Below are 56853 nucleotides of genomic sequence, written 5' to 3'. Positions count from 1 at the left end.
ACCGCGGTCTCCGGCGGTCTCTACACCTTCCTCGACCTGACCGGGTACGGCGACGGCGAGAGCTTCGTCGGCCGCTGCGCCGAGTCGGGCGTGGGACTGGCCCCCGGCCGGGTGTTCGGCGCCCACTGCGGGGGCTGGGCCCGGCTCTGCTTCACCGCCGCACCGCCGCAACTGGTGGCGGAGGCGATCGACCGCATCAACAAGATCTACCGGGAGGGCACCGATGAGCACTGACACGGTGGTTCTGGGGCATTCCGGCCTCGCGCCGTTCCTGCGCCGCTACGACGCCCCGTCGCGCGTCGGCCTCAAGGTCAACGCCTACCGGGGCTACGAGGTGGAGGGCCTGGCCGGGGCGCTGGAGGCGCCCGAACTGGCCGACTGCCCGCTGGAGTGCGTGATGGTCGGCGACTCCTACTTCATGACCCATCTGGGCCGTTCGAGCACCGTGCTGGCGGACGACGCCGAGCGCGCGTGGGCGCTGGACACCCTGGTCGGGCTGGTCGCGGAGGTGCGCAAGGAGCTCGACGCGCACTTCCCGGCGGGCCGTCGGCCGTTCCTGCTGGCCGACCTGCCGGACGGCGCGACCGCGAGCCCCGCCGCCGCCCTCGCCGCCGGGGAGCGCTTCCGGGCGGCCGGCGCCGACGCGGTGAAGGTCGAGCTGGCCGGTGACGGCGACCTGGACTGCCTGGAGGTGCTGGCGCGGACCGGCGGCACCACCCTCGGCCACCTCGGCTACACCCCGCAGCGCGGCGAGCTGAGCCGGCACGGCGACTCCGTCGAAGACGCCGAGCGGATGTTCGCGCAGGCCCGCCGGGTGCGCGACGCCGGCGCGGCCGGCCTGATCGTCGAGATGGTCAGCGAACCGGTCAACCGGGCGCTCAGCCGCCCGGACGCCGCCGGCATCCCGCTGTACTCGGTGTTCAGCGGCCGGGCCGACTGGGGCGGGCAGAGCCTCAACATCTGGGACGCGGTGGTGCGTCCGGCCCGGGGCGGCCGGTTCTTCCCGCCGACCGCGGTGATCGAGGCCGCCGAGGCCCCGACCCGGTACACCCCGGACCTGATCGCGGACCGGATGCGCGAGCTGATCGGGCTCACCCTGGACGGCGGCTTCCCGCTGTCGCCGCGCACCGACCTGACCCCCGAGGAGATCGACCTGATCTCCACGACCGAGCCCTGGAGCGCCCGATGACCACCACCCTCCCCGCCGGCCCCTCTTCCGGCACGGCGGTCTTCGACCGGCTGGAGTCGGAGATCCGCACCTACTGCCGGCGCTTCCCGGCGGTCTTCACCCGCGCCAGCGGGCACCTGATGTGGGACGAGGACGGCCGCGAGTACCTGGACTTCCTGTCCGGCGCCGGCGCGCTGAACTACGGCCACAACCCGGCCGCCGCCAAGCAGGCGCTGATGGACTACCTGCTCGCGGACGGCCCGGTGCACGGGCTGGACCTGCACACCGGCGCCAAGCGCCGCTTCCTGGAGCGCTTCCAGGAGGTCGTGCTGGAGCCGCGCGGCCTGGACTACCGGATCCAGTTCACCGGTCCGACCGGCACCAACGCGATCGAGGCCGCCTTCAAGGTGGCCCGCCGGGTCACCGGCCGCACCGACATCGTCGCCTTCACCGGCGGCTTCCACGGCCTCTCGCTGGGCGCGCTGGCCGCCTCCGCCACCGCGTTCAAGCGCGACGCGGCCGGCGTCCCGCTCGGCAACGTGGTGCGGATGCCGTACGAGGGCTTCGCCGGCGAGGGCGTCGACACCATCGACTACCTGACCCGGATGCTGGACGACCCGGGCAGCGGCATCGGCAAGCCCGCCGCCTTCGTGGTGGAGACCGTGCAGGGCGAGGGCGGCCTGTCCACCGCCACCCCCGAGTGGCTGCGCCGGCTGGCGCACCTGGCCCGGGAGCGCGGGATCCTGCTGATCGTCGACGACATCCAGGCCGGCTGCGGCCGGACCGGAACCTTCTTCAGCTTCGAGGAGTCCGGGATCACCCCGGACCTGGTCTGCCTGTCCAAGTCGATCAGCGGCTACGGGCTGCCGATGGCGCTGGTGCTGGTCAGGCCGGAGCTGGACCTGCTCGGTCCGGGCGAGCACAGCGGCACCTTCCGCGGCAACAACCTGGCCTTCGTCACCGCCGCCGCCTGCCTGGACCACTGGGCCGACCCGGAGTTCACCCGGGGCCTGACCCAGCGGGTCGAGCTGCTGGACGGCCTGCTGGCCGGCCTCGCCCGCCGGTTCGCCGAGCTCGGCTGCACCCCGCGCGGCCGGGGTCTGATCCGCGGCCTCGGCTTCACCGACCCCGAGCTGGCGGACCGGATCTCGCGTGCGGCCTTCGCCGCCGGACTGCTGGTGGAGACCACCGGGGCGCGCGGCCAGGTGCTCAAGATCATGCCGCCGATCGTGCTGGCCGAGGACCGGCTGGCGCACGGCATCAACCTGCTCGCCGACGTCATCGACGCGGTGGCCCGCAAGGAGGAGGACCGATGACCGATCTGCTGCCCGACACCGACACCCCCGGCACCACGGACGGCCCTGACGGCCCGGACCACGCGGACGGGCACGGCGAGGGCCACGCGCACGGCATCGACGAGTCGGTGCTGCGCCGGCTCGCCGCCTCCTGGCCGCGCCGTGCCACCGTCCGCACCGACCTGGACCAGGTCACCGACCCCGACACCGGGGACTACGACGCCGCGCTGCCCGACTACCCCGAGCGGCTGCTGCCCTTCGACGAGCACCCGCTCTGGCTGGCCGCGGCCCCCGAGCAGCGGCAGACCGTGCAGACGCTGGCCTGGCTGGTCTACAACGAGCGGGTGATCGCCGCCGAGGAGTACGTGGCGAACCCGACCTTCGCGATGATCATGCACGGCGTCTTCCCCGGCGCCGACGGCGTGCACACCAAGCGGGCCGTGCAGCAGACCCACGTCGACGAGGTGTGGCACACCTACATGCACATGGTCGCCATGCAGCGCACCCGGGAGCTGCGCGAGGTGACCGCCGAGCCGGCCTACCCGCACACCGTCACCTACCGCCGGCTGCTGGCGGCCGAGGCCGAGGTGTCCGAGAAGTGGGAGCGCGACCTGCTCAAGCTGGTCTGGACCACGGTGTCGGAGATCAGCGTCAACGCCTACCTGGAGCTGCTCTCCCGCGACGAGACCGTCCAGCCGCTGCACGCGCTCGTGCCCCGGCTGCACGCCCGGGACGAGTCCGCCCACTCCTCGGTCATGGTCGAGGTCGCCAAGGGCCTGTACGCCCACCTCAACAAGGAGCAGCAGCGGGCCTTCGTGACCGCCCTGCCGCAGGCGCTGAACGCCTTCGTCGCCCAGGACTTCGCGGTCTGGCCGGGCATCCTGAAGCACGCCGGGTTCGAGCGGGCCGACGAGATCGTCGAGGACTGCAGGCGGGAGTCGGGCAACAACCTGCTGGTGCGCGACTTCTCCGGGATCCGCCGGATCGTGCGCGAGATGGAGCTGACCGAACTGGTCGACTTCGACTTCGGGGCGGAGTGATGCGCGGGCCGGTCGGTCTGCGGGAACTCTCCGCCGAAGGGCGCCGACTGGCCCTGGCCGCGCTGGTGCAGTCGCTCGGCATCGGCCTGTTCACGGCCAGTTCGATCGCCTGGTTCACCCGGCACGTCGGTCTGACCGCCAACCAGGTGGCGACCGGCCTGGCGGTGGCCGGCGCCGTCGCGCTGGCCGGCTCGCTGCTCGCCGGGGTGCTGGCCGACCGGCACGGCGCCCGACGGGTGCTCGCCACCGTCTACGCCGGGCGCGGACTGTGCTTCCTGGCCTTCGCGTTCGTGACGGACCTCTGGCAGTACCTGCTGGTCACGCTGTTCTCGGTGGCCTTCGACCGGGCCGGGCCGCCGGTGCTCCAGGCGCTGGTCGCCGCCGCGCTGCCCGAGCAGCGCGACCGCAGCCGGCTGCTCGGACTGGTCAACGTGGTGCGCAACATCGGGCTGGGGCTGGGCGCGATGGCCGGCGGGGTGACCCTCACCCTGGACACCGTCACGGCCTACCGGACCACCATGGTGCTGATCACCGCGGCCTTCCTGGGCGGTGCGGTGCTGGTGCTGCGGGTGCCCGCCCCGGCCCGGCCGGCCGCCGCCGCCACTGCTGCTGCCGCCGCCGGGGAGCGTTCCGGCGAGGCGACCGGCCGTCGGCGCCGGGCCCTGCCGGACCGCCACTACCTGGCGCTGACCGGCCTGAACTTCCTGCTGTCCTTCTTCGACGTGCTGCTGCTGGTGGCGATGCCGGTCTGGGTGCTGGAGCACACCAGCGCCCCGGCCGCGACGGTGTCGGTGCTGTACGCGCTCAACACCGTGCTGGTGGTGGTCGCCCAGCTGCCGGTGAGCCGGCTCGCCGACGAGGTGCGGCGCAGCAGCCGGATGCTGCTGTGGGGCGGGGTGGCACTGGCCGGCTGCAGCCTGTGTTTCGCCGCCGCGGCCGCGGTGCACGGCGGGCTGTCCGTACTGATGCTGGTGCTGGCGATCGTGGCGCTGTCGGTCGGCGAGGTGGTCAGCACCTCGGCCACCTGGAACCTGTCGATCGTGCTCGCCCCGCCCGAGGCGCGCGGACGCTATCTGGCGGTCTTCGGCCTCGGGCTGGCGGGGCAGCGGGTGCTCGGGCCGGTGCTGGTCACCGGGCTGCTGCTCGGCTCGGGCGCGGTCGGCTGGATCGGCGCGGCCGTGGTGTTCGCGCTGACCGGCGCGGCGGCCGAGCGGGTCGCGCTCGGCGGCGCCGCCAAACTGCCTTCCGCAGAGCCCGAGTTGACGACTGCCTGACCTGGTCCCTGCCCGGCTCTGCCCGGCCCTGCCCGGTCACGACCTGATGACCTGATGACCTGATGGAAGCGAACGGAGGGAGACCGACCATGCGGATCGGATTCGCCGGACTCGGAACGATGGGCGGCGGCATGTGCCGGCGCCTGGCCGAGGCCGGCTTCGAGGTGGCGGCCTTCGACCTGGACGCCGCGGCCGCCGAACGGGCGGGCGAGCAGGCGGGCATCACCGCCGTCGCCCGGCCCGTCGAGCTGGCCGCGCCCGTCGTGGTCACCATGCTGCCGGACGGCGCCGCCGTCCGGGCGGTCGCCGAGTTGCTGCTGCCGGCCATGGCGGCGGGCTCGGTGCTGCTGGACACCGGCTCCAGCGACCCGGGCGACACCCGCGAACTGCGCGAACTGGCCGCCCGGTACGGCGTGCACGTGGTGGACGCGCCGGTCTCCGGCAGCCCCGCGGCGGCCCGCGCCGGTGAACTGACCCTGATGGCGGGCGGCGACCCGGAGGCGCTGGACCTGGCCGAGCCGGTGCTCGCCGCCTGCGGCCGGGTGTACCGGGTCGGCCCGTCCGGAGCCGGCCACGCGCTGAAGGCGCTGAACAACCTGCTGTCCTCGATCAGCCTCGCCGCGACCGCCGAAGTCCTGCTCGCCGGGCGGGCGTTCGGCCTGGAGCCGGCCGTGATGCTGGAGGTGGTGAACGCCTCGACCGGCCGCAACCACGCCTCCGAGACCAAGTTCCCGGCCCATGTGCTGACCGGCGGCTTCGACTCCGGCTTCGCGCTGCGGCTGATGCTCAAGGACCTGCGGATCGCCGACCGGCTGCTGGACGACGCGGGCGGCCGCTCCGACCTGGGCCGGGCCTGCCGGGCGCTCTGGGAGCAGGCCCGCGCCGGGCTGCCGGAGCACGCCGACAACACCGAGGTGGTGCGCTGGCTGGAGGCCGGGGCCGGACGGGAGCTGCGGGCATGAGCGCCACCGGGAGCGCGTCCGCGCCGCGGATCGCCGTCATCGGCGGCACCCCCGCCACCCTGCGCAAGGTGCGCGCGGCCGGCTTCGAGATCGTCTGGGTGTACGGGCCGGGGGATCTCGACCCGGCCGGTCTCGCGCACGTCGCCGAGGCCCATCTGATGGACTACCGGGAGCCGGCCGCCGTCGCCGACCTGCTGGAGACCGTCCACCGCTCGCGCCCGCTGGTCCGGGTGGTCTCGATCATCGAGGACGGCCTGGAGCCGGCCGCCGCCGCGACCAGTCGGCTCGGCCTGCCGGGCAACGGGCTGGAACTCGTCCAGGTGCTCCAGGACAAGCTGGCCTTCCGCACCGTGCTCGCCGAGCGCGGCGTCGACGCCGTCGCGGCCCGGATCGGGCACACCGCCGCGGACATCCGGGCCTTCGTCACCGAGCACGGACCGGTCGTGATCAAGCCGCGCTACGGCTCCGGCAGCCTCGGGGTGCGGTTCGTCGAGGACCTCGCGGCCGCCGACGAGGCGGGCGCCTGGGCGGCCGGGTTCGGGCTGCACTCCTTCCTGATGGAGCAGTTCCTGTCCGGCACCGAGATCAGCGTGGAGACCTTCAGCTTCGCCGGGCAGCACGTGGTGCTCGCCTTCACGGCCAAGGAGAAGCTCGCCTCCTTCGTCGAGGTCGGCCACACCCAGCCGGCCCCGCTGGAGCCCGACACCGCCCGCCGGGTCGAGGAGCTGGTCTTCGCGATGCTGGACGCGGTCGGCCTGGCCGACGGGCCCGCGCACACCGAGGTGATCCTCACCCCCGAGGGCCCCCGGCTGGTCGAGTCGCACAGCCGCCGCGGCGGCGACCGGATCACCGACCTGGTCCAGCAGGTGTACGGGATCGACACCGACGCGCTGGCCTTCCTCTGGTACGCCGGGCGCACCGGGCCGGTCCGTCCGGGGGAGCCCGCCTGCGGGGCCTCGATCCGCTTCCTGACCGCCGAACCGGGCGTGGTGGACTCCGTCGAGGGGCTGGCCGAGGTGCTCGCCGACCCTGCGGTGGTGGCCGCCGCCGTCACCGTCGCCCCCGGCGACACCGTGGTGCCGATCGCCTGGTCCTACGACCGCTGCGGACTGGTGCTGGCCCGCGGCCGGGACGCCCGGGACGCGGCCGAGCGGGCGGGCGCCCTCGCCGCCCGGATCGCGATCCGGACCTCGCCCGCCGAGACCGGCCCGCCGGCCCGGACCCTGGCCACCATCGCGGCCCGGCCGGACCGGCTGGTCGGCGCCGAGCCGGCCGCCGCGGCCTCGTCGGTCTCGTCGGATGAACCGGCCTCGGCGGACGAACCGGTCGGAGTCGTCAAGTGAGCGTCACCGCCGAGGAGTTGCGCAGCGCGCTGCGCCCGCACGCGGCCGGGATCGCGGTGCTCACCGGTCCCGGGCCGGTCGGGGTGACGATCACCTCCTTCACCTCGGTCAGCGCCCGGCCCGCCCTGGTCTCCTTCGCGCTGGCCGAGACCTCCACCACCTGGCCGCAGCTGCGGGACAGCGACTGGTTCGGCATCCAGCTCCTCGGCGCCCACCAGCAGGACCTGGCCCGGCTCTTCGCCACCCCGGGCGCCGACCGCTTCGGCCCGGACACCCGCTGGCGGCCGGGGCCGCACCAGGTCCCGCTGCTCGACGGCTGTCTGAGCTGGCTGGTCTGCGCCCGGCACGACGTCCGCGCGGTGGGCGACCACCACGTGGTCACGGCCGCCGTCGAGGAGGTCCGGCCGGGCGCGTCCGGCGACAGCCTGGTCCATCTGCACGGGGTCATGCAGCCGGTGGCCCAACCCGCCCTGGTCCGCGGCTGAACCGGTGCCCACCGAGCCCCCGCCGACCACCCCGACCGGACCCCGACCACCCCTGACTGGAGGAGCAATGGACACCGAAGCGCAGCCACGGCCGCACCGGGCCGCCGGGGTGGCGGTGGCCGCCCCGCACGCCCTGGTGCTGGTGGACAGCGACCACGCCGACACCCCGTACGACGTCTGGGCGGCCGAACTCGGCGTCCGGATGACGCTGTTGGTCTCGGCCGAGAAGTACCCGCAGTACGCCCACCTGCCCGAGGCCCGGCCGATCACCGGCTACCACGGCGGCAGCGAACTGGAGCGGGTGGCCATGGAGTTGGCGGGCGAGGGGTTCGCCGCGGTGATCGCCCGCGGCGAGCGGGACGTGCTGCGGGCCGCCCGGCTGCGCGAGCTGCTCGGCCTGCCCGGCCAGCACTGGGACAGCGCCCTGGCCTTCCGCGACAAGGTGCTGATGAAGACCGTGCTGCGCGAACACGGCCTGGACGTACCCGAGTTCGCCCCGGTACGGGTCGCCTTCGACCTGTTCGGCTTCGTCCGTGAGCACGGCTACCCGGTGGTGGTGAAGCCCGCCCTGGGCTCCGGCTCCAAGGGCACCTCGGTGTTGCGCGAGGAGGCCGACCTCACCGCGCTGCTGGCCGAGGGCCTGCCCGAGCACGCCGAGGTGGAGCGCTTCGTCGAGGGCCGGATGTACGTCGTCGACGGCCTGGTCGACGAGGGCCGGCTCGCCGCCGTGTTCGTCTCGCACTACCTCAACGACTGCCTGACCTTCCACTCCGGCGGCTACCTCGGCTCGGCCCAACTCGACCGGGACGACCCGCTGACGGACCGGCTGGTCCGCTACGCCGAGCGCGTGCTGGCGGTGCTGCCCACCCCCGACTGCACCACCTTCCACCTGGAGGTCTTCCTCACCCCCGACGACCGTCTGGTGCTCTGCGAGGTGGCCAGCCGCACCGGCGGCGCCCGCACCACCGGGGCGATCCGCGCCTGCACCGGCTTCGACCTGGACCGGCGCTGGTTCGCCGCCCAACTGGGCGAACGGATCCCGCCCGACGGCCGCTGGCGGGGTGTGGCCCCGGGCAGCTCCGGCGGCTGGGTGCTCTTCTACCCGGGGCGGGGCCGGCTGACGGCGCTGCCCAAGGACCCGCCGCCGTTCGTGGTCGAGGAGCGGATCAAGGGCGAGATCGGGCACCGCTACCACGGCGGGGAGAAGTCCGGGGACTACCTCGGCGGCTATGTGATCATTGGCCGGAACGCGGCCGAAATCGCCGCGAACGCCGAGGAGTTGGCCGCCTGGTACGCGGCCGGGATCAGCTGGGAGGACTAGTGGACAAGCGGTACGTCGTGGTCGGTGCCGGGGCGGTCGGCGGCACGGTCGGAGCGCGGCTGCACCGCGCCGGGCACCGGGTGGTCCTGGTGGCGCGCGGCGAGCACGGCGCGGCGCTGCGCGAGCGCGGCCTGACCGTGCACGGCCCGGCCGGGGCGGACACCGCCCGGATCCCGGTGGCGGCCGGCCCGCAGGACGTCGACCTGCACGAGGACGACGTACTGCTGCTGGCCGTCAAGACCCAGGACACCGCGGCCGCGCTGGCCGACTGGGCCGAGCGCCCGGTCGGGCCGGACGGCGGCCGGGCCGGCTCCCGGCTGCCGCTGGTCTGCCTGCAGAACGGGGTGGAGAACGAGCGGCTGGCACTGCGGCACTTCCGCCGGGTGTACGGCGCCATGGTGGTGCTGCCGGCCGCCTTCCTCACCCCCGGCGAGGTGCACATCTGGTGCGGGCCGCAGACCGGTGCCCTGGTCCTGGGCCGCTACCCGGACGGCGCCGACGACACCGTCCGGGAGATCGCCGCGGACCTCACCGGGGCCGACTTCCGGGCCGAGGTGGTCGAGGACGTGCTGCGCTGGAAGTACGGCAAGCTGGTCAACAACCTGGCCAACGCCGTCGACGCGCTGTGCGGGCAGCGGCCCGGCGCCGAGTCCGGCGAACTGGCCGTCCGGGCCCGGTCCGAGGCGGTCGCCGTGCTGGAGCGCTCGGCCATCGCCTGGGCGGCCCCCGCGGAGCTGGCCGAGCTGCGCCGCGGCGTGGTGGACGAGCTGCCGTCCGGCGCCGGGGCGGGGCACGGCTCGACCTGGCAGAGCCTCAAGCGGGGCGGCGGTTCGGCCGAAGTCGACTACCTGAACGGGGAGATCGTGCTGCTGGGCCGCGGCTGCGGGGTGCCGACACCGGTGAACGAGCTGTTCCAGGAGCTGGTGAACCGCTGGGCGCGGGAGCGCCGCGAGCCCGGCAGCCTGGCGCCGGCGGAGCTGGCCGAGCTGGTCGGGCGCGCGGCGGCGGAGCAGCCGGCCGCCGCGGGGTAGTCCGGGCGGCCCCCGCGCAGCACGTACCAAAGCACTAGGTCCTGTCCGGCCGATCTTGGCGGATCAGCGCGCGGCTCCCCCAGCCTTCGGCCGGGAGGTACCCCCACTTCGCGCCCGGCTGGGCGTGCGCCCGAGTCGGCCTCGTACTGGATGTACTTGGGCGATTCGGGCGTGCGTCCAGGCGGGATGCCCGGCGTCGCGCGCCCGGCAAGATCGGCCGGACAGGGCCTAGCCGCAGTCCGGCCGGCTCCCCGCCGGCAGCGGTGCCGCCTCCGGGGCGGCCGTCGTGCTCAGCAGCTCCTCGGTCCGCTCCAGCCAGGACCGGGAGCCGAGCTCGCTGAACAGTCGGCGACAGGCCGTCAGGTGCCCGGCGGCCTGCGCGCGGTCGGCCCGTTCGAGCGCGATCTCGGCCAGCGCGAACCGCGAGCGGGCCTCCACGGCCCGCTCGCCGACCTGCCGGGACAGCTCCAGCGCCCGGGTCAGGGTGTCCACCGCGCCGTCCAGCCGCCCCTCCCGTCGGCGCACCGTGCCGAGGCCGTGCAGCGCGTACGCCTCGCCGATCCGGTCGCCGCCGGCCCGGACGATCCGCAGCACCTCCCGGAGCGCCTCCGCGGCGGGCTCGGTCCGGCCGGTGGACAGGTGCAGCTCGGCGAACCGCTGGAGCACCTGGGCCTCCACCCGGACGCAGTTCTCCTCCCGGCAGATCACCAGGGCCTGTTCCAGCAGGGCGCGGGCCCGCTCGGTGCCGCCCACCGTCATCCACCAGCCGGCCAGGCTGCGCAGGATGTGCGCCTCGCCGATCCGGTCGCCGACCAGCCGCATCACGGCCAGCGCCTCGTCGTACTTCTCCCGCATTGCCAGGTCGTCGCCGCGCACCCCGTCCAGGAAGGCGTCGTTGCGCAGCACCAGGGCCCGGCCGTGGTCGTGTCCGGCGGCCTCGAACAGCTCCCGGGCCCGCGCGAAGTGCTCCTGGGCCTGCTCGTTCCGGGTCTGGAACATGTGCAGGGTGCCCAGCGAGTAGAGCATCGCGGCGTGCCCGACCGGGTTGCCCGCCAGGACCGCGGCCTCCTGGGCGAGCCGGGCGGTCTCCTCCCAGTCGTCGAAGTGCCCCTTGGCTTCGAACAGGGTGACCGAGCTGAGCGCGAGGTCCCAGCAGAGTTCGTCCAGCCCGGCCGCGGCGGCCTGCCGGACGGCCGTCACCAGGGCCAGCCGCTCGGTGTCCCAGCCGTCCACCCCGGCACCGGCCGGGCCGGACCCGGTGGGCGTCGGCGGGCGCCAGCGCGCGGCGCCGCCGTGGATGACGGTGTAGTCGCCGCCGTACTCCCGGCGGTGGGCGTCCTCGGCCAGCGCCAGCCAGCCGCCCAGCATCCGGGCCAGTGCGGCCTTCCGCTCGCCCGGGTCCTCGGTCGCCACCAGCTGCTCGTGGGCGTAGGCGCGGACCAGGTCGTGGAAGCGGTAGCGCGGCCCCGGCTGGTTCGGGTACTGGACGATGTCCATCACCTGCGCCTCGACCAGCAGGTCGAGGATGTCCTCGGCGGTGGCCGGGTCGGTGTCCAGCAGTGCCGCCGCGATCCAGGCGGGCGCGTCGGGCAGTTGGACCAGCGAGAACAGCCGGAACAGCCGCTGCGCCGACGACGGCAGGGCGCGGTAGGTGAGGCTGATGGTGGAGCGCAGTTCGAGTCCGTGGTGGCTGAGTTCGTCCAGCCGCTGCCGCTCGTCGCGCAGCCGCCGCACCAGCCGTTCGACCGGCCAGTGCGGGTGCGAGGCCAGCCGGGCCCCGGCGATCCGCAGCGCCAGCGGCAGCCCGTCGCACAGCTGCACCAGTTCGACGGCGGTGTCCAGTTCGGCCTGCACCCGGGGCCGGCCGATGATGCCGGCCAGCAGGTCGAGCGCATTGGACATGTCGAAGACCTCGACGTCCACCCGGTGGATGCCCGGGACCCGGGCCAACCGGACCCGGCTGGTGGCCAGCACCGCGCAGCTGGCGCTGCCCGGCAGCAGCGGCGTCACCTGCTCGGCGCTGGTCACCCCGTCCAGCACCACCAGGACGCGGCTGTCGGCCAGCCGGCTGCGGTACATCTCGGCCCGCTCCTGGGGGTCCTCCGGGATCGCCTTGGCCGGCACCCCGACCGCCCGCAGGAAGCGGGCGAGCAGCGTCGCGGTCCGGGTGTCGCCCTCGCCGGTGCCGCCCGCCCCGGTCGTCGGGGTGTGCAGGTCGGCGTAGAGGTGGCCGTCGGGGAAGTGGGCGCCGGCCTCGTGGGCGGCGCGGACGGCCAGCGCCGACTTGCCGACCCCGCCCGGGCCGCAGATGTTGACGATCGGCACCGCGTAGCCGGGGGCGGCGGCGTCGGCGGAGGGCACGATGAGTCTCTTGATCTCGTCGAGCTGGCTCCGGCGGCCGATGAAGTCGCTGATGCTGGCCGGTAGTTGGCGGGGGGTGAGGCGGAATCCGGTCTCGGTGGGGACGGGCGGGGGCGTCGGGGGTATGGGTGCGGCGGCCCGTCGGGGCGGTGCTTCGGGGGAGGGTCTGCCCGCGGTCGCCGGGCCGGGGTCGTCGGGGTGGTGGACGCAGCCGTCGTGGCGGGTCGGCAGGTCCAGTTCGGCGGACTGGTGCAGGATCGCCCGCTCCAACTCCCTTAGCTCCTGGCCTGGTTCGATGCCTATCTCCTCCACCAGGGCCCGGCGCGCCCGCTGGAAGGCCTCCAGGGCGTCCGCCTGCCGGCCCGAGCGGTACAGGGCCAGCATGAGGTGCCCGTGCAGCCGCTCCCGGAGCGGGTGGCGGGCGGTCAGCGCGGCCAGTTCGGCGCTCAACTCCCCGTGCCGGCCGAGCTGGAGGTCGAGCCGGACCCGCTCCTCCAGCACGGTCAGCCGCCGGTCGTCCAGGTGGGTCGCCGCCCGCTGCGCCAGCTCGCCGGGCACCCCGTCCAGCGCCGGGCCGCGCCAGAGCGCCAGCGCCGCGCGCATGGTCTCGGCGGCCCGCTCGGTGCGGCCCGCGCCGCTCTCCTCCCGGGCCAGCGCGACCAGCCGCTCGAACTCCAGGCTGTCGACCTGGTCCGGTTCCAGCTCCAGCGCGTAGCCGGGGGGACGGGTGGTGATCGCCTCCGGCTGTCCGGCCTGGGCGAGGCGCTTGCGCAGGGTGGAGACGGCGACCTGGACCTGCCCGCGGGCGGTGGTCGGCGGGGCGTCCCCCCAGACGGCGTCGATCAGCTGTTCGGTGGAGACGGTGTGGTCGAGATTGAGTCCGAGCATCGCCAGGACTACCCGCTGACGCGGTCCGCCCAGGTCGAGCGAGCGTTTCTCATGGACAAGTTCGACCGATCCCAGCAGCCGCAGCAGCATGCTTTCCTCCCCGCCGACCGGAACGCGCTCAGCCTATTGGTATACACCAGAATCCCCTGTGGGCACTACAGTCACGGCTTTAACCGGACAGCCCGGTCCGGAGCTTTCTGTGCGCCCGGCGAATTCTCGCCATTTCCCCAGCGCTATCGTACGTGATCCGGATCTGACCAATGCGGAAAAGGGTGCTTCGTATACTCGACCATTTCCCTCGGGCGGTTTTGATTCGCCGGTCGGGTCGGCCGGCCGGACCGCCCCGGAATTGTTTCCGGACATTGGGCCGGGGTGGCCGCGCTTCGTGAACCCGGGGCACCGCGCCCGCCGTTGCGGGCCGGGACGAGAGGCGGCGGCGGCCGGGAGCGTGCTCGCGCCGGGACGGCGGATCGCCCAGGGTGCCCGCGGGCCCGGGGAGGGGAAGCGGAGCTGCGGCGCGCATGGGGAAGTGACGGACCGTCGGCGAGCGCGCTGTGCCTCGGCGCGATGACCTTCGGCACCGCCGACACCTACGCCTTCCGGGCCCCCGGTGGCACCGGCCACGAGAGCGAGGAACTGCTCGGCCGCCTGGACTCGGCGGGCTGAGTCTCCGTGGTGTCCCGGTCGGGTCCTACCCGGGCAGGTCCTACTCGGGCGGGCCGTCGAGGTCGAGCAGGCCGTCGAGGTCGAGTGCGGCCAGCCGTTCCGGGTCCAGGAGCAGCTGGACCCGGGTGATCCGGCCGGCCCGGGCCGCGAAGCCCAGCACCGCCGTCGGCTCGCCGGCCCGGGCGAGCAGGACCCCCGGGGCGCCGTTGACCTGCACTGCGACGACGGCCGACCCGCCCTCGCGGAGCTCCGCGGCGCGCTCCGCCACCCGTCGGGCGCCGCGGACCGACCCCGTGGCGGCGGAACGCGCCCGCCCGCCGTCCACGGAGAGTTCGGCCTCCGGGTCCAGGACCGCCGCCGCTGCCGCCGGGTCGCCGTCGCGCAGCGCCGCGCCGAAGGCGTCCACCAGCCGGCGCCGGACCGCCGCGCTGCCCTCGGCGTCCGCCTCGCGGGCCGGCTGCACCTGACGGCGGGCCTGCTCGACGAGCTTGCGGGTCACCGCCGTGGTCCGCTCCAGCACCGTCGCGACCTGGTCGACGTGCCACCGGAACACCTCGTGCAGCACCAGCGCGACCCGCTCGGTGGGGGTCAGCGCCTCCAGGGCCGTCAGCAGGGCCAGGCCGACCGACCCGTCCTGCCGCACCCAACCCGCGGGCTCCACCACCACGTCCGGCAGCCGTACCCCGGCCCGGCCCGCCGCCCGGGCGGCGCGCTCGCCCAGTCGGCTCAGGCACACCCGGGCGGTCACCACGGCCAGCCAGCCGGGCAGGTCCGCCACCTCCTCCGGATTGATCCGCCCCAGCCGGACCCGGACCTCCCGGACGGCCTCCGTCGCCTCCGCGTGCGACCCCAGCAGCGGGTACGCCAGGGCCTGCAGTCGCGGCCGGAGGTGCTCGAACTGGCCTGTCTGCCGGTCCTGGTCGGGCACGGTCACACTCCTCGGTCCGCGGGGGCGATCCCGGGGGGACGCCCGGTCGTGGTGGACCTTACTCGGAGAGGCCGGATGATCACAGTGGGTGTGCGGACCGAAATCCGGATCGACGAGCGGAACGGCGCCGTCCCCCGCTGGGTGTCCAGCCCCTGGCCGCTGGTGCTGTCCCACCCGTGCAGGTCCGGGCAGAGCCCGGAACCCGGGTGGTAGGGCGAGTCGTCGTACCGGCGGACCTGGGGCAGGGGAGCGGTACTGCCACACTTGATTCCCGTTCGGCCGTCATCACCGAACGTGACGAGTGGGGGAGTTCGCATGCGGTTTCTGGGTGTCCTGGTGTTCTTGATTCCCTTCTTCCTCGGCTTGGCCGTCGTCACGGACTACCGGGGTTTCGCGCGGGTGCTCATGCAGCCGTCGAGGAATTCCTCGGGGAAGGGTCCGGCGACGGTCCATGTGATTGCGGGATCGGTCCTCATGGCCATCTCCGGTCTGGGCTTCCTGGCAGGTGTCGTGATCGCCGTGCGCGAGTGGGTCTCCTGACTCCAGGCGTGTTCGGCACGGATCGGCGGTCGCACTCCGGTGCGGCCGCCGATCGGTCTCCCGGGGCCTTCGGGCGGGGGTGGGTCCAGGCCCACCCCGGCCCGGGGTGCAGCTGGATTCTGCCGCCGCCCCGCCGTCCCTAGATTCGATCACGGCCGCCCGGAGCGGGTGGCCGTGCGGAACGGGAGCGGGGAGGCGGACGTGCGGGAAGAGGGGGTGCCGGCGCTGCGGTTGGCCGGGCTGCGGAAGCGGTTCGGGCGTCGGCTCGCGGTGGACGGCGTGGACCTGGTGGTGCCGAGCGGGTCGTTCTACGGGCTGGTCGGGCCGAACGGCGCCGGGAAGACCACCGCGCTGTCGATGGCGGTGGGCCTGTTGCGGCCGGACGCCGGGAGTTCGGCGGTGTTCGGGGTCGACGTGTGGAGCGATCCGGTGCGGGCCAAGGCGCTGGTGGGGGTGCTGCCGGACGGGATGATGCTGCCGGAGCGGCTGACCGGGCCCGAACTGCTGCACTACCTGGGCCGGTTGCGCGGGCTGCCGGCGGCGACGGTGGACGCCCGGGCGGAGGAGCTGTTGGCGGTCCTGGAGTTGGACGGAGCCGGGGACACCCCGGTGATCGACTACTCCACCGGGATGCGCAAGAAGATCGGCCTGGCCACCGCCCTGCTGCACGCGCCGCGACTCCTCGTCCTGGACGAGCCGTTCGAGGCCGTCGACCCGGTGTCGGCGGCGACCATCCGCACCATCCTGGGGCGCTTCGTCGCCTCCGGCGGTTCGGTGGTGTTCTCCAGCCATGTGATGGCCCTGGTCGAGCAGCTCTGCGACCACGTCGGGGTGATCGCCGGGGGCCGGGTGCCGGCGGCCGGGACGGTGGAGGCGGTGCGGGCCGGGCGCGCTCTGGAGGACGTCTTCGTGGAGCTGGTCGGGGCCCGTACGGGCGGGGAGGAGGGGCTGTCGTGGCTGGCGTGCTGAGCGGTACCAGCCCGGCCGCCGTGCTGACCGGGATGAAGCTGGCCGTCCTGCGCCGGTCGATGTCCGGCCCGCGGGCGGCGAGCCTGATCGCCGGGGGAGCGTGCGGCGCCCTGATGGCGGTGGGCACGGTGCTGCTGGGCCTGGTGGACTTCCCGACCCCCGAGGCGGGGGTCGGCACGGTCGCCCTGGTGCTGCTGGTCTGGACGGTCGGCTGGGCGGTCGGCCCGACCCTCACCGGAGGGGACCCGACCCTGCGGCTGTCCTACTTCACCCTGCTGCCCCAGCGCCCGGGCCGGCTCGCCCTCGGGCTGCTGGCGGCCTCGTTCGTCGGGGTGACCCCACTGGTCAGCCTGGTGGCGTTCGCCGTGCTGGTGGTCCTCGGCGCCGGGTTCGGGCTGCTGCCCGCGCTGGTCGCCGTGCCCGCGCTGCTGCTGCAGCTGCTGTTCGTGGTGGTGCTGGGCAAGGTGGCCGTGCAGGGTCTGGGCGGCGTGATCCGCTCGCGGCTGGGCTGGGAGCTGTCCGCGCTGCTGGTCGGCCTGGTCTGCGGGTTCCTGAACACCGGTTGGTTCGGGATCGCATTCTTCCTCAGGCTGCTGGGCGGGCACTGGGCGCCCACCGTCGGGACGGTCGTGCGCGCGCTGCCCTCGGGCTGGGCGGTGGTCGCGGTGGACGCCGCCCGGCGCTCGGACTGGGCGCTGGCCGCCGCCTGCCTCACCGCCCTCCTGGCCCTCACCGCCCTCCTGTTCGCCCTCTGGACGGCGCTGCTGACCCGGCAGTCGGGGCGCGGCACGGCGGGCGGCGGCCGGGCCGCGGTCCGTCGGGGTGCCCGGCTGCGGGGCGTCCCGGACACCCCCGGGGGCGCCGTGCTCGGCAAGGAGCTGCGGCTGTGGGCGCGTGACCCACGCCGGGCCCGCTTCCTGCGGATCGCCCTGTGGACCGGCCTGTTCACCGGTCTGCTCCCGCTGCTCGGCGGCTTCACCACCGTGCTGCCGTGGACCGGGGTGGTCGTCGCGCTGTACGCCGGCGCGCTCGGCAGCAGCCTGTACGGCCTGGACGCGGGCGCGCTCTGGCTGACCCTGGTCACCCCCGGCGCCGAGCGGATCGACGTCCGGGCCCGGCAGTCGGCCTGGCTGCTGGTGGTCGGCCCGGCCGCCGTGCTGCTCACCGTGGCGGGGACCCTCGCCGTACCGAGCGGCTGGGCCCGGCCCTGGCTGCTCGCGGTGCTGCCCGCCGTGCTGGGGGCGGGGGCGGGCCTGGTGCCGCTGATGTCCCTGCTCGGCCCGGCCCCGTTCCCGGACCGCCCGGGCGGTCAGCCGCTGGACGGCTTCAGCGACGAGAGCGGCGACCAGGCCCGGTTGATGAGCCTGGCCGTGCTGCTGCTCCAGCCGGCCGCCGCGCTGCCGGCCGCCGGGGTGGTGCTGGCCGGGACGCTGCTGCACAGCGCGCCGCTGCGCTGGACGGGGGCGGCGGTCGGTCTGGGCAGCGGGGCGCTGTACGCGTGGTGGCTGGGCCGGGCGGCCCGGCGGCGGTTGGCGGCCCGGGGGCCGGAGCTGCTGGACGTGCTGCGCAAGGGTGTGCGGCGGGTGGCGGAGCCGGAGGCCGCCTCGCCGGAGGAGCAGGAGCGACGTGATGTGCTGGCCGGCCTGTCCCGCCGCCGGACGGCGCTCGCCGGGCTGCTGGTCACCGTCGGGGTGCTGAGCGTCGCGCCGCAGGGCGGGGTGGCGCTGGCGATGTCGCTGCTCGCGCCGGAGAACCGGAGCTGGTTCCTGGCGCTGTACCTGCCGGCGGGCTGGCAGGTGCCGGTGGCGGCGGGCTTCGTCCTGCTGGGCGGCGGGTGCTTCGTCGGGGTGTACCGGCTGATCCGCGCCAAGCACGCCGCCGAGCGGGCGGCGGAGCAGCCAACAGGCTGCTGACCACGGCCCGTTGCCCGGCTGCCATCATGATCGTCCGTTGCCCGTCCCCGATCGGAGGCCCCCGTGAGCGCCCCGCAGTCCCGAGCCGCCGAAGCGCTGCGCACCGCCCTGCGGGCGTTCGGGCGGCTCGCCGTCCTGACCCTGCTGATCCCGGCCGGAGCGCTGCTGGCCGTGCTCTACCTGCTCTCGTTCCTGCTCTGGGGCTGCCTCGGGATGGTCCCGCTGTTCCCGCTGGCCACCCGGGTGGTTCGCGCCACCGCCGGGGCCGGACGGTGGGCGGCCGGCCACTGGTCGCAGGTGCCCGTGCCGGTGCCGTACGTGCCCCGGCCGGCCCTGGAGCGCACCCTGCACGGCTGGTTCTGGACCGGCCACGACTACCACAAGAGCCGCCGGTTCGCGGGCTTCGCGCTCAAGCTGCGCTGGCTCTGGAACGACCCGGCGACCTGGCGGGACGCCGCCTGGGTGCTGGTCGACCCGCTGGTCGGCGGCGGGATCGCGGCCGGGCCCGTCCTGCTGGTCGCCGCCGGACTGTACGGGCTGGCGCAGCCCGCCCTGGCCGACCCCGTGCTGCCGCTGCCGGGGCTGTTCGGACCGCTGCTCGGCCTGCTCCTGGTGCCCGGCGGGCTGGCGCTGGCCGGGCCCGCGCTGCACCTGCACGGCCGGTGGACCCGCTCGCTGTTGGGGCCCACCGAGCGGTCCCGGCTGGCCCAGCGGGTCGAGCAGCTCACCGAGATCCGGCTGGACGCCACCGAGGCCCAGGCCGCCGAACTGCGCCGGATCGAACGGGATCTGCACGACGGAGCGCAGGCCCGGCTGGTCGCGGTCAGCCTGAAGCTCGGCGCGGTGGTGCCGCTGATCGACCGCGATCCGGGGAAGGCGAAGCAGGTGGTGACGGACGCGCAGGAGAACGTCACCCAGGCGCTGCAGGAACTGCGCGACCTGGTGCGCGGCATCCACCCGCCGGTGCTCGCCGAACGCGGACTGGCGGAGGGGATCCGGGCGCTCGCGCTGGACGTGCCGCTGAAGGTGGAGGTCCGGGCCGAACTGCCGGGCCGGGCCGAGGCGCCGGTGGAGTCGGCGGTGTACTTCGCCGTCAGCGAGGCGCTCACCAACGCGGTGAAGCACGGCGACGCCCGGCACGCCACGGTCGAACTCGGCCACGCCGCCGGGCTGCTGCGCGCCGAGGTGGCGGACGACGGCCGGGGCGGCGCGGACCCGGCCGGGGGCAGTGGCCTGCGGGGCATCCAGCGCAGGCTGGCGGTGTTCGACGGTACGCTCACGCTGACCAGCCCCCCGGGGGGCCCGACCAGGCTGATCATGGAGCTGCCGTGCGTGTTGTCCTCGCCGAGGACCTCGTCCTGCTGAGGGACGGACTGGAGCTGCTGCTGAGTGCCCACGGGCACGACGTCGTCGCCGCGGTGGAGAGCGGGCCCGAACTGGCCGCCGCCCTGGCCGAGCACCGCCCGGACATCGCGGTGGTCGACGTCCGGCTGCCGCCCACCTACTCGGACGAGGGGCTCCAGGTCGCGCTGGCGGCCCGCCGGGAACAGCCCGGCCTGCCGGTCCTGGTGCTCTCGCAGCACGTGGAGCAGCTGTACGCCCGGGAGTTGATCGCGGACGGCGCGGGCGGGGTCGGCTACCTGCTCAAGGACCGGGTCTCCAAGGCCGACCAGTTCGTGGACGCCGTGCACACGGTGGCGGCCGGCGGCACCGTCATGGACCCCCAGGTGATCACCCGCCTGCTCGCCCGCAACGCCTACGACGAGCCGCTCGCCCTGCTGACCCCGCGCGAACGGGACGTCCTCGCAATGATGGCCGAGGGCCGCTCCAACGCGGCGGTCGCCCAGCGGCTGCACTTCAGCGAGGGCGCGGTCAGCAAGCACACCTCCAGCATCTTCGCCAAGCTCGGCCTGGGTGCCTCGGACGACGACAACCGCCGGGTGCTGGCGGTCCTGGCCTACCTGGACGGGACGCGCTCGGCGTAGGAAGTCGGCGGGGCCGACTTCCGCTGCGGAGGCTTCCCACGGCGGGGACTTCCCGTTGCGGGGGCTTCCCGGCGCCGGGGCCGTGGGTGTGCGTCGGTACGATCGCTGTATGGGTGGTGCGAATCAAGAGGCCTGGGACACCGATGCGGCGGAGCGGGCCGTGGCCGTGCTGAAGGCGGTGGCCGATCCGTCGCGGTACCGGCTGCTGTGGGCGCTGAGCCGGCGGGAGCTGCCGGTCAGCGAGCTGGCCGAGCTGCTGGGCGCCCATGTGGCGGCCACCTCGCAGCACCTGGCGAAGCTGCGGGCGGCCGGTCTGGTGGTGGCCCGTCGGGAGGGCACCAGGATCTTCTACCGCGCCACCGAGGTGCGCGGTCTGCTCACCGAGGCCGCCGTGATCGCCAACGAGCTCCCGGGCCGCGGTGGTGACGGCGGTGGTGACGGCGACGGCGGCGCGGCCGCGGCCGCCGAGACGGCGGACCAGCCCTTCACCCGGGCCGCCCGCGCCGTCCGGGGGGTGCGCCGCCGCCCCGTGACCGGCTGACCGGTCGGCCGGCTGATCCCGCCGCCGCCCCGTGACCGGCTGAGGCAGGACCCTGCCTACGCCCCGCCCTCCCGGACGGCCTGGGCATGCCGGAACAGCTCGTCCGTCCGGTCGGCGAGCACCCCGCCCAGCAGCAGGCTCGGGCGGTAGAAGGACTCGGCGGCCCGGGCGACATCGGTGGCGGACAGGTCGATCTGGTCCAGTCCGGTGCGGCGCAGCCCCTCGATCGACGTCCCCCACAGGACCTGGTCGATCCCGGCCCAGGCGCAGGCGCTCATGCACATCGGGCAGGGTTCGGCGGTGGTGTACAGGGCGGTGCCCGCCCACTCGGGGCTGCCGTAGGGCTGCCCGTAGTCGTCGATGGCGACCATCTCGCCGTGGTACGTCGGGCCGTCCTGCGCCGCGTTGACACCCCGGCCCACCACCCGGCCGTCGCGCACCAGCACCGCCCCGAAGGGGTAGCGCTCGTGCTTGCGGCCCTCCTCGATCGCCTCGGCCATGAAGTGCTCGTGGCCCCGCGGTGTGGCGGCGGTGGTGGTGGCCGCGGTGGCGGTGGGGACGGCGTACGGCGCCAGCCCGACCGCGCCGACGGATCCGAGGAAGCTGCGCCTGCCCAAACTCACGGTGCTCTCCGTCCGTTGACGTCGACAGAAGTACGGGTACCGCAGCATTGTGCGCGATCACCGCCCCGGTTCGGGCTCCTCCAGCCGGTATTCCCGCCGCGCCGCGTCGTAGCCGAACAGGCCGGCGTAGCGGCCCCAGTCGGTGGCGGTCTCCAGCTGCCGGTCGATCTGCTCGCTGGTGTAGTGGTGGGCGAGCAGGTCGCGGAAGAACCCGGCGCGGACGGTGGCGCCGGGTTCGCCGCTCAGGCTGTTGGCGATCAGCTTGACCAGGGGGACGTCGAGGGCGGCGCCGGCGAACAGGGCGCGGGAGTCCTGGACGTCGGCGTGGGCGAAGGCGGTGCCGTCCTCGGTGAGGAGGAGGTCGTCGCCGTGGATCTCGGCGAAGCCGAGCAGGTCGAGGGCGTCGACCTGGGGGAGCATGTCGTCGATGTCGAGGCCGAGTTCGTCGGCGAGGTCGGCGAGGTCGCAGCGCCCGTCGCGGTGGGCGATCATCTCGGCCAGGCCGGAGAGGCCGTCGACGCTGGCGGAGGGCAGCGGGGTGGTGGCGAGGGTGCGGCGGTCGGAGCGGTCCGGGCCCGGGTCGGCGTCCGGGCCCGGGTCGGCGTCCTGACCCGGGTCGGCGTCCTGGACCGGACGGGCGGCGGACCGACCGTCCTTGGGTCGGCCGGTCATGATCCGGTAGACCCGGTCGACCAGTTCGTCGAACTCGGCCGAGTCGCGGTCGCGCGGGCGTTCCAGGTCGACCTCGACGGTCTCCCGGATGGTGCCGTACGGGCGGGAGCCGAGGACGACGACGCGGTCGGCCATCAGCACCGCCTCCTCGATGTTGTGGGTGACCAGGACGACGGCGCGGGTGGGGAACTGGCCGGAGTCCCACAGCTCCATGAGTTCGCCGCGCAGGTTCTCGGCGGTGAGCACGTCGAGCGCGGAGAACGGTTCGTCCATCATCAGCACGTCCGGTTCGACGACCAGCGCCCGTGCGAAGCCGACGCGTTGGCGCATGCCGCCGGAGAGCTCCTTGGGGTAGGCGTTCTCGAAGCCGGCCAGGCCGATCAGGTCGATGGCCTGGTCGGCGGCGCGGGCGCGTTCGCGCGGGGGAACGCCGCGGGCCTCCAGGCCGAGTTCGACGTTCTGCCGGACGGTCAGCCAGGGCAGCAGGGCGAAGGTCTGGAAGACCAGCGCGGTGCCGGGGTTGGCGCCGGTGAGCGGGGTGCCGCGGTAGCGGACGGTGCCGGAGCTGGGCGGCAGCAGCCCGGCGAGGCAGCGCAGCAGGGTGGACTTGCCGGAGCCGGAGCGGCCGAGCAGGGCGACGATCTCGCCGGCCCGGACGGTGAGGTCGATCCCGGAGAGCACCGGTAGTTCGCCGTCGGCCCCGGCGTAGGACTTGGTGAGGCCGGTGGTCTCCAGCAGCGTCTCGCCGTCGGCCACGGGGGGCTGGGCGACCGCGGCGGCGGGGCGGGAGAAGAACGGGAAGCGCATCGGCGGGAACCTCACGGGGACGGGTCAGAGCGAGTAGCGGCGCTCGGCCAGCCGGTACAGGCGGCGCCAGAGCAGTCGGTTGAGGGCGACGACGTACAGGCTCATCACCGCGACCCCGGCGAGCAGGTGCGGGTAGTCGCCGCGTTCGGTGGCCCGGGCGATGTACGCGCCGAGGCCGGTGGCGGTGAGGGTGGTGCCGCCGAAGGTGACCACTTCGGAGACGATGGAGGCGTTCCAGGCGCCGCCGGAGGCGGTGATGCCGCCGGTGACGTAGGCCGGGAAGATCCCGGGGATGATCAGCCGGCGCCAGCGCTGCCGGCCGCGCACGCCGAGGTTGTCCATGGCCTCGCGCAGGTCGCTGGGGATCGCCATGGCGCCGGCGATGGCGTTGAACAGGATGTACCACTGGGCGCCGAGGGCCATCAGCAGGATGCCGCCGACGTCGATCGACAGCCCGGTGCGCAGCAGCAGCCAGACCACCAGCGGGAACAGGAAGTTGGCGGGGAAGCTGGCGAGGATCTGGACCAGCGGCTGGGCGGTCCGGGTCAGCCGCGGCGAGAAGCCGATCTTCACGCCGATCGGCACCCAGACCACGGTGGCCACGGCGACCAGCACCACCACCCGGGCCAGCGTGGCGAGGCCGAGCAGCAGGGGTTCGCCGAAGACGCCGAGGCCGGTGGCGTCGGCGAGGTAGCGGCCGAGGTCGACCAGGCCCCAGAGCACGATGCCGCCGGCGACCAGGGCGAAGGTGACGTCCCCGGCGCGCTGCCGCGCGGGGCTGACGGCGAGCGGCCGGTCGTCGGTGCCGAACACGCCGCCGGCCCGGTTCAGCGCCCGGCCGAGCGGCCGCAGCGCCCGGGCCAGCAGGCCGGGCAGCCGGGAGCGGCGCAGCAGGTCGAGGACGACGGAGCGCTGCACCTCGGTGGCCTCGGACTGCTCGTTCTTGAAGCGTTCGGCCCAGGCGGTGAGCGGCCGCCAGAACAGGAAGTTCACGCCGACGACCAGGACGGTCATGGTGGCGATCGCCCAGCCGACCCGGCCGAGGTCCCCGGCGGCGATCGCGGCGCCCGCGTAGGAGCCGACCCCGGGCAGCGCGTAGCGCTGGTTGTCGACGCTGATCGCCTCGGAGGCCACCAGGAAGAACCAGCCGCCGCCGAAGCTGAGCATGCCGTTCCAGACCAGGCCGATCATGCCGGAGGGCAGTTCGACCTTCCAGAACCGGGTCCACCGGCTGAACCGGAAGGAGCGCGACAGTTCGTCCAGTTCGCGGGGCAGCGAGACCAGCGAGTGGTAGAAGCCGAAGGTCATGTTCCAGGCCTGGGACGTGAAGATCGCGAAGACGGCCGCGCACTCCAGGCCGAGCATCGAACCGGGGAACAGCGCCAGGAAGCCGGTCACCGCGACGGTCAGGAAGGCGAGCACCGGCACCGACTGGAGGATGTCCAGCGCCGGGATCAGCACCCGTTCCAGCCGGCGGCTGCGGGCGGCGGCGTAGGCGTAGCCGAAGGTGAAGAGCACCGAGACGACGAGGGCGGCGAACATCCGCAGCAGGGAGCGCGCGGCGTCGTACGGCAGCCGGGCCGGGTCGGTGTCCACGGCGGCGTCGCGCGCGGTGGAGAACCGCACGGTGGTGCCCTGTCCGGCCCGCAGGGCGATGTAGAGCAGCACCAGGACGGCGGCCGCCACGAGCACGTCCACCCAGCTCATCCGGGCCGGGCGGCGCGCGGTCCGGGACGGCCGTGAGCCCCGGGACGGGCCCGGGGCGGACTTCTGGAGGGACGGGAAGGACGGGAAGGACATGGCGGGGACCTCCGGCACGCAAACCCGGGCAGTCTGCTCCCTTCTGACGTCCGTACGCAAATGGACCGTTGTCGGCGCGGTCGGGGGCGGCTACCCGACGGCTTCGACGAACTCCAGCAGGTTGCCCACCGGGTCGGTGGTGTAGAAGCGGCGTCCGGGCGGCAGGCTCTCGTCCCAGACCACCTGGGCGCCGAGTTCGGCGAGTCGCAGGGCGAACTCGTCGATCTCGCAGACCGCCATCCCCGGGTGGGCCTTGGTGTTGGGGCGGAAGCGGTCGTCGATGCCGAGGTAGAGCCGCACCCGTCCGCCGTCGGCGGCGAACCAGCACCCGCCGCGCCCGCTCAGCGGCTGGGGCTTGGGGATCTCGGCCATCTGCAGGACGTCGCCGTAGAAGGCGCGCAGCAGGGCCTCGCTGCCGGGCGGTGCGGAGAGCTGGACGTGGTCGAGGGCCGTGATCACTGCGGCCTCCTTCGGGACGGGGCTTCGGACAGGGCTTCGGACGGGGCTGAGGTGTTCGGCTTCCGGGCCGCGGCGACCAGCAGCCGGGCGGTCGGGGTGGGCAGGTCGAGGTGGTGGGCGATCCACTGCGGGTCGTGCCCGTGGGTGGCGAACACCCAGGCGGTGTAGAGCCGGTTCAGCCCGGGGGCGTCGGGGGCCAGCAGCAGCGGACGGACCTGCTCCATCGGGAAGCCCTCCAGCGAGCGGGCGCTGAACCACTGGGCGTCGTCCTCGCCGGCGGCGACCCGCTCGGCGACCGACCGGCCCGCCCGCTGCCGGCTGTGCGCCAGCAGCAGGGCGAGCAGCAGGCCGACCACCGAGGCGCCGATGAGCACGCCGGAGAGGAACAGTCGCAGCGGGGCGGGGGCGACGCCGACGGCGAGGCCCTCGACGGCGAGCAGCAGGAGGACGCCGCTCAGCGCCGTCGTTCGGCCGGTCCAGGGCAGGGACCAGGTGCGGGGCAGGGCGGTTCTGATCACGGGGGTGTCCTCCTTGTTCTGCGCTTGGTCGTCTCCGGTCCGCCGCGGTGGTTCAGGCGGCGCGGACCAGTCGGGGGTCGTACTTGTAGCCGATCTGCCGGACGGTGGCGATCGCGTCCCGGTGGCCGGGGCCGAGCTTGCGGCGGAGCCGGGCGATGTGGGTGGCGATGGTGCGGGTGTCGCCGGTGTCCGGGCGGCCCCACACGTTCTCCATCAGCTGGCGGCGGGAGTGCACCCGCAGGGGGTTGCCGACCAGGTGGGCGAGCAGTTCGAACTCCAGGAACGGCAGGTTGAGCGACTGGCCGTCGACGGTGACGGTGCGCTGCTCGGGGTCCACCACCAGGCCGGGGTCCGGGAGGGTGGCGGTGGCGGTGAGGGTGGTGACGGCGGTGGGCTTCGGGGCGGGCCCGGGGCGACGGGCGGCGGCGGACGCGGCGGCGTGGTCCGAGAAGATGGCGTCGAGCCTGGGGTAGCGCACGGCCATGGCGATGCTCCTTCGGCGAGTACGGCTGGTACGGCGAACGGGGTCGGGGGTGGGCTCAGCGCCCGGCGTGCCAGGAGGCTTCCAGCCGGGTGGTGCCGTCCGGTGCGGTCACCGTGCGCCAGTCGGCCCGCAGCGCGGTCCGGCGGCCGCCGGTCGGCAGTGCGGCGGCCTGCAGCACGGTGTGGTCCAGCGGGCTGGCCGCCAGGCGTCGACCCACCGCGGCGAGGGCGGCGCGCAGTCGGCCGCGATCGGTGGACGGGAGGGTGGGCTGGAAAGCGGCAACGATGGACATGGCAGGTCACCTCCGTGACAGGGCCAGGAAACACGGACAAGTGCGCTGAGGCGCGCGGGAGTTGCTGAAAGCTCAGCTGGCGGAGGACTCAGGCGGCGGGCGCGGCGGCACTCGCGGTGGCGGCCCGGTGCTGGGCGGCGGCGAGGGCGAGGCGGTGCGCGGCGGCCGGCGGGAGGTCCGCGAAGCGGGCGAGCCAGTCCGGGCGGTGGCCCTGCCGGGCCAGCAGATACGCCAGGTGGACGCGGGGCTCGTACGCGGAGGCCGGGCTGTTGGCGGTGCCCGAGTAGGGGCAGGAGCCGGGGTCGTCGAGGCGGTAGGCGCGCTCGACGCCGTCGTGCAGGGCGAGCCGGATGCTCGGGCAGCGGTGGAACGTGGGCTGCTGGAACGGGAGTTCGTGGATCAGGGTGGTGCGCATGGCCGTACTGCCTTCCTTCCCCGGGGTGGGGCGGTCGAGGGTTCCGGGGTGGGGCCGGGGGCGGCGGCGGTGGTGACGGGCGCCGCCCCCGGCGTTCGGATCAGTGGTTCAGGGCGGTCTGGACGACCTTGATGATGACCATGATCATCGCGATCAGCAGGTAGGAGCGCAGGGCGCCCATGCCGATCTTGCGCGCGGTGGACATGACCGGCCGCTCCAGGGTCTCCAGCGGGGGCATCCGCCAGTTCTCCCGGTCGGTGCGGTCGATCGGGTCCTCCTTGGTGCCCTTGCGGCCGAAGGTGAAGAAGTACCCGGCGACCAGGACCCCGGCCACGCCGCAGCCGGCCATGATCCAGAGCAGCGCGTCCGAGCTGATGTCCGGCCAGACCACGGCGGCGGTCAGGATCAGCGACAGCATCACCAGCACGCCGACCACCAGCGAGGTGAAGGCGTTGGTCTTGGGACCGTTGCGCCACGGGCCGAGCACGGCCTTGTCGTTGCAGAGCAGCAGCAGGAAGACGGTGGCGGAGGGCAGCAGCACCCCGGCCAGCACCTGGACGAACTGGGTCATCAGACCCTGGGCGTAGTCGGTGGACAGCAGGGTGATGGCGGCGGCCACCACGACCACGCCGGCGTAGATGCCGTAGAAGCCCTTGGCGCCCTTGACCCCGCGGTGCAGCGAGTGCTTGATGCCGAAAACGTCGCCGATGGCGTAGGCGGTGGAGAGCGAGACCGCGAAGGCGCCGATGATCGAGGCGTCCAGCAGGGCGATCGCGAACAGCACGCCGACCACGTGGCCGGCCTTGTCCTCCAGGCCCTTGGCGATGGCGCCCGCGTCGGAGAACTGGCCGAAGCCGTCGGTGCCCGCGAACGCGGCGGCGCAGAAGCCCATCATGGCGGAGGCGCCGATGATCACGATGGCGATGCCGATCCACAGGTCGGCCTTCTCGTACTTCATGAAGCGCGGGGTGATCCGCTTGTCGATGACGTACGACTGCTGGAAGAACAGCTGCCACGGGGCGACGGTGGTGCCGACGATGGAGACGATCAGCAGCATGACGGTGGCGAGCTCACCCGAGGCGCCCGGCATCTGCGGGACCACGAAGTCGTGGGCCATCTGCGAGGTCTTCGGGTGGACCATGAAGTAGATCGGCACCAGCAGCAGCGAGCCGACACACAGCGTCACCGCGACCCGCTCGAAGCGCCGGAAGGAGCCGGTGAAGGCCGAGGCGATGATGACCGCCGCCGCCAGGATGACGGAGGCGACCTTCGGCAGGCCGAGGTATCCGGCCGCGAGTGTCACGCCGATGAACTCGGTGACCAGGGTGAGGGCGTTCAGCAGGAAGAGGTCGATGACGCTGAAGGCGCCCCAGAACTTGCCGAAGCGCTCCAGGATCAGCCGGGCGTGGCCGACGCCGGTGACGGCGCCCAGGCGCAGCACCATCTCCTGGTTGACGTACAGCACCGGGATCAGCAGGGCCAGCGTCCACAGCAGCTGGGTGCCGTAGTTCTGGCCGGCCTGGCCGTAGGTGGAGAAGGCGCCGGCGTCGTTGTCGCCGACCATGACGATCAGGCCGGGGCCGACGATCGCCATCAGGGTCTTGAGTCTCGCGCTCAGTCCCTCGCGCGGTGCGTTGTCATCGAGCTTGATGGTGCCGAGCGCACCTTTGATGTCGCCGACGTGGGCGTCGTCCAGCACGGCGGTGCGCTGTGCGGGGATCTTGGAGTCGAGGGTCGAGTTGGTGGTCATGGCGTTCCTCCCGGGTACCCCTGGCAGGAGGGGCGGTTGGGGACGCGCGGCAGCAATTCCCCCTGCGTGCGGGCACGGCGCATCGGCGCGCGGTGGTGCCGGCCCGTGCGGACGGGCGCGGGCACGGCGAAGCCGCGTGCGTGGTGCTGGTGCTGTGTGCTGATGCGTCGTCAGGTCAACGCGCAGGGAAGGTTGTTACCGCGTGCCGGAGGTGTACGAGGACAAGCGGGGGCAGGGGCAACTGTGGCCCGGACTACTGCAATCCATGTCTCTCGCCTCCTCCCGGTCGACGCACCCCGTGGTGCGTGTCATCGACACGGCAAGGAGTTCACCGGCGCGCGGAACGGCGACCGGTTCACCCCAACTCGTCAGAGCTTTGGCACTCCACGGCGTGTCCAACCCGCTCGGGCCGGAAGCCACTTCGGATCAACCCTTAGGTCGGGAAGATCTGTCCTAACCCTGGGCGTCTCTCGACGTCGTCGGATCAGTGGCCTGTGTCCGTGAAGAAGCCTCACCGAACGAGGTGCCTTCTTCAAACCTCGAAAAGCATAGCCCCGGCGAAGAGCGTTACTTGCGTACTTGGTAGAACCTTTACCTTTCTCCGCGCGTGACACCCGCCCGGGTGACGCGGGTTTGACCGGCGTGTGACCACGGAACGACTTCCCGCCGTGACGGCGGCACCGCACCGGCCGTACCGGCAGCGCACGGCATCCGCCCGTGCCCGAACCCGAGGGATGGCATGGCGACCGCAGGCTCCCAGGAGGCTCCCCGGCAGGTTCCCCCGCAGGCCAGGGCGCTGACCCTCGCCCGGAAGCCCAAGCTCTGGCTCTTCCCGAGCATCCTGTGCGCCCTGGTGGCCGTGCTGCTCTCGCTGCTCTACCTGGGCGGCATCGTCAACCCGACCGGGCACCTGCACCGGCTGCCGATCGCCCTGGTGAACGCGGACCAGGGCCCGCCCCCGCCCGGCCGGCCGACCGGCTTCGGCACCGAGCTGACCAGGGCCGTGATCGCCGGCACCCCGGGCGAGACGGTGAACTGGCGGCAGACCGACGAGGCCGGCGCCCGTGACCTGCTCGCCTCCGGCAAGGTCTACGGCGCGCTGCTCGTCCCCGCGGACTTCACCGCCGCCGTCGGCCGGCTGGTCACCGGCGGCGCCACCGGGCGCCCCACCCTCACCGTCCTCACCAACCCCGGCCTGGGCAGCCTCGGCTCCTCGATGGCCGCCCAGATCGCCCAGAACGCCGCCCACCAGGCCTCGGTCGCGGCCGGAGCGCAGCTCCTCGCCGCCGTACCGGCACCGAAGGCCCAGGCCCAGGGGGCCCCGACCCCCGACACCGGTGCCACCGCCCGGCTGCTGCTCGCCGACCCGTTCGCCGTCGCCACCCAGGTCGGCCACCCGATCGGCAGCCACAGCGGCCTCGGCCTCAGCGCCTTCTACTACACCCTGCTGGCCGTCCTGACCGGCTTCATCGGCGGCAACATCATCCACAACGGCGTCGACGGCGCCCTGGGCTACAGCGACAGCGAGATCGGCCCCTGGCACACCCGCCGCCCCACCGTCCCGATCAGCCGCACCCAGACCCTGCTGCTCAAGATGCTGATGACCGCCGGGATTATGCTGGTCACCACCTCCCTGGTGCTGCTCTGCACGGCCGGCATCCTCGGCATGGACGCCCCGCACCAGGCGCTGCTGTGGCTGTTCGCCTACTGCGCCAGCCTGGCCGTCGGCCTCGGGGTGCAGGCGATCAACGCCGCGTTCGGCGGGATCGGGCAGCTGGTGTCCATGTTCGTCTTCATCGCGCTGGCCCTGCCCTCCTCCGGGGCGACCGTCCCGCTGCAGGCGGTGCCCGGCTTCTACCGCTTCCTCGGCGTCTTCGAGCCGATGCGCCAGCTGAGCGACGGCATCCGGGCGATCCTCTTCTTCGACGCCCGCTCGGACGCCGGGCTGGCCCGCGGCTGGACCATGATCGCGGTCGGGGTGGTGCTGGCCCTGGCCTTCGGCTTCGGGATGACCCGCTACTACGACCGCAAGGGCCTGCACCGCTGGACGCCCCAGCCCACGGACTAGGCCCTAGGCCCGGCTCCTGGTCACCGTCACCTTCAGGTGCTTCATGATCGGCTGGTCGCTCTGGGTGCTGTGGTCCCCGATCGCGCACAGCACGTTCAGCTCCGGCATGTACCCGGCCGCGCAGCCGCGCGGGATGTCGTACGGGATCGCCAGGTAGCCGTGCACCGAGCGGGTGGAGCCGTCCCGGGCGGTGCTGGTGACGTCCACCGGGTCGAACTCGGCGATGCCGCGCTCGCGCATGTCCTCCCGGTTCAGGAAGACCAGCGTCCGCAGGTTCTTCACGCCCCGGTAACGGTCGTCGTCCGAGTAGATGGTGGTGTTCCACTGGTCGTGCGAGCGCATCGTGCCCAGTGCCAGGGTGCCCGGTTCGGGGACGACGTCGGGCAGCGGGGCGGCGGAGAACTCCGCCTTGCCGGTGCGGGTGAGGAAGACCAGTTCGCGGGCCGGCTGCTTGATCCGGAAGCCCAGCGGCAGCCGCACCCGGCGGTTGAAGTCCTCGAAGCCGTCCAGCACTTCGGCCATGGTGTCGCGGATCCGGTCGTAGTCCTCGACGTACCACTCCCACGGGGTGGCGCTGTCCGGCAGCGCCGCGCGGGCCATCCCGGCGACGATCGCGGGCTCGGAGAGCAGGTGCGGCGAGGCCGGGCGCTTCATCCCGACCGACAGGTGCACCATGCTCATCGAGTCCTCGACCGAGGTGGACTGCACCCCGGCGCGCCGGTGGTCCTTCTCGGTCCGGCCCAGGCACGGCAGGATCAGCGCCCGGCGGCCGTGCACCAGGTGGCTGCGGTTCAGCTTGGTGCTCACCTGCACGGTCAACTCGCAGGCGCGCAGCGCCTCCTGGGTGTACGGGGTGTCCGGCGCGGCGAGCGCGAAGTTGCCGCCCATGCCGACGAACACCGTCACCTCGCCGCGCCGCATCGCCTCGATCGTGCCGACCGTGTCCAGGCCGTGGGCGCGCGGCGGGTCGAACCGGCAGACCGCGCCGAGCCGGTCCAGGAAGGCGTCGGTGGGCCGGTGGTCGATCCCGCAGGTGCGGTTGCCCTGGACGTTGCTGTGCCCGCGCACCGGGGACGGCCCGGCGCCCTCGCGGCCCAGATTGCCGCGCAGCAGCAGGAGGTTGACGATCTCCCGGACGGTGTCCACGCCGTGCTCGTGCTGGGTGACGCCCAGGCACCAGCTGAAGATCGAGCGGTCCGCCTCCCGGTAGACCCGGGCCGCCTCCAGGATCTCGGCCCGGCTCAGCCCGCTCTGGCGCTCGATCTCCGACCAGGGCGTGGCCGCGCAGACGTCGCGGTAGGCGGCGAAGCCGGCGGTGTGGCGCTCGATGAACAGCCGGTCCAGCGCCTTGCGGTCGGTCGCGGACTGCTCCAGGACCGCCTTCGCCATCCCGCGCAACAGCGCCATGTCGCCGCCGATCCGCACCTGGAGGTTCAGCGTGCCGGTCCGGGTGGACCTGTTCAGCGCCATGTCGGTGAAGTCGTGCGGAATGATCGTCCGCCGGGAGGCCGCCTCGATCAGCGGGTTGATGTGCACGATCTGCGCGCCCCGCCGGTACGCCTCGGCGAGCGAGGTGAGCATCCGGGGCGCGTTGGAGGCCGCGTTGACGCCCAGGACGAACAGCGCGTCGGTGACCTCCCAGTCCTTGAGGTCGGCCGTCCCCTTCCCGGTGCCCAGCGCCGCCTGCAGCGCCCGACCGCTGGCCTCGTGGCACATGTTGGAGCAGTCCGGCAGGTTGTTGGTGCCCAGCTCGCGGGCCAGCAGCTGGTACAGGAAGGTCGCCTCGTTGCCGAGCCGGCCGGAGGTGTAGAACGCGGCCCGGTTCGGGTCGTCCAGGCCGCGCAGGGTGCGGCCGACCAGCTCGAACGCCGCCTGCCAGCCGATCGGGACGTAGTGGTCGGTCTCCGGGTCGTAGCTCATCGGCTCGGTCAGCCGGCCCTGGTCCTCCAGCGCGAAGTCGCTCCAGCCGGACAGCTCGGTCACCGAGTGGGCGGCGAAGAACTCCCGGCCGACCCGCTTGCGGGTCATCTCCCAGGTGACGTGCTTGATGCCGTTCTCGCAGATGTCCAGGTGCAGGCCCTTGGTGTCGTCCGGCCAGGCGCACCCCGGGCAGTCGAAACCGGTGTTCTCGTGGTTCATCCGCATGACCGCCCGCGGGCCGTCGACGTAGGCGCCCTCGCGCAGCAGGAAGCGGGTGACGCTCTTGGCGGCGCCCCAGCCCGCGGCCGGGTGGGTGTACGGCGCGAACTGCGGCGCCCCGTCGGGGGAGGGGCCCACGGCCTCCGGTCGTGGCTCCGGCTGCGGGGCGGCGGTCTTGTCGACGTCGTCGTCGGAGGTGGTCACGGCACTCGCCTTCCGCGCACGGGTCCTGCTGGGGTCCCGGTCGACGCTACGCCGGGCCGTCGGCCCCCGCGCGTCGAGCGACCGCGACCCGGCCGTCCGTCGGGTCCTCCGTCGGCTCCTCCGTCGGGTTCTCTGTCGGGTCCTCCATCGGGCCCTCCGTCCCGGTGGTCTCGATCCGGTCCGGGCGGGTGTACACGTTCATCGAGTCGCCGCGCAGGAAGCCGACCAGGGTCAGCCCGCTCTCCTCGGCCAGGTCCGCCGCCAGCGAGGACGGCGCGGAGACGGCGGCGAGCAGCGGGATGCCCGCCATCACGGCCTTCTGGACCAGCTCGAAGGAGGCCCGGCCGCTGACCATCAGCACCGTGCCGCGCGCCGGGAGCAGCCCCTCGCGCAGCGCGTGGCCGACCACCTTGTCCACCGCGTTGTGCCGCCCCACGTCCTCCCGCAGGCAGAGCAGCCGCCCCTCGGCGTCGAACAGTCCGGCCGCGTGCAGGCCGCCGGTGCGGTCGAAGACCTTCTGGGCGGCGCGCAGCCGCTCGGGCAGCGCGGACAGCAGCTCCGGGGTGACCCGCAGCCCGTCCTCGGCGACGCTCCACGGCGCGGTGGCGCGCACCGCGTCCAGGCTGGCCTTGCCGCACAGGCCGCAGGAGGAGGTGGTGTAGAAGTTGCGCTCCAGCGAGGCGTCCGGGGCGGGCACCCCGGCGGCGAGCGCCACGTCCACCACGTTGTAGGTGTTGCCGCCGTCGGCGGTGGCCCCGGCGCAGTAGCGGATCCCGGCCAGGTGGTCGGCGGCGTGCAGCACGCCCTCGCCGGCCAGGAAGCCGACCGCCAGGTCGAAGTCGTTGCCGGGGGTGCGCATGGTCACCGTGAGCGGGCGGCCGCCGACCCGGATCTCCATCGGCTCCTCGGCGGCCAGGGTGTCGGGTCGGTGCGCGGGCACGCCCTGGCGCAGCCGCAGCACCCGGCGGCTCACGGTCACTCGGCCCATGGCGGTCGGCTCCTCGGTGTGGGTCGGTTCGTACGTTTCGGTTCGTACGTTTCGGTTCCTACGGAGGAATCCTCTCGCAGCACCGTACGGACCGCCGACCTGCTCCGCCGTCCCCTCTCCTAAGCGGCGTCGCCCACCGCCAGCACCACCGCGCTCGCCGCGCCGCCCGGCGTCTCGTAGGTCACCCGCTCCCCGGCGTGCCGGCCCAACAGCGCCTTCCCGAGCGGACTGTCGTACGTCACCAGGGTCAACTCCCGCTCCTCGGCCAGCTCGGAGATCTCGACGGTCTCCTCCTCGCCGTCCCCGAACCGCACCTTGACGGTCGAGCCCACCCCGATCACGTCCGTCGACGGCGCCCCGGCCACCTCGGCCTCCCGCAGCCGCCCCTCCAGCTCGACGATCCGCCGGTCCAGCCGGGTCACCTCCGACGCCCGCTGCAACTCGTCCGCCGCGTCCGCCCGGTCCCCCACCGGATCCTCCCCCCGCAGGGTCGCGGCCACCACCCCCCGCTCCGTCCGCAGCTGCGCCAACTCCTCGCGCACCGCCCGCAGCCCCTCGGCACTGATCGGTTCCGGACCACCGCTCATCGCACGCTCCCGGGTCTCTCGCCACACCCTCAAGCACCGGCCATCCCATTACCCCACCCCGCCGCGCCCCCGGCAAATCCTCGGCAGGGGGCCCTCGCCGGAGGCGGGACGGGTGGCCGGAATCCCGTGCGGGTGGGGCGGGTTCGGGGGTGGTGGTGGTCACCTTTGGTGGTCGGGTGGCGAGGGAACGTGCAGGTGGGAGGGGTGGGTGCGGGGGGTGGTGGTGGGACCGGCCGCGGGGGCGCGGGCGGGCGAAGCTACCATGTGGGCAACACCCTCAGCTCGAAAGATGGACTTGTGACTGTCAACGACGACGTGTTCACGGACTGGAAGAACCGCGAGGAGATCGCGGAGTCGATGATCCCGATCATCGGGCGGCTGCACCGGGAGAAGGACGTCACCGTCCTGCTCCACAGCCGTTCCCTGGTGAACAAGTCGGTGGTCAGCATCCTCAAGACGCACCGCTTCGCCCGGCAGATAGCCGGCGAGGAGCTCTCGGTCACCGAGACGATGCCGTTCCTGGAGGCACTGACCGCCCTGGACCTCGGCCCCTCGCAGATCGACCTGGCGATGCTCGCCTCTGCCTACCGGGCGGACGACCGGGGCCTGTCGGTGGCGGAGTTCACCGCCCGGGCCGTCGCCGGCGCCACCGGTGAGAACAAGCTGGAGCGCCGGTCCGCGCAGGACGTCGTGCTGTACGGGTTCGGCCGCATCGGCCGGCTGGTCGCCCGGCTGCTGATCGAGAAGGCCTCCGGCAACGGCCTGCGCCTGAAGGCGATCGTGGTGCGCGGCGGTGGCGACGACGACCTGGTGAAGCGCGCCTCGCTGCTGCGCCGGGACTCGATCCACGGCCAGTTCCAGGGCACCATCACCGTCGACGAGGTCAACAACAAGCTCGTCGTCAACGGCAACGAGATCACGGTGATCTACTCCAACGACCCGAGCGAGGTCGACTACACGGAGTACGGGATCAAGGACGCGATCCTGATCGACAACACCGGCAAGTGGCGTGACCGCGAGGGCCTGTCCAAGCACCTGCGCCCCGGCATCGCCAAGGTCGTGCTGACCGCCCCGGGCAAGGGCGACGTGCCCAACATCGTGCACGGCGTCAACCACGACATGATCAAGCCGGACGAGCAGATCATCTCCTGCGCCTCCTGCACCACCAACGCCATCGTCCCGCCGCTGAAGGCGATGGAGGACGAGTACGGCGTGGTCCGCGGGCACGTGGAGACCGTCCACTCGTTCACCAACGACCAGAACCTGCTGGACAACTACCACAAGGCCGACCGTCGCGGCCGCTCGGCACCGCTGAACATGGTGATCACCGAGACCGGTGCCGCCTCGGCCGTCGCCAAGGCCCTGCCGGACCTCAAGGCGAAGATCACCGGCAGCTCGATCCGGGTGCCGGTGCCGGACGTGTCCATCGCGATCCTCAACCTGCAGCTGAAGCGCGAGACCAACCGCGAGGAGGTCCTCGACTACCTCCGGAACGTCTCGCTGACCTCGCCGCTGAAGCGCCAGATCGACTTCACCGACTCGCCGGACGCGGTCTCCAGCGACTTCATCGGCTCGCGCCACGCCTCGATCGTGGACGCCGGCGCGACCAAGGTCGACGGCGACAACGCGATCCTCTACCTGTGGTACGACAACGAGTTCGGCTACTCGTGCCAGGTCGTCCGGGTCGTGCAGTACATCTCGGGTGTCGAGTACCCGACCTTCCCGGCGCCGGCGGTCTGATTCCGCCGACGGGCTCGTGACGACGGGGCGGTGACCTTTCGGTCGCCGCCCCGTCGGCGTTCCCGGGAACGGTGCTTCGTGTGCGGGGTAGGGTGACGGGTCACGGACAGCCGTAAGGGAGCGGGCGGGCATGGGGATGGGGACGGGTGGTCGGCGGATCGCGGTCGCGGTGGCGGTCGGGGTGCTGTCGGGGGTGCTGGCCGGGTGTTCGTCCGGCGGGTCGGCGGACGCCAACGGGGCTGCGGGGACGGCGAGTTCGGCGGTGACGACGGGCGCTGCGGCGTCCGCGGCAACGGGGACGGCGGGTGCGGCAACGGGGACGGCGTCGGCGTCGACGTCCGCGGCCCCGGGGGCGACGGCGGCGGCCGGCGCGACGGCCTCCGCGGGGACGGCGGCGGGCGGTGCGGACGCGGCGCCGGTGCCCCGGGCGGACCTGGAGGCGGTGCTGCTGGACGACAAGGTGGTCGGGCAGGTGCTCCCCGACGCCCGGGCGATGACCGGTTGGGACGAGGAGAAGCGTCGGGTCGACAGCGCCGACCACGCCGTCACCTGCACCGCGTCGACGCCCTGCACGGGCAAGCCGCTCAGCGGGTCGGTCCGGTTCTCCGCGGGGGACAGGATCGCCCGCTTCCTGGTGGAGACGCTGCCCAGCCGGGACGCGGCGCGGAACCGGCTGACGGAGACCTACGCCTCCTACCCGGTCGGGCCGTTCCGGAAGGTCGACTCCCCGGTGCTGGGCAGTGAGAGCCAGGCCTTCGTGGGGCCGCTGGCCGGGGGCGACGGGGTGAGCATCGTGGTCCGCTCGGGCACCGTGGTGGCGAGCGTGACGACCGAGGGCGGTGCGGTGGACCTGCCCACGGCCCGGCGGTTCGCGGTGATGCTGGTCAACCGGATCGAGCAGGCGCAGTCGGGGAAGGTGCCGGACGCCGGGCCGGGCACGGCCTGAGGGGCTCGGCCCCGGACCGGGGGAGCCCGGCCGGTCTCACGGGAAGGCCGGCAGCTCGTGCAGCCCGAGCGCCAGCAGGGTGTCCAGCGCGCAGTGCGACACCTGCCAGTCGGGCAGCGGGCCGGCCGGTCCGGTCAGGGCGGTGCAGGCGACGGTGAGGGCGGCCTCGGCGACGAGCGGACCGTCGGCGAGGACGAAGGCGATGCCGTCCACCGCGCCGGGGCCGACCAGGATCCGGGAGTGTTCGAGCCGGGCCCGGGCGGGGAGCGCGCACGCCAGTCCGTCCCGGACGGCCTCGGGGGAGGGCGGCCGCGGGCCGTGCGCGGCCGCGGGGAGTCGGTCGGTCGGGGCCAGTCGGTCGGTCGGGGGGAACCGGTCGGTCGAGGGGTCGTCGGGGCGTTCCGGGGCGCGCAGGTGGAAGCGAATGACGTGCACGGGTGACAGCCTGACGGATCGTCGGCCCGGGCGGTGGCCTGCACGGTGTCAGAAAACTGTCAGGCAGCAAGATGTCACCGCTCCCGGCGGCACCGGCCTGGGGAATCGGAAGTCGGTCGGCCGTGATATGTACTCATTCCGGGGTGGTCGCAGCGCGGCCATGCGAAAGATGCCGACAACCGGCGATGATGTTCGAGGGGGCCACACATGCCGCTGTTCCGACGCCGCTCGGGCGGGGAGGGCGGGCAGGACCGGACCGGTCGGTTCGGGTTCGGGTTCGGGTTCGGCAGACGGGCCGCCGGGGCGTCCGCAGATGACCGGGACGCTGTCCGGTCCGGCGACCGGTCCGGCGCCGCCGGGGCGTCCGCGCCGCGGCTCGACCCGGCCTTCGGCGACGAGTCCGTCCGCCTGGTGCTGCGGCAGGCCGCCGCCGGGGACTTGCCGGCGCTGCGCCCGGCGCTGACCGCCGGGACGGACACGGCCGCCGGGACGGACGGGACGGACATGGCCGCCAGGGGCACTGGGACGGACGGGGCCGACCTGACCTGGCTGGTCGAGGCGATCGCCGACGTCCCCGGTGTCGAGGAGTGGACGGCCCGCGCGATCGCCGACGCCCCCGACGACCCGCTGCCGCTGCTGCTGTCCGGCGCCCGGCACGTCAGCTGGGCCTGGGAGGCGCGCTCCCGCGCCCAGGCCAAGCACGTCACCGAGGAGCAGTGGAAGCTGTTCCACCAGCGGCTGGACGTCGCCGAGGAACACCTGCTGGAGGTCGCCGAGCGCGAGCCGTCCTGGCTCGCCCCCTGGTACTTCCTCCAGATCAGCGCCCGCGGCGCCTCGCTCGGCCCGGAGGTCGCCGCCTGCCGCTTCGAGGCCGCCGCGCGCCGCGCGCCCGGGCACCTCGGCTCGCACCGCCAGCGGCTGCAGCAACTGTGCGCCAAGTGGGGCGGTTCGCACGACGCCATGCACGAGTTCGCCCGCTCCGCGATGCTGGCCGCCCCCGAGGGCAGCCCGCTCGGCGAACTGGTCGCGCTCGCCCACCTGGAGCGCTGGGTGGACCTCCCGGACGGCGAGGACCACGCCTACCTGGCCGACCCCACCGTGCTCGCCGAGCTGCAGGAGGCGGCGTTCCGCTCCGTGCTCCACCCGGACTTCGTACCGGTCCGCGGCTGGCAGGAGGGCTTCAACACCTTCGCGATGGTCTTCTCGCTGGCCGACCAGCGGAAGACCGCGCGGCTGCTGTTCGACGCGCTGGACGGCCAGGTGACCGAGTCGCCCTGGCGCTACCTGGCCGGCGACCGGGTCCAGGCCTTCCGCGCCCACCGCGACCGCTGCGCCGCGGGCTGACGCCGCCGCGCGTCCCGACGCGTGCTTCCACGCCTGCTGCCGCACCCGCTTCCGCGCCTCGTTCCACACCTGCTTCCACACCTCCTTCCGCATCTCCGCGACCGAAAGAGCCTCCGGTGTCCCCAACCGACAACCCGACGAGTGCACACACCTTCCAGGTGGACCTGCGGGGCCTGGTGGACCTGCTCTCCCACCACCTCTACTCCAGCCCCCGCGTCTACCTGCGCGAGCTGCTGCAGAACGCGGTGGACGCGATCTCCGCCCGCCGCGCCCTCGACCCCGAGGCGCCCGCCGCCATCACCGTCCGCGCCGACGACGAGCTGTCCGTCACCGACACCGGCATCGGCCTGACCGAGAAGGACGTCCACACCTTCCTCGCCACCATCGGCCGCAGCTCCAAGCGCGACGCCGACGGCCGGCTGGACGGCGCCGGACTGGCCGAGGCCCGCGGCGACTTCATCGGCCAGTTCGGCATCGGCCTGCTCGCCTGCTTCGTGGTCGCCGACGACATCACCGTGGTCACCCGCTCCGCCGCCACCCCGGACGCCCCGGTGATCGAGTGGCGCGGCAGCTCCGACGGCAGCTACACCATCCGCACCCTGCCCGCCTCGGCCAAGCCCGAGCCCGGCACCACCGTCACCCTCGCCCCGCGCACCGACGCCGCCGAGTGGACCCGCCCGGCCCGGGTGCTCACCCTCGCCCGGGACTTCGGCAGCCTGCTGCGCCACGACGTCACCGTGATCGACGCCAACGGCACCGAGCACCGGGTCAACCGCACCCCGCCGTGGGCCGGGCGGCACGGCTCCCCGCTGGCCCGGCGCGACGCGCTCGCCGAGTACTGCCGCGCCACCTTCGACTTCACCCCGCTCGACACCATCGAACTGGACCTGCCGCTGGTCGGCCTGCGCGGCGTCGCCTACGTGCTGCCGGACGCCGCCCCGCCCTCGCGCCGCAACGGCCACCGGGTGCACCTCAAGGGCATGCTGCTCTCCGAGCAGGCCGACGAACTGCTGCCGGACTGGGCGTTCTTCGTCCGCTGCGTGGTGGACACCGACGGGCTGCGCCCCACCGCCTCGCGCGAGGGCCTGTACGCCGACGAGACGCTGGCCGCCGTCCGCGACGCGCTCGGCGCCCGGATCCGCGACTGGCTGACCGGCCTGTCCGCCAGCGACCCGGCGCTGCTGCACCGCTTCCTCTCCGTGCACCACCTGGCCGTCAAGGAACTCGCCCGCTACGACGACGAGTTGCTGCGGATGATGCTGCCCTGGCTGCCGTTCGAGACCACCGACGGCAACGTCACCCTGGACGAGTTCGCCCGCAGTCACCCGGTGGTGCTGGTGACCCGCACGGTCGAGGAGTTCCGGCAGGTCGCGCCGATCGCGGGCGCGGCCGGACTCGGCGTGGTCAACGGCGGCTACACCTACGACCGCGACCTGGTGCACCGGCTGCCCGAGATCCGCCCCGGCGTCTCGGTCGACGACCTCGACCCGGGGACCGTCACCGCGCACCTGGACACCGTCGACCCGGCCGCCGAACTGGCCGCCGGGGCCTTCCTGGCGATCGCCCGCGAGGTGGTCGGCCGCTTCGACTGCGACGTCGCCCTGCGCAGCTTCCACCCGACCAGCGCGCCCGCCCTGCTGCTCGACAACCGGGAGGCCAGGCACGAGCGCACCCGCGCCCAACTCGCCGACGAGGCCGACGGGTTGTGGGCGGACATCCTGGGCTCGCTGCGCGCCGAGGTGCCCCGCGCCCAGCTGGTGCTGAACCACCTCAACCCGCTGGTGCGCCGCGCCGCCACCGTGGTGGACCGCGAACTGGCCGTCACCGCCGTCGAGGCGCTGTACGGGCAGGCCGTGCTGATGACCCGGCGCCCGCTCAAGGCCAGCGAGTCGGCGCTGCTGAACCGTTCGTTCATCAGCCTGCTCGACCACGCCATGCTCGGCCACGAGGCGGCCGGCCCGGACCGGCCCGGTCGGAAGGAGGCGTGATGCTGGACTCCACCGAAGCGGTGATGGCCGCGCTGCGCGAGAACGACGCCCGCCCGTACGGCCGCACCCGCACCGTCACGGCCGAGGAACTCGTCGACGCCGCAGAGCAGTTCGACGACACCGGGGTGCGCTCGATGGCCCTGCTCGAACTCATGGAGGCCTACGAGTACGACGGCGAGCGCAGCAAGAGCCCGGTGGTCTTCGCCCGGGTGCTCAAGCTCTGGGACCAGGACCCGGACGGCTTCGGCGAGTGGGCCCGGCACCAGGTGTACTGGCGCTTCAAGTGGGTGGCCACCGCGCTGCTGGACACCCCGGACGTCCCGCTCACCGCCGTCCGGCGCTGGCACACCGAACTGCGCGACCGCTACCGCGGGGCCGGCTTCGACCTCCAGCCGTACTACGCCCAGCGCTACCACCTGGCCGCGCAGACCGGCGTGGACGTCCAGGACGCCTACGAGCTGTGGACGGCCCGCCCGCGCACCGAGCTGAGCGACTGCCACGCCTGCGAGACCCGCGTCCGGGCCGAGCACTTCCTCACCGCCGGGGACGACGCCCGCGCGCTGGAGGTCCTCGCCCCGGTGCTGGACGGCCGCAGCGGCTGCGAGCAGGAGCCGCACCTCAGCCAGGCCACCGCCCTGCTGCCGCTGCTGCGCCGCGGCCGGCTCGACGAGGCCCGCTCCGCGCACCTGACCGGCTACCGCTACGCCCGCGGCAAGGCCGCGATGCTCGGCGCGGTCGGCCGGCACCTGGAGTTCTGCGCGCTGTCCGGCAACGAGCCGCGCGGCCTGGAGCTGCTGGCCGAGAACCGCGACCTGTTCGCGGTGACCGGCGAGCCCGCCGCCCGGCTGGAGTTCCTGACCGGCGCCGAGGTGCTGGTCGCCGCGCTGGCCGGGGCCGGCCACGGCGGTCTCCCGGTCAGCGGCCCGGCCGGCACCGGGTGGACGGTGGACACCCTGCTCGCCCACCTGCGCACCGAGGCCGACGCGCTGGCCGCCCGCTTCGACGCCCGCAACGGCACCGACGCGGTGAGCGCCGCCCGGCGGGCCCGGCTGGTCGTCGGTCCGCTGCTGGCCGAGCCGTTGGCGCTGGGCGTGCGGGCCGTGGCCGCGCCGGAGCTCGCCGCGGCGGCGCCGGCCGTCGCCCCGGCGTCGCGCCGGGTGGTCGAGCCGGAGCCGGAGGACTTCACCGCCCTGGTGCTGCGCGCCCGCGAGCTGGAGATCCTCGGCCACCCGGACGCCGACCGGCTGTGGAAGCGGGTCGTCGACCGGGTCGGCGCCGAGGGCTTCGTCTTCCCGGAGGACGCCGAACTCGGCGGCCCCGAGCGGCTGAGCGCCGAACTCGCCGAGCAGCGCGCCCACGACGCGCTGCAGCGCGAGGAGCACGCCGAGGGCGCCGCGGGCCTGCTGGAGGCCGCCGAGCTGTACGAGCGGGCCGGGCTGCCCGGCCCGGCGCTGATGGCCCGGACCCGCACCCTGATCGTCGAACTCGGCGACGTCGAGGGCGCGGTGGCCGACTGGACGGCGCTGGACGCCGCGCTGGAGCGGGCCCGGGAGCTGCGCGCCGAGGGCCGGATGCTCGACGACGACTACCTGATCATCCTGCAGTCGCGCGCCTACGCCGCCCACCACGACCTGGTCGAGGCGCTGCCCGAGCCCCCCGCCGGGACCGTCGAGCGCTTCGAGGCGGCCGTCGGGGCCTACCGGGGGACCGCCGTCGAGCTCGGCTCCGCCCGCCGGGCCGCGACCTCCCGCCAGTACACCGCCGACGTCGCCGCCCGGCAGGGCCGACTGGCCGAGGCGGCGGCCGAACTGCACGAGGTGCGGGCCCAGTTGGAGACGGCCGAACTGCCGTGGCACACCCCGCGGGTGCTCGGTCTGCTCGGTCAGGTGCTGCTGCAGCAGGGCGAGCCCGGCCAGGCCGCCGAGGTGTTCCACCGGGCGCTGGCCGAGGCCGTGCGCTGGGGCGACGACGCCTACCCGTACGCGCCGACGTACATGATGCTCGGCCACGCGAGCATGCAGGTGGAGGACTACGGCGGGGCGGTGCGGGCGCTCTCGGAGGCCGCCGCGCGCTACGACCGGCAGGGCGCCGAGGCCGTCGAGGAGGCGGCCCAGGTGCGGTTGCAGCTGGCCGACGTGCTGCGCGGCACGGGCCGGGCGGCCGACGCGGTGGCCGTGCTGGAATCGGTGCTGGACGCCTCGGCCGGTTCGGGCGCTTCGGCCGGTTCGGGCGGGCCGGGTGAGTCGGGCGGGGGCCTGGACGTCCGGATGGTCGCCCAGGCCCGGCTGGACCTCGCCCGGGGCCTGAGCGAGCTGGAGGAGTACCGGGACGCGGCCGAGGAGTACCTGCGGCTGGCCGACCTGGTCGCCGACTGGGAGGACCAGCAGACCCACACCATGGTCGCCTGCGAGGCCACCCTGGCGCTCGCCCGGGCCGGCCGCCGGGACGCCGCCGAGGCCGCCCTCGGCCGGGCCCGGGAGGCCCACGGCAAGGCCCCGCAGATCGACCAACTGGCGGCCACCCTGCGGGAGTTGGCTCAGCTCACGATGCGCGCCGAGGGGGCCGAGGGGCTGGACGCGTCGCTCGCCCTGCTGGCCGAGGCGGACGCCGTCGGCGAGGCCGCCGACCGGGCCGGCCAGGAGTACGACGGCTGGTACCTGCGCGGCGGCTCGCACTACGAGCGGGCCCGCTGCCTGGCCATCGCGGACCGGCACGAGCAGGCGCTGAGCGAGGCCGAGCGGGCGATCGTGGAGTACGGGCGGCGCGCCGAGCAGGCCGGGTCGGCGCGGGCCGGGTCGCTGCGGGCGGAGGCCGTCCGGCTGGCCGCGCTGATCGAGGGCGGCGACCTGGGCCGGCCCGGGGCGGCGGTGCAGCGGCTGACCGCCGGGATCGCCCGCTGCGAGGCGGCCGGGCTGGGCGAGGCCGCGGAGGTGCTGGCGGAGCTGCGGGAGCGGTTCACCGCCGCCTGACGGCGCGGGGCGGGCGCTGCGGGTGGTTCCCCGCGGGCGCCCGCCCCTCGTTCAGCCGGTGGTCGGGATCAGCACGGGCCGTCGTCGGCCCAGACGCCCCACTGGCCGCTGGCGCTCGGCACCTCGTTCAGGGTCCACCACTTGGCGTGGTAGTCGTGCCCGTTGTACGAGACCTTGCTGCCCGCGGTGTAGGTGGTGCTCGCGCTCCAGGCCGGGACGGTGCAGGTGCCCGGGCCGGTCGGCGGCGTGGTGGGAGGCGTGGTGGGCGGGGTGGTCGGGGGAGTGGTGGGGGGCGTGGTCGGGGGCGTGGTGGGCGGGGTCGCCCCGGCGAACTTCACGGTGTACTTGGTGAAGTCCCAGTCGCTCTGCGCCACGCTGGAGCAGGAGCCGGACAGCCCCGGGTCGACGTTGCCCGCGCACTGGCGGTCCCGGTTCACCGACCAGTAGGTGTAGCGGGCCAGGCCGTGCGCGGTGGCGAAGTCCAGCACGGTCTGGAAGTCGGCCTGGTGGAAGTACTCGGCGGCGTCGGTGCGGCCGTTCATCAGCGACACGCCCTCGTGGGCGTACGCGGTGGCCTCGTTCCAGCCGAAGGTGGTCTGCAGGATCTGGTTGAACTTCACCAACGCGTCGGTCTGCGCGGCGGCGCCGTTGAAGCCGCCGTCGAACGGCATGATCGAGAAGTTGTTCGGCGTGAAGCCCTGGGACTTGGCCTCGTTGAGCATCTGGGTGCCGAACCAGCCGGTGCCCGCGTTGGTCCCGGCGGTGGTGATGGAGACGTACAGGCCGGGGTTGTTCTGCTGGAGGATGCGCGCCGCGCCGATCTCGTTGTGGATCGCGGCGGTGTTCTCGTACTCCGGCTCCTCCAGGTCGAAGTCGATCGCCTTGAGGCCGTACTTGGTGACCACCTGCTGGTAGCCCGCGGCGGTCGCCTCCGGCGTGCCGCAGACCTGGCCCAGCTTCGTCCCGCCGTAGCCGCCGACCGACACCGAGACGTCCCCGCCCTTGCCGCGGATGGTCTGGATGACGCCGGGCATGGTGGTGTCGGAGTCGATCGAGGAGGTGCCGCCCCAGGCGGGCGAACAGCTGTTGCCCTGGGCGAGGATGAAGGCCAGTTGGAAGGCCTTCTGCCCGGTCGCGTCCATCACGGCGGCGGCGTCCGGCGGGCTGTTGTCCTCGGGCATCAGGTACGGCGCGGAGGCGTACCAGTTGCTGCCCAGGCCGGGGCCGGCGTCGGTGGTGGCCGCCGAGGCGGCGCCGGTGCCGGTCAGCGCGGCGACACCGCCGGCGACCAGGCCGAGTACGCCGGCGACGGCGAGGGCGGCCCGGTGCGGGCGGCGTCCGCGCGGGGAGGTGGGGTGCGGGGAGGTGGGGTGTGGGGGAAGAGCGCGCTCCATCGGAGGCCTTTCCAGGGGACGGCGGTGGGGGTGACGGGCCTGGTCGCGCCGGGTGTGGGGGTGGCGGGACGGCCGAACGGACCACCGGCGGCGGGTGGTTGCCGAAGGTCATCACTGGTATAGACCTGTTGGGGAAGGGTGGTCAACCCCGAAATGGTCAAGCAGTCGGGGCCGGGGTGGCGGCGGCCGGGGTGGCCGGGGTGGCGGCGGTCGAGGCGGCCGGGGTGGCGGCGGTCGAGGCGGCCGGGGTGGCGAACGGTCCGCCGACCGCCAGGGAGGCCAACAGCCCGCTGACCGCGGGGGACCAGGGGTGCGAGACCGGCCCGGTGAGGGTCAGGGTGCGGTGCATGGCCGGCCGGATCGGCACCAGCACGCAGTCGGGCGGCAGCATGGTCAGCGCCAGCGCGGGCATCACCGAGACCCCGACGCCCGCGTGCACCATGCCGATCAGCGTGTTGAGGTCGCGGATCCGGTGCCGGGGCGTGAAGCGGGTGCCGGCCCGGCGGTAGGCCTCGCGGATGTGCCGCTCGCAGCCGCCCTCGGAGAGCAGGAAGTCGTCGTCCGCCAACTCGCCCACGTGCACGGTCTCCTGGTCGGCGAGCGGGTGGTCGCGGCGCAGCAGCGCGTGCATCGAGTCGGCGCCCAGCGCGACCGCCCCCGGCGGCAGCGGTCCGGCGTCGACCAGGACCGCGGCGTCCACCGTGCCGGCCTCCAGCCAGACCGGCAGCTCGGCGTCCTCGCCCTCGAAGACCCGCACGGTGACCTGCGGGAACGCCGCCTTCCAGGCCTGCAGCAGCCCGGGCAGCAGCGCCTGGCAGACGGTGGTCGGCGCCGCCAGCCGCACGGTGCCGGTCGGGCCGCCGCGGTGCCGGGTGGCGATGGTCCGGACGGCGGCCGCGGCGGCGACGGCGGTGCGGGCGTGCGGCAGGACCTGCTCGCCGAGCGCGGTGGGGCGGCAGGGGGCGCCGCGGCGCAGCACCGGCGCGCCGAGCGAGCGCTCCAGCGCGGCGACGGCGTGCGAGACGGCGGACTGGCTGATGCCCAGTTCGTCGGCGGCCGCACCGAAGCCGCCGGTGTCGGCGACCGCGACCAGCGCCCTGAACTGGGCCAGATTGACCTCAGCGGCCATGAGACTTCCTCATCCTTGTGGCACCGTCACTTGTTGGACTCATGGTCCGCCGTCGGGCCACCCTCTGTCCAGGACGTCGTGCTGTCCAGGGCGTCGTGACGGAGCGGACGGAGAGGGAGGTGGTCGGGGTGCGGCGCTGGTGGCCGGGCTTCGTGGCACTGTCGGCGATCTGGGGCGCCAGCTTCGCCCTGATCAAGGTGGCGGTGGACGCCGGGGTGCCCCCGGTGTGGGTGGCGTTGTGGCGCAGCCTGCTGGGGGCCGTCACGCTGTGGGCGGTCCTGCTGCTGCGCGGCGAGCGGGCCCCGCGCGGCCGGGCGCTGTGGGGGCACTCGGCGGTGGTCGCCGTCCTGCTCAACACCGTGCCGTTCACCCTGTTCTCGTTCGGGGAGACCAGGGTCAGCTCGGTGCTCGCCGGGGTGATGAACGCGACCACCCCGCTGTTCACCCTGCTGTTCGCGGTGCTCACCGTCGCCGAGGAGCGCCGCCCGGGCGCCCGTCGGCTCTGCGGTCTCGGGCTGGGCTTCGTCGGGGTGCTCACCGTGCTCGGGGTCTGGCAGGGTCTCGGCTCGGGGGAGACCGTCGGCGCCCTGGCCTGCCTCGCCGCCGCCTGCTGCTACGGCGCGGGCTTCGCCTACCTGCGCCGGTTCCTGTCCGGCCGACCGGAGTCGGTGACCACCCTCTCCGCCGTCCAGATCACCTGCGCCGCAGCCGAGTTGTCCCTGGTCGCGCCCTTCGCCGCCGGCGCCCCGCACTGGCCGGGCGGCTCGGCCGCGGCGGCCCTGCTGGTGCTCGGCGCGGTCGGCACCGGCCTGGCGTACCTGCTCAACCTCGGCCTGGTGCGCGCGGCCGGCACCGCCGTCGCCTCCGCCGTCACCTACGTCATGCCGCTCTGGTCCACCGCCCTCGGCGCCGCCCTGCTCGCCGAGCCGGTCGGCTGGAACGCCCTGGGCGGCGGCGTCCTGGTGATCGCCGCGGTCGTCCTCACCCGCCCGTCCAGGGCCCCGTCCGCCGGTCCGGTGGCGGACCCGGAGGCGGAACCGGCTGCGGTCCCGGTTGCGGCCCCGGTGGCGGACCCGGGGGTCGACCGTGACCCCGGTGACCGGCCCGCGGCCCGGCGCGCACGATCGTGAGCGGTCCGGGGCGCCGCCGCCCGCCCGCTCGGGCTGACGTTCGGTGCCCGACGGATTACGGGTCGTGCCCGGAGGGCCGCTAGGGTGGCCCCGTGGTGAGGTCGTGGGATGCGGCGGTCGAGCGGGCACAGGACCGACTGGTGGCGGGGGTGCGCCTGCGGGCGGCCGTCGAGGGGGAGGAACGGCGGTTCGCCCGCTGGGACTTGGCGTCCCTGGTGGAGGGCGGACTGGGCGAGCGGGTGGACCCGGACGCGCTGGCGCCGCAGGCCGAACGGGGCTGGCGGGAGCGGCTGGGGGAGAGCGGCCGGGACTGGCCCGGCGGCGAGCTCTACCGGCGGCGCTACTGGATCCGGGACGACGCCGGCGAGGTCGCCGGGACGGTCGCGGTGGACAACTGGACCAAGGGCCCGAGCCAGCTCGCCGTCTCCTCGCTGTACGTGCGGCCCGAGGCGCGCGGCCGCGGACTGGCCGCCGCCGCGCTGGACGAGGTGTACGCGGCGGCGACCGCCGAGGGTCTGCCGGGCTTCCGACTGGAGGCGCACTGGACCTGGCAGTCGGCCGTCCGCTACTACCTGCGCCGCGGGCTGTGGGTGGTGGGCTGGAAGCGGTCGCTGTCCTTCGCCCGGATGCCCCAGCTCCCGCTCCACCGGGTGCGCGAGGAGGACGGGCGGCTGCTCCTGCTGGTCGCCGACCGGCAGCGCGGCTGGGTGCCGATACTGGCCGCCGGGCAGGAGGGCCGCTGGCTGCGGCTGGACGAGACGGCGGACTACCGGGGCTGCGACGGTTGGGTGCACGAGTACGCCCGGTCGACGCTGGCGCTTTACCTGGCGCTGGCGGGCCGTCCGCTGGTCCGCGGGCCGCAGTGGTGGGCGGAGGCCTGGCGGTGGGCGGACGCGGGCGAGCCGGAGGGGCTGGCGGTCCGGATCGAGGAGTTCGAGCGGGCCGCCCGGGCGACCGGCCGGGCCGGGGCCGGTGCGCACCGTCCGGTGGAGCTGCCGCAACCGGCCCCGCTGGTGTCCCCGCGGCTGGCAGACTCGGGGGATGGCTGAGATCGAGATCGACGGTGTGCCCGCCGACCCGGCGCGGCTCGCCGCCCTGGGGCTGCTCAACTACGGACACTTCACCACTCTGCGGGTCGAGGCGGGCGCCGCCCGCGGTCTGACACTGCACCTGGACCGGCTGGTCCGGGACTGCCGGACGCTGTTCGGCACCGAGCTCGACCGGGCGGCGGTCCGGGAACGGATCCGGGCCGTGCTGCCCGCCGACGGCGCGCCGGTGACCGTCCGGGTCACCTGCTACGACCCCGCGCTCGGCCTGGAGCGCCCGGCCGCCCCGGCCGCCCCCGCCCTGCTGGTGACCACCCGTCCGGCCGCGGCCGCCGTGCCGCCCCCGCTGCGGGCGCGGACGGCGCCGTACCGGCGTGAGCTGCCCGGGGTGAAGCACGTCGGCCTGTTCGGCCTGGTCCACCACCGTCGGGCCGCCCAACTCGCCGGGTACGACGACGTGTTGATCACCGACGACGGCGGCCTGGTGACCGAGGGCGCGACCTGGAACATCGGCTTCCTGGTCGGCGACAAGCTGGTCCGGCCGGAAGGCCCCAGCCTGCCCGGCGTCACCGAGGCGCTGCTGACCGGCGCGTACGACGGCCCGCAGTCCCGCGAGCCGGTCCGCGCCGCCGAGCTGGCCCGCTTCGACGCGGCCTTCGCGCTCAACGCGGGCATCGGCCTGCGGCCGCTCGCCGCCGTCGACGGCACCGCCTTCGATCCGGACCACCCGCTGCTCGCCGAGCTGCGCGCCGCGTACCTGGGGGTCGCCGCCGAGCCGGTGTAGCGAGCCGGGGCGGGGCGGGCGGTCGGCGGAGCGGTTCAGTCGGCGGGCGGTCGGAGCGGGTGCCGGCGGGAGTCGGCGGAGCGGGCAGGCGGGGGTCGGCGGAGGGGGCCGTCGGCGGGGGTCGGGGCTGGAGGATCGCTGGAGCCGATCGCCCGGACGGGTGACAAACCCCGTGGTAACCGGCGCAATGGGAGACCGGAGCGGCCCGAAACCCACGCGCACGGCTGATCATGACGAACCATCAGCGACGTTCGCGTCCGCCCCGCCCGACCCGCCGAAGCAGAGAGAGTAGCCCTCCATGAGCAGCCCCCCCGCCGCCGCGCCCCGCTGGCCGCTGATCCTCCTGCGCGTCACCGCCACCACCCTGGCCCTGCTGGCCGTGCTCCAGGCCATGCTCGCCGGCAGCTTCCTCAACGGCACCTACGACTCCCTCAAGGACCACGAGGGCAACGCGATGACGATGGCCACCGTGGTCGTCGCCCAACTGGTGGCGGCCCTCCTGGTGCGCCGGCCCGGACGCGGCCCGCTCTGGCCGCTGTGGACCACCGCGCTGCTCACCGTCGCGGTGATCGGCCAGATCGGCGCCGGCTACGCGCGGGCGATCGGGGTGCACGTGACCCTCGGGGTGCTGCTGGTCAGCGGCATCCTGTTCGCCCTGGTCGGCGCCTGGCGACTGCCGCTGCCCGCCCAGCAGGCCCGGGCCGACGGCGGGTCGGACGGCAGCGGCCGGCTGCCCCGCCCCGTCGGGCCGGTGGAGGTGAACCGGTGAACCGACGCCGGTTCCTCGGCCTCGGCGCGTCCGTGCTCGGCGCGGGCGCGCTGGCCTCGGTCGCCGTCCCCTCGGCGGCGTACCTGCTCCGCGAGGGCCGCCCCGGGCGGCCGCTCTACAGCGACCTCGACCTGCCCGAGGCCTTCCAGGTCCCGCTGCCGGTGCCGGCCGTGCTCAAACCGGTGCGCACCGACGGCACCAACGACTACTACGAGATCACCCAGCAGACCGCGAAGTTGGAGATCCTGCCCGGGGTGCGGACCGAGGCCTGGACGTACGGGGGGACCTTCCCCGGACCGACCGTGGTCACCCGCTCCGGCCGGGCCGCGGTGATCAAGCACCGCAACCAGCTGCCGGTGCCCTCCGTGGTCCACCTGCACGGCGGGCACACCCCGGCCGACAGCGACGGCTATCCGATCGACCTGCTGCTGCCGGTGGGCTCCACCGCCCCGGCCGCCTCCTCGATGGAGGGCATGCCGGGGATGGCGCAGATGGTCGGCCACAACCTGGTCGGCGAGCGCACCCACACCTATCCGGGCAAGCAGCGCGCCGCCACCCTCTGGTACCACGACCACCGGATGGGCTACACCGGGCCCGGCGTCTGGCGCGGCCTGGCCGGGTTCCACCTGGTCCAGGACGACGAGGAGGGCGCCCTGCCGCTGCCGCGCGGCGAACGCGACCTGCCGCTGATGCTCGCCGACCGCTCCTTCGCCGACGACGGCTCCTTCAAGTACCCGTCCGCCGACTCCTCGCTCGCCGTGCCCGGCGTCGCCTCCGGCTACATGAACGGCGTCCTCGGCGACGTCATCCTGGTCAACGGCGCGCCCTGGCCACGGTTGGACGTCGACCGCGCCCACTACCGGCTGCGCCTGCTCAACGCCTCCAACGCCCGGCTCTACCGGCTCGAACTGGACCCGCAGCCCTCCGGCGGCGACGCGCTGGTGCAGATCGGATCGGACGGCGGCCTGCTCGCCGCCCCGGTCAGCCACGACGCGATCGAGATCGCGCCCGCCGAGCGCTTCGACGTGGTGGTCGACTTCTCCCGCTACCGGCCCGGCACGCAGGTCCGCCTGCTGAATCGGTTCGGCAGCGGGCGTACCGCCGAGGTGATGCGCTTCGACGTCTCCTCCCGGGCGGTGAGCGACGACGCCAAGGTGCCCGCCAAACTGTCCGCCGTCGAGGAACTGGACGCCTCCGCCGCCGTCGCCACCCGCGACTTCACCTTCCGGCGCAGCCGCGGCGACGGCTGGACCATCAACGGCGACCCGTACGAGCCCGGGCGCATCCTCGCCACCCCGGCCCTCGGCAAGGTCGAGCTGTGGCGCTTCTCCACCGACGTGCACCACCCCGTGCACCTCCACCTCGACCCCTTCCAGGTGATCGGGCGCAACGGCGGCGACCCGGGGCCGTGGGACGAGGGCTGGAAGGACACCGTCGACCTGCGCCCGGCCGAGGCCGTCGAGGTGCTGGTGCGCTTCACCGACTACGCGGGGACGTACATGATGCACTGCCACAACCTGGAGCACGAGGACATGGCGATGATGGCCGACTTCACGGTCGGCTGAGTCCCCGGGCTCATCCGATCGGCCGAGTGCCGGGGAACGCGGTGGTGCGTACCCCGGCACTCGTGTCCTACCGTCGTGCGGAGGTGTGCCCACACCCGCGACACCCTCGACGGACGGAGCCACCGCCATGACCACCCCCGCCGAACGCCGCCGCACCGGGCGGGCCGCCCGGGAACGGATCTCCCGCTCCGAGCACGGCCGCTGGATCCCGTCCGCCGACCGGCCCGACCCGCTCGCCGTCCTGGCGGGCCAGGACGCGGACCGGGTCGCCCGACTGCTGCCGATCCGCTACGGCCGGATGGCCGACAGTCCGTTCACCTACCTGCGCGGCGCCGCCGCCGTGATGGCCGCCGACCTCGCCGCCGTCCCCGACACCGGGCTGACCGTCCAACTCTGCGGCGACGCCCACCTGTTGAACTTCGGGGTGTACGCCTCACCGGAACGCGCACTGCTCTTCGACGTCAACGACTTCGACGAGACCCACCCCGGACCGTTCGAATGGGACCTCAAACGGCTCGCCGCCAGCATCGCGGTCGCCGCCCGCGGCAACGGCCAGGACGACGACGGCGCCCGGCGCGCCGCCCGCACCGCCGCCCTGGGCTACGCCGCCGCGATGCGCCGCCTGGCCGGACTCGGCGAACTCGCCGTCTGGTACAGCCGGGTGGACGCCGCCGACCTGCCGGAGCGGATCCGCAAGGCCCGGCGGCGCAAGGCCGTCGCCGCCGACCTCGACCACGCCCGGCGCCGCACCAGCCTCCAGGCCTTCGGCAAGCTCGCCGAGGAACGGGACGGACGGTGCCGGATCATCAGCGCGCCGCCGCTCATCGAAGAACTGAAACGGACCGAACTGCGCGCCATCGGCGAGGTGTTCAGCGACTACCGGGCCGGCCTCGCCGAGGACCGCCGGGTGCTGCTGGACCGCTACCGCTTCGTCGACGCGGCGATGAAGGTGGTCGGCGTCGGCAGCGTTGGGACCCGCTGCTACATCGTCCTGCTGGAGGGCCGGGACCACCGCGACCCACTGTTCCTGCAGCTCAAGGAGGCCGGCCGGTCGGTGCTGGAGGACCACCTGCCGCCCACCCGGCTGGACGCCGAGGTCGCCGTCCACCACGGCGGGCGCCGGGTGGTCACCGGGCAGCACCTGCTGCAGGCCGCCAGCGACATCTTCCTCGGCTGGACCACCGACCCCGCCGGACGGCACTACTACGGCCGCCAACTGCGCGACATGAAGGGCTCGGCGGAGGTCGACACCATGACCCCCGGCGGCCTGCGGGCCTACGCCGAGCTGTGCGGGCGCACCCTGGCCCGCGCCCACGCCCGCACCGGCGACCGGCTCGCCATCACCGGCTACCTGGGCACGGCCGACACCTTCGCCGAAGCCGTCGCCGACTTCGCCCTGCGCTACGCGGACCGCTCGGCGGCCGACCACCGGCAACTCGTCGAGGCGATCGACGCGGGGCGGATCACCGCGACCCGGGGGATCTGAGCGGTTGCCGGGCGCCCCCGAAACCGGCTTGCCCGGACCGGGCGCGGTGCCGTTGGGTGGGGGACATGAACGAACTGCGCACCGACCGCCTGCTGATCCGCCGCTGGCGGGAATCCGACCTCGCACCGTGGGCCGCGATGAACGCCGACCCGGAGATCCGTGAGCACCTCGGCGGCCTCCTCACCCGGGAGCAGACCGACGCCTCGGTGGCGCGCTACGGGGCGGCGATCGAGCGGCGCGGGTACGGCTGGCTGGCCGTCGAGGTGCGGGGGAGCGGGGAGTTCATCGGCTTCGTGGGCCTGGACGACGTCGACGACGAGGCCCCGGTCGGCGGGGTCGAGATCGGCTGGCGGCTGGCCCGCTCCGCCTGGGGCCACGGCTACGCGACCGAGGCCGCCCGGGCCGTCCTCGCCCACGCCTTCGGCCCGCTCGCCCTCCCCGAGGTCCTCGCCCTCACCACCGCGGGCAACCTGCGCTCCCAGGCCGTGATGCGCCGCCTCGGGATGACCCACGACCCGGCCGAGGACTTCGACGACCCCGCCGCCCCGGCCGGCCCGCTGCGACACACCGTGGTCTTCCGCCTGCGCCGCGAGGAGTACGACAGTGGGGCCGCGCAGCAGGGGAGTTGACCGTGGACGGGGCGACGTTCGCCGCCGAGGTGGCCGAGGAGTGGCGGGCCCGGATCGAGGACGCCCGGGAGCGGGCGGCGGATTCCGAGCACAGCCACGCGATGTGGCGACTGCTGGAGGCGGCCGCGGCCGAGCCGGTGCTGCGGGCGCTGTTCCCGTGGACCTCCATGGCCTGCCTGAGCTTCTCCACCTCGACGGACTTCCGGGTCCGGGGCGGCGAGGGCTTTCCCGGCATCGTGGCCTGGCCCGCCGGCTTCACGGTGCTCGACCGGCCCGGCCGGTCCAGCACCGTGCTGTTGGAGACGGACGACCCGGCGGAGGCCGTCGGGTACGTGGTGGCCCGGCTGCGGGAGGGGCGGGCCTGAACCGTCCGCCGCTCCGGGGGGATTGTCACTGGGGTGTGCCAGGGTGACGGCATGTTGGCGATCACGGTGAAGTCGAACGACGAGCGGCACCTCGGGGTGACGGCGGAGGAACTGGCGGGGCTGGTCGGGCGCATCGGCGCCGGGGCCGACTCCTTCCTCGTCGTGCAGCGGATACCGGACCTACCGGACGTGTACATCCAGGTGTGCCACCAGGACGGCGGCGACTACACGCTCGAACACCGCGACGGCTCCGCCGCCCGGCACTTCGAGGTGCGGGTGGCCGGGCCGGATGCGGTGGCGGCGGCGATGACGGGGTGGGCGCGGCAGGAGCCGGGCTGGGGCGACGGCCTGGCCTGGGAGCCGCTCGACTTCGGCCCGACGGAGCCGGTGCCCGCGCCGGTGCTGGAGGCCGAGGAGCGGCGGCAGCTGGAGGAGCAGCTGCGGCTGACCCTGGCCTGCGGCTACACCGACCGGGCCCGGCTCGCCGAGCAGGCCGAGGAGTACCTGGTGTCGGCCGAGCGCCGCCCGCTCTCCCGCGCGCAGGCCGAGCAACTCGCCGACCGGCTCTGGCTGGAGCGGGTCGGCGTGCAGAGCGGCTGGATCGGCGAGACGGATCCGGAGCGCCTCGCCCGGGCCTTCACCGCGCTGGAGGAGACGGGCATCACGGCCCGGGAGGACTTCGCCTGCTGCCGCTCCTGCGGCGAGGCCGAGATCGGCGCGGTCGGCGAACCGGAGGCCCGGGGCTTCGTCTACTTCCACTCCCAGTGCACCGAGTCGGCCGCCGCCGGGCGCGGCCTGTCCCTGCTCTACGGCGGCTTCGACGGCTCGTCGGCGACCACCACGGCCGTCGGCCGCGAGGTGGTCGCCGCCCTGACGGCGGTGGGCCTGCCGACGCTCTGGAGCGGGGACCCGTCCGACGCGATCGAGATACGTCCGCTGCTCTGGCGCCGCAGGCTCGTCGGCTAGTAGTGGTACCGGACAGAGGCGGGATGGAGGCGAGCGGTGAGCGATGACGTGGTGTCGGTGATCCCGACCGATCCGCACTGGCAGCCCGATGCGGCAGCGGCCGAGCGGGCGTGGGCGGTGCTGGCCGGGCTGATCGAGGAGGACGACGGTGCCGAACTGGAGGTGACCTGGCACCGGCGGACGGCGGCGGTCGACTGCGGGGAGAACCTGGAGCGGATCGGCTGCCCGCACTGCGGCGGCTCGATCGAGCCGGGCTGGTGGGGCGACCTGCTGGAGGAGCACGCCGAGGACGGCTTCGCCACGCTCGCGGTGACGGTGCCCTGCTGCGGGGCGGCGACGACGCTGGACGCGCTGGCGTACGACCGGCCGTGCGGCTTCGCCCGGTTCGAGCTGGAGGTCTGGAACCCGGAGTGCCTCCGGTTCACCGAGGCGCAACTGGCGGCCGTGGCCGCCGCGCTCGGCCATCCGGTCCGTCAGATCAGGGCGCACCTGTGACGGCGGCCGAGGAGGCCTGGAGCCCTCCCGGGGGCCGCCGCCGCCCGGGAGGACCTCAGGAGCTCAGGGACCTCAGGGGACCAGCAGGTGCAGGGCCTCGCGGCGGACGGTTATCTCGACCGGGAGGTCGGTGATGAACTCGCCGTCGGCGTAGGCGGTGATGCCCGGCGACTCGATCCGGAGGGACTCGGTGCGCAGGGTGGTGACCTCCGGGTGGCTGACGTGGGTGCCCTTGAAGAGGGTGGGGAAGAAGCGGGCGATCCTCAGCCGGGGCATGGCGTCGACCAGGGTGAGGTCGAGCAGGCCGTCGTCCGGGAGGGCGGCGGGGCAGATCAGCATGCCGCCGCCGTAGCTGCGGGAGTTGCCGACCGCGGCGAGGGTGAGTTCGCGTTCGATGACGGTGCCGTCGGCGAGGGTGATCCGGAACGGCAGCGGCCGCAGGTTGGCGAACTCGGCGAGGATGGCCAGGTTGTAGCGCATCCGGCCGCGCGGCCAGCGCAGCCGGTTGGCCCGGTCGCTGACCAGTGAGTCGAAGCCGGTGGCGAGGACCGAGCCGTACCAGCGGACGCTGCCGTCCGGTCCGGTGATCCGGCCGAGGTCGATGCTCCGGGTGCGGCCGGCGGCGATCACGTCGGCGGCGGCCTCGGGGGCGCCGATCGGCAGTCCGTACTCGCGGGCGTGGTCGTTGCCGGTGCCCGCCGGTACGACGCCGAGCGGGACGGCGCTGTCGGCCAGGGCCTGGAGGGCGAGGTTGATCATGCCGTCGCCGCCGACCACGACCACCGCGTCGGCCCCGCCGGCCGCCGCCTCGCGGGCGAGCCGGACGGCGTCCTCGGCGGAGCGCCCGGCCTGCGGGTCGACCTCGATCCCGAGGCCGCGCAGCCGGGCGACGGCCCGGCGGGCGGCGGGTTCGGCGTGGCCGATGCCCGCCGCCGGATTGCTGAGAACGACGACCCTGCGGACGGTTCTCGGGCCGGTCATGGGCCCAACTCCCCTCTCGGTCAACTCTCGGTCAACGGAGTCGGGGGGGGGGGCGCGGGGGGGGGGCCCCCCCCGGGGGGGGGGGGGGGGGGGTTTGGGGGGGGGGGGGGGGCCGCCCGGGGGGGGTAGGCCGTGTCGGCGCCCCCGCTGGGGCCCCCCCGGTGGCCGCACGCCAC

At 74.2% G+C, this 56853-nt stretch carries 50 protein-coding genes and 1 riboswitch (1 of these 51 cut by a window edge); of the genes, 32 read left to right on the top strand and 18 right to left on the bottom strand.

Translation table 11 applies throughout. From position 1 onward, the window contains the following. The 10 genes from ACIP4P_RS18640 to ACIP4P_RS18595 all read left to right on the top strand — a co-directional run. Nucleotides 1-234 carry the end of a pyridoxal phosphate-dependent aminotransferase gene (locus ACIP4P_RS18640; RefSeq protein WP_400919718.1) on the top strand. 936 nt of this gene lie to the left of the window's left edge, so 234 of the gene's 1170 nt are visible here — the last part of the coding sequence; the start codon falls outside the window, past its left edge; it ends in the stop codon at nucleotides 232-234. Then, nucleotides 224-1189, top strand: coding sequence for a 3-methyl-2-oxobutanoate hydroxymethyltransferase (locus tag ACIP4P_RS18635; protein ID WP_400919716.1), 966 nt, complete (start codon nucleotides 224-226; stop codon nucleotides 1187-1189). Before ACIP4P_RS18640 ends, ACIP4P_RS18635 begins: the two co-directional genes overlap by 11 nt. Next, a complete protein-coding gene (gene ectB / locus ACIP4P_RS18630; protein ID WP_400919715.1) occupies nucleotides 1186-2484 on the top strand; it encodes a diaminobutyrate--2-oxoglutarate transaminase in 1299 nt (432 codons plus the stop codon). Before ACIP4P_RS18635 ends, ectB begins: the two co-directional genes overlap by 4 nt. After that, nucleotides 2481-3503 carry a diiron oxygenase gene (locus tag ACIP4P_RS18625; RefSeq protein WP_400919713.1) on the top strand — a complete coding sequence of 341 codons (1023 nt, stop codon included), beginning with the start codon at nucleotides 2481-2483 and terminating at the stop codon, nucleotides 3501-3503. Before ectB ends, ACIP4P_RS18625 begins: the two co-directional genes overlap by 4 nt. Next, entirely contained in the window at nucleotides 3503-4777 is a 1275-nt protein-coding gene (locus tag ACIP4P_RS18620) for an MFS transporter (protein ID WP_400919711.1), read from the top strand. Before ACIP4P_RS18625 ends, ACIP4P_RS18620 begins: the two co-directional genes overlap by 1 nt. Nucleotides 4778-4866: 89 nt before the next feature. After that, a complete protein-coding gene (locus ACIP4P_RS18615; RefSeq protein WP_400919709.1) occupies nucleotides 4867-5739 on the top strand; it encodes an NAD(P)-dependent oxidoreductase in 873 nt (290 codons plus the stop codon). Beyond that, complete coding sequence (locus tag ACIP4P_RS18610) at nucleotides 5736-7082, top strand: ATP-grasp domain-containing protein (protein WP_400919707.1); 1347 nt, start codon at nucleotides 5736-5738, stop codon at nucleotides 7080-7082. Before ACIP4P_RS18615 ends, ACIP4P_RS18610 begins: the two co-directional genes overlap by 4 nt. Further along, nucleotides 7079-7567 carry a flavin reductase family protein gene (locus ACIP4P_RS18605; RefSeq protein WP_400919705.1) on the top strand — a complete coding sequence of 163 codons (489 nt, stop codon included), beginning with the start codon at nucleotides 7079-7081 and terminating at the stop codon, nucleotides 7565-7567. Before ACIP4P_RS18610 ends, ACIP4P_RS18605 begins: the two co-directional genes overlap by 4 nt. Nucleotides 7568-7634: 67 nt before the next feature. Beyond that, on the top strand, nucleotides 7635-8888 hold the full coding sequence (locus tag ACIP4P_RS18600) for an acetyl-CoA carboxylase biotin carboxylase subunit family protein (RefSeq protein ID WP_400919703.1): 1254 nt from the start codon (nucleotides 7635-7637) through the stop codon (nucleotides 8886-8888). Continuing rightward, nucleotides 8888-9919, top strand: coding sequence for a ketopantoate reductase family protein (locus tag ACIP4P_RS18595; protein ID WP_400919701.1), 1032 nt, complete (start codon nucleotides 8888-8890; stop codon nucleotides 9917-9919). Before ACIP4P_RS18600 ends, ACIP4P_RS18595 begins: the two co-directional genes overlap by 1 nt. A 228-nt stretch (nucleotides 9920-10147) precedes the next feature. Here the strand turns inward: ACIP4P_RS18595 and ACIP4P_RS18590 are convergent, their stop codons facing one another. Next, nucleotides 10148-13258, bottom strand: coding sequence for an AfsR/SARP family transcriptional regulator (locus tag ACIP4P_RS18590; RefSeq protein ID WP_400919699.1), 3111 nt, complete (start codon nucleotides 13256-13258; stop codon nucleotides 10148-10150). Nucleotides 13259-13874: 616 nt separating this feature from the next. Beyond that, nucleotides 13875-14762, bottom strand: a complete 888-nt coding sequence (locus tag ACIP4P_RS18585; protein ID WP_400919697.1) for an RNA polymerase subunit sigma-70 — start codon at nucleotides 14760-14762, stop codon at nucleotides 13875-13877. 315 nt (nucleotides 14763-15077) lie between these two features. On the opposite strand from ACIP4P_RS18585, the gene ACIP4P_RS18580 reads away from it, so the two are divergent. The 6 genes from ACIP4P_RS18580 to ACIP4P_RS18555 all read left to right on the top strand — a co-directional run bounded on the left by ACIP4P_RS18580 (nucleotide 15078) and on the right by ACIP4P_RS18555 (nucleotide 20710). After that, nucleotides 15078-15302, top strand: a complete 225-nt coding sequence (locus ACIP4P_RS18580; protein ID WP_400919695.1) for a hypothetical protein — start codon at nucleotides 15078-15080, stop codon at nucleotides 15300-15302. 201 nt (nucleotides 15303-15503) lie between these two features. Further along, on the top strand, nucleotides 15504-16271 hold the full coding sequence (locus ACIP4P_RS18575; RefSeq protein ID WP_400919693.1) for an ABC transporter ATP-binding protein: 768 nt from the start codon (nucleotides 15504-15506) through the stop codon (nucleotides 16269-16271). Next, entirely contained in the window at nucleotides 16256-18184 is a 1929-nt protein-coding gene (locus ACIP4P_RS18570) for a hypothetical protein (protein ID WP_400919691.1), read from the top strand. The genes ACIP4P_RS18575 and ACIP4P_RS18570 overlap by 16 nt, the downstream gene beginning before the upstream one ends. Nucleotides 18185-18247: 63 nt before the next feature. Then, nucleotides 18248-19549: a sensor histidine kinase gene (locus ACIP4P_RS18565; RefSeq protein WP_400919689.1), complete on the top strand. Its 1302-nt coding sequence runs from the start codon at nucleotides 18248-18250 to the stop codon at nucleotides 19547-19549. After that, nucleotides 19513-20169, top strand: coding sequence for a response regulator transcription factor (locus ACIP4P_RS18560; protein WP_350513278.1), 657 nt, complete (start codon nucleotides 19513-19515; stop codon nucleotides 20167-20169). Before ACIP4P_RS18565 ends, ACIP4P_RS18560 begins: the two co-directional genes overlap by 37 nt. A 109-nt stretch (nucleotides 20170-20278) precedes the next feature. Continuing rightward, a complete protein-coding gene (locus tag ACIP4P_RS18555; protein ID WP_350513277.1) occupies nucleotides 20279-20710 on the top strand; it encodes a metalloregulator ArsR/SmtB family transcription factor in 432 nt (143 codons plus the stop codon). 56 nt (nucleotides 20711-20766) lie between these two features. Here ACIP4P_RS18555 and ACIP4P_RS18550 read toward each other — a convergent pair whose 3' ends face one another. The 9 genes from ACIP4P_RS18550 to ACIP4P_RS18510 all read right to left on the bottom strand — a co-directional run bounded on the left by ACIP4P_RS18550 (nucleotide 20767) and on the right by ACIP4P_RS18510 (nucleotide 28530). Then, nucleotides 20767-21333 (bottom strand): nucleoside deaminase, encoded by a 567-nt coding sequence (locus tag ACIP4P_RS18550; protein WP_400919686.1) that lies wholly within the window; start codon nucleotides 21331-21333, stop codon nucleotides 20767-20769. Between the two features lie 57 nt (nucleotides 21334-21390). Beyond that, entirely contained in the window at nucleotides 21391-22812 is a 1422-nt protein-coding gene (locus ACIP4P_RS18545) for a nitrate/sulfonate/bicarbonate ABC transporter ATP-binding protein (protein ID WP_400919684.1), read from the bottom strand. 24 nt (nucleotides 22813-22836) lie between these two features. Further along, nucleotides 22837-24612: an ABC transporter permease gene (locus tag ACIP4P_RS18540; RefSeq protein ID WP_400919683.1), complete on the bottom strand. Its 1776-nt coding sequence runs from the start codon at nucleotides 24610-24612 to the stop codon at nucleotides 22837-22839. A gap of 90 nt (nucleotides 24613-24702) precedes the next feature. Next, on the bottom strand, nucleotides 24703-25071 hold the full coding sequence (locus ACIP4P_RS18535) for a glyoxalase (RefSeq protein ID WP_400919681.1): 369 nt from the start codon (nucleotides 25069-25071) through the stop codon (nucleotides 24703-24705). Then, entirely contained in the window at nucleotides 25068-25589 is a 522-nt protein-coding gene (locus ACIP4P_RS18530) for a hypothetical protein (protein WP_400919679.1), read from the bottom strand. Before ACIP4P_RS18530 ends, ACIP4P_RS18535 begins: the two co-directional genes overlap by 4 nt. Before the next feature lie 52 nt (nucleotides 25590-25641). Continuing rightward, nucleotides 25642-26073, bottom strand: coding sequence for a winged helix-turn-helix domain-containing protein (locus ACIP4P_RS18525; RefSeq protein ID WP_400919677.1), 432 nt, complete (start codon nucleotides 26071-26073; stop codon nucleotides 25642-25644). A 55-nt stretch (nucleotides 26074-26128) separates the two neighbouring features. Further along, a complete protein-coding gene (locus ACIP4P_RS18520; protein WP_350513271.1) occupies nucleotides 26129-26365 on the bottom strand; it encodes a hypothetical protein in 237 nt (78 codons plus the stop codon). A gap of 88 nt (nucleotides 26366-26453) precedes the next feature. Next, complete coding sequence (locus ACIP4P_RS18515) at nucleotides 26454-26780, bottom strand: hypothetical protein (protein ID WP_400919674.1); 327 nt, start codon at nucleotides 26778-26780, stop codon at nucleotides 26454-26456. Between the two features lie 100 nt (nucleotides 26781-26880). After that, nucleotides 26881-28530: an NRAMP family divalent metal transporter gene (locus tag ACIP4P_RS18510; RefSeq protein WP_400919672.1), complete on the bottom strand. Its 1650-nt coding sequence runs from the start codon at nucleotides 28528-28530 to the stop codon at nucleotides 26881-26883. A 352-nt stretch (nucleotides 28531-28882) separates the two neighbouring features. After that, nucleotides 28883-29060, bottom strand: a riboswitch (M-box (ykoK) riboswitch). A 209-nt stretch (nucleotides 29061-29269) separates the two neighbouring features. On the opposite strand from ACIP4P_RS18510, the gene ACIP4P_RS18505 reads away from it, so the two are divergent. Then, entirely contained in the window at nucleotides 29270-30598 is a 1329-nt protein-coding gene (locus ACIP4P_RS18505; RefSeq protein WP_400919670.1) for a YhgE/Pip domain-containing protein, read from the top strand. A gap of 3 nt (nucleotides 30599-30601) precedes the next feature. On the opposite strand, the gene ACIP4P_RS18500 is transcribed toward ACIP4P_RS18505, so the two are convergent. The 3 genes from ACIP4P_RS18500 to ACIP4P_RS18490 all read right to left on the bottom strand — a co-directional run bounded on the left by ACIP4P_RS18500 (nucleotide 30602) and on the right by ACIP4P_RS18490 (nucleotide 34516). Next, the gene (locus tag ACIP4P_RS18500) at nucleotides 30602-32875 is read right to left on the bottom strand and encodes an FdhF/YdeP family oxidoreductase (RefSeq protein WP_400919810.1); all 2274 of its coding nucleotides are present in this window, start codon (nucleotides 32873-32875) and stop codon (nucleotides 30602-30604) included. Between the two features lie 112 nt (nucleotides 32876-32987). Beyond that, nucleotides 32988-33929: a formate dehydrogenase accessory sulfurtransferase FdhD gene (gene fdhD / locus ACIP4P_RS18495; protein WP_400919668.1), complete on the bottom strand. Its 942-nt coding sequence runs from the start codon at nucleotides 33927-33929 to the stop codon at nucleotides 32988-32990. 119 nt (nucleotides 33930-34048) lie between these two features. After that, the gene (locus tag ACIP4P_RS18490) at nucleotides 34049-34516 is read right to left on the bottom strand and encodes a GreA/GreB family elongation factor (RefSeq protein WP_400919666.1); all 468 of its coding nucleotides are present in this window, start codon (nucleotides 34514-34516) and stop codon (nucleotides 34049-34051) included. Nucleotides 34517-34813: 297 nt separating this feature from the next. Between ACIP4P_RS18490 and ACIP4P_RS18485 the strand changes: the two genes are divergently transcribed. Together ACIP4P_RS18485 and ACIP4P_RS18480 are read left to right on the top strand one after the other, a co-directional pair. Next, nucleotides 34814-36256: a glyceraldehyde-3-phosphate dehydrogenase gene (locus tag ACIP4P_RS18485; protein ID WP_350513242.1), complete on the top strand. Its 1443-nt coding sequence runs from the start codon at nucleotides 34814-34816 to the stop codon at nucleotides 36254-36256. Between the two features lie 130 nt (nucleotides 36257-36386). Beyond that, nucleotides 36387-37202: a hypothetical protein gene (locus tag ACIP4P_RS18480; protein ID WP_400919663.1), complete on the top strand. Its 816-nt coding sequence runs from the start codon at nucleotides 36387-36389 to the stop codon at nucleotides 37200-37202. Nucleotides 37203-37238: 36 nt separating this feature from the next. On the opposite strand, the gene ACIP4P_RS18475 is transcribed toward ACIP4P_RS18480, so the two are convergent. Continuing rightward, nucleotides 37239-37637, bottom strand: a complete 399-nt coding sequence (locus ACIP4P_RS18475; RefSeq protein WP_400919661.1) for a hypothetical protein — start codon at nucleotides 37635-37637, stop codon at nucleotides 37239-37241. Between the two features lie 207 nt (nucleotides 37638-37844). Here ACIP4P_RS18475 and ACIP4P_RS18470 point away from each other — a divergent pair, with 207 nt between their 5' ends. The 3 genes from ACIP4P_RS18470 (at nucleotide 37845) to ACIP4P_RS18460 (ending at nucleotide 43938) form a co-directional block, all read left to right on the top strand. Next, a complete protein-coding gene (locus ACIP4P_RS18470; RefSeq protein WP_400919659.1) occupies nucleotides 37845-38981 on the top strand; it encodes a hypothetical protein in 1137 nt (378 codons plus the stop codon). 116 nt (nucleotides 38982-39097) lie between these two features. After that, the gene (locus ACIP4P_RS18465; RefSeq protein WP_400919657.1) at nucleotides 39098-40969 is read left to right on the top strand and encodes an HSP90 family protein; all 1872 of its coding nucleotides are present in this window, start codon (nucleotides 39098-39100) and stop codon (nucleotides 40967-40969) included. Next, a complete protein-coding gene (locus ACIP4P_RS18460; protein WP_400919655.1) occupies nucleotides 40969-43938 on the top strand; it encodes a hypothetical protein in 2970 nt (989 codons plus the stop codon). The genes ACIP4P_RS18465 and ACIP4P_RS18460 overlap by 1 nt, the downstream gene beginning before the upstream one ends. 68 nt (nucleotides 43939-44006) lie before the next feature. On the opposite strand, the gene ACIP4P_RS18455 is transcribed toward ACIP4P_RS18460, so the two are convergent. Both ACIP4P_RS18455 and ACIP4P_RS18450 read right to left on the bottom strand, forming a co-directional pair. Then, nucleotides 44007-45332: a carbohydrate-binding protein gene (locus tag ACIP4P_RS18455; RefSeq protein WP_400919653.1), complete on the bottom strand. Its 1326-nt coding sequence runs from the start codon at nucleotides 45330-45332 to the stop codon at nucleotides 44007-44009. 157 nt (nucleotides 45333-45489) lie between these two features. Beyond that, complete coding sequence (locus tag ACIP4P_RS18450; protein ID WP_400919651.1) at nucleotides 45490-46461, bottom strand: LysR family transcriptional regulator; 972 nt, start codon at nucleotides 46459-46461, stop codon at nucleotides 45490-45492. Between the two features lie 95 nt (nucleotides 46462-46556). On the opposite strand from ACIP4P_RS18450, the gene ACIP4P_RS18445 reads away from it, so the two are divergent. The 10 genes from ACIP4P_RS18445 (at nucleotide 46557) to ACIP4P_RS18400 (ending at nucleotide 55696) form a co-directional block, all read left to right on the top strand. Next, on the top strand, nucleotides 46557-47591 hold the full coding sequence (locus ACIP4P_RS18445; RefSeq protein WP_400919649.1) for a DMT family transporter: 1035 nt from the start codon (nucleotides 46557-46559) through the stop codon (nucleotides 47589-47591). A 92-nt stretch (nucleotides 47592-47683) separates the two neighbouring features. Beyond that, on the top strand, nucleotides 47684-48640 hold the full coding sequence (locus ACIP4P_RS18440; RefSeq protein WP_400919646.1) for a GNAT family N-acetyltransferase: 957 nt from the start codon (nucleotides 47684-47686) through the stop codon (nucleotides 48638-48640). After that, nucleotides 48633-49421 carry an aminotransferase class IV gene (locus ACIP4P_RS18435; RefSeq protein WP_400919644.1) on the top strand — a complete coding sequence of 263 codons (789 nt, stop codon included), beginning with the start codon at nucleotides 48633-48635 and terminating at the stop codon, nucleotides 49419-49421. The genes ACIP4P_RS18440 and ACIP4P_RS18435 overlap by 8 nt, the downstream gene beginning before the upstream one ends. Nucleotides 49422-49719: 298 nt before the next feature. Next, nucleotides 49720-50190 carry a hypothetical protein gene (locus ACIP4P_RS18430; protein ID WP_400919642.1) on the top strand — a complete coding sequence of 157 codons (471 nt, stop codon included), beginning with the start codon at nucleotides 49720-49722 and terminating at the stop codon, nucleotides 50188-50190. Continuing rightward, a complete protein-coding gene (locus ACIP4P_RS18425; protein ID WP_400919640.1) occupies nucleotides 50187-51755 on the top strand; it encodes a multicopper oxidase family protein in 1569 nt (522 codons plus the stop codon). The genes ACIP4P_RS18430 and ACIP4P_RS18425 overlap by 4 nt, the downstream gene beginning before the upstream one ends. A 127-nt stretch (nucleotides 51756-51882) precedes the next feature. Next, entirely contained in the window at nucleotides 51883-53241 is a 1359-nt protein-coding gene (locus ACIP4P_RS18420) for a DUF2252 domain-containing protein (protein WP_400919638.1), read from the top strand. A gap of 65 nt (nucleotides 53242-53306) precedes the next feature. Continuing rightward, nucleotides 53307-53870: a GNAT family N-acetyltransferase gene (locus ACIP4P_RS18415; RefSeq protein ID WP_400919636.1), complete on the top strand. Its 564-nt coding sequence runs from the start codon at nucleotides 53307-53309 to the stop codon at nucleotides 53868-53870. A gap of 2 nt (nucleotides 53871-53872) precedes the next feature. After that, nucleotides 53873-54235: a DUF6193 family natural product biosynthesis protein gene (locus tag ACIP4P_RS18410; protein WP_400919635.1), complete on the top strand. Its 363-nt coding sequence runs from the start codon at nucleotides 53873-53875 to the stop codon at nucleotides 54233-54235. Between the two features lie 51 nt (nucleotides 54236-54286). After that, nucleotides 54287-55201: a DUF6891 domain-containing protein gene (locus ACIP4P_RS18405; RefSeq protein WP_400919633.1), complete on the top strand. Its 915-nt coding sequence runs from the start codon at nucleotides 54287-54289 to the stop codon at nucleotides 55199-55201. 36 nt (nucleotides 55202-55237) lie between these two features. Next, nucleotides 55238-55696: a hypothetical protein gene (locus ACIP4P_RS18400; protein ID WP_400919631.1), complete on the top strand. Its 459-nt coding sequence runs from the start codon at nucleotides 55238-55240 to the stop codon at nucleotides 55694-55696. 72 nt (nucleotides 55697-55768) lie between these two features. On the opposite strand, the gene ACIP4P_RS18395 is transcribed toward ACIP4P_RS18400, so the two are convergent. Continuing rightward, the gene (locus ACIP4P_RS18395) at nucleotides 55769-56677 is read right to left on the bottom strand and encodes a diacylglycerol kinase (protein ID WP_400919629.1); all 909 of its coding nucleotides are present in this window, start codon (nucleotides 56675-56677) and stop codon (nucleotides 55769-55771) included. Nucleotides 56678-56853 lie beyond the last annotated feature (176 nt).

The sequence above is a fragment of the Kitasatospora sp. NPDC089509 genome (assembly GCF_044749365.1).
GTDB lineage: Bacteria > Actinomycetota > Actinomycetes > Streptomycetales > Streptomycetaceae > Kitasatospora.
Note: the sequence above shows the minus strand (reverse complement) of the source record. Positions and strands in the feature narration are given on the sequence as shown.

Excerpts from the sequence above, each read along its gene's own strand:
- ACIP4P_RS18420 (WP_400919638.1), top strand. The coding sequence starts at position 51,883 with ATGACCACCCCCGCCGAACGCCGCCGCACCGGGCGGGCCGCCCGGGAA.
- ACIP4P_RS18520 (WP_350513271.1), bottom strand. The coding sequence starts at position 26,365 with ATGTCCATCGTTGCCGCTTTCCAGCCCACCCTCCCGTCCACCGATCGC.
- ACIP4P_RS18590 (WP_400919699.1), bottom strand. The coding sequence starts at position 13,258 with ATGCTGCTGCGGCTGCTGGGATCGGTCGAACTTGTCCATGAGAAACGC.
- ACIP4P_RS18480 (WP_400919663.1), top strand. The coding sequence starts at position 36,387 with ATGGGGATGGGGACGGGTGGTCGGCGGATCGCGGTCGCGGTGGCGGTC.
- ACIP4P_RS18620 (WP_400919711.1), top strand. The coding sequence starts at position 3,503 with ATGCGCGGGCCGGTCGGTCTGCGGGAACTCTCCGCCGAAGGGCGCCGA.
- ACIP4P_RS18415 (WP_400919636.1), top strand. The coding sequence starts at position 53,307 with ATGAACGAACTGCGCACCGACCGCCTGCTGATCCGCCGCTGGCGGGAA.
- ACIP4P_RS18635 (WP_400919716.1), top strand. The coding sequence starts at position 224 with ATGAGCACTGACACGGTGGTTCTGGGGCATTCCGGCCTCGCGCCGTTC.
- fdhD (WP_400919668.1), bottom strand. The coding sequence starts at position 33,929 with ATGGGCCGAGTGACCGTGAGCCGCCGGGTGCTGCGGCTGCGCCAGGGC.
- ACIP4P_RS18545 (WP_400919684.1), bottom strand. The coding sequence starts at position 22,812 with ATGCGCTTCCCGTTCTTCTCCCGCCCCGCCGCCGCGGTCGCCCAGCCC.
- ACIP4P_RS18405 (WP_400919633.1), top strand. The coding sequence starts at position 54,287 with ATGTTGGCGATCACGGTGAAGTCGAACGACGAGCGGCACCTCGGGGTG.
- ACIP4P_RS18615 (WP_400919709.1), top strand. The coding sequence starts at position 4,867 with ATGCGGATCGGATTCGCCGGACTCGGAACGATGGGCGGCGGCATGTGC.
- ACIP4P_RS18510 (WP_400919672.1), bottom strand. The coding sequence starts at position 28,530 with ATGACCACCAACTCGACCCTCGACTCCAAGATCCCCGCACAGCGCACC.
- ACIP4P_RS18580 (WP_400919695.1), top strand. The coding sequence starts at position 15,078 with ATGCGGTTTCTGGGTGTCCTGGTGTTCTTGATTCCCTTCTTCCTCGGC.
- ACIP4P_RS18625 (WP_400919713.1), top strand. The coding sequence starts at position 2,481 with ATGACCGATCTGCTGCCCGACACCGACACCCCCGGCACCACGGACGGC.
- ACIP4P_RS18505 (WP_400919670.1), top strand. The coding sequence starts at position 29,270 with ATGGCGACCGCAGGCTCCCAGGAGGCTCCCCGGCAGGTTCCCCCGCAG.
- ACIP4P_RS18540 (WP_400919683.1), bottom strand. The coding sequence starts at position 24,612 with ATGTCCTTCCCGTCCTTCCCGTCCCTCCAGAAGTCCGCCCCGGGCCCG.
- ACIP4P_RS18470 (WP_400919659.1), top strand. The coding sequence starts at position 37,845 with ATGCCGCTGTTCCGACGCCGCTCGGGCGGGGAGGGCGGGCAGGACCGG.
- ACIP4P_RS18515 (WP_400919674.1), bottom strand. The coding sequence starts at position 26,780 with ATGCGCACCACCCTGATCCACGAACTCCCGTTCCAGCAGCCCACGTTC.
- ACIP4P_RS18555 (WP_350513277.1), top strand. The coding sequence starts at position 20,279 with ATGGGTGGTGCGAATCAAGAGGCCTGGGACACCGATGCGGCGGAGCGG.
- ACIP4P_RS18435 (WP_400919644.1), top strand. The coding sequence starts at position 48,633 with ATGGCTGAGATCGAGATCGACGGTGTGCCCGCCGACCCGGCGCGGCTC.
- ACIP4P_RS18460 (WP_400919655.1), top strand. The coding sequence starts at position 40,969 with ATGCTGGACTCCACCGAAGCGGTGATGGCCGCGCTGCGCGAGAACGAC.
- ACIP4P_RS18610 (WP_400919707.1), top strand. The coding sequence starts at position 5,736 with ATGAGCGCCACCGGGAGCGCGTCCGCGCCGCGGATCGCCGTCATCGGC.
- ACIP4P_RS18430 (WP_400919642.1), top strand. The coding sequence starts at position 49,720 with ATGAGCAGCCCCCCCGCCGCCGCGCCCCGCTGGCCGCTGATCCTCCTG.
- ACIP4P_RS18450 (WP_400919651.1), bottom strand. The coding sequence starts at position 46,461 with ATGGCCGCTGAGGTCAATCTGGCCCAGTTCAGGGCGCTGGTCGCGGTC.
- ectB (WP_400919715.1), top strand. The coding sequence starts at position 1,186 with ATGACCACCACCCTCCCCGCCGGCCCCTCTTCCGGCACGGCGGTCTTC.
- ACIP4P_RS18455 (WP_400919653.1), bottom strand. The coding sequence starts at position 45,332 with ATGGAGCGCGCTCTTCCCCCACACCCCACCTCCCCGCACCCCACCTCC.
- ACIP4P_RS18395 (WP_400919629.1), bottom strand. The coding sequence starts at position 56,677 with ATGACCGGCCCGAGAACCGTCCGCAGGGTCGTCGTTCTCAGCAATCCG.
- ACIP4P_RS18525 (WP_400919677.1), bottom strand. The coding sequence starts at position 26,073 with ATGGCCGTGCGCTACCCCAGGCTCGACGCCATCTTCTCGGACCACGCC.
- ACIP4P_RS18490 (WP_400919666.1), bottom strand. The coding sequence starts at position 34,516 with ATGAGCGGTGGTCCGGAACCGATCAGTGCCGAGGGGCTGCGGGCGGTG.
- ACIP4P_RS18600 (WP_400919703.1), top strand. The coding sequence starts at position 7,635 with ATGGACACCGAAGCGCAGCCACGGCCGCACCGGGCCGCCGGGGTGGCG.